53 protein-coding genes and 4 pseudogenes are annotated in these 52,425 nt (G+C 72.1%); 36 read left to right on the plus strand and 21 right to left on the minus strand.

The window, feature by feature from the left end; all coding sequences use genetic code 11:
* From F8274_RS32570 to F8274_RS08135, 5 genes and pseudogenes are all read right to left on the minus strand, one after another.
* Positions 1 to 91, minus strand: a pseudogene (locus F8274_RS32570) (DNA-binding protein); the annotation flags it as partial.
* Positions 92 to 133: 42 nt separating this feature from the next.
* Positions 134 to 1,090, minus strand: a pseudogene (locus tag F8274_RS08120) (replication initiator); the annotation flags it as partial.
* Positions 1,080 to 1,373 carry a hypothetical protein gene (locus F8274_RS08125; RefSeq protein WP_151461668.1) on the minus strand — a complete coding sequence of 98 codons (294 nt, stop codon included), beginning with the start codon at positions 1,371 to 1,373 and terminating at the stop codon, positions 1,080 to 1,082. The gene F8274_RS08125 and the pseudogene F8274_RS08120, both read right to left, overlap by 11 nt.
* Positions 1,370 to 1,615 carry a helix-turn-helix domain-containing protein gene (locus F8274_RS08130; protein ID WP_151461669.1) on the minus strand — a complete coding sequence of 82 codons (246 nt, stop codon included), beginning with the start codon at positions 1,613 to 1,615 and terminating at the stop codon, positions 1,370 to 1,372. The genes F8274_RS08125 and F8274_RS08130 overlap by 4 nt, the downstream gene beginning before the upstream one ends.
* Positions 1,612 to 2,199 carry a hypothetical protein gene (locus F8274_RS08135; protein ID WP_225853664.1) on the minus strand — a complete coding sequence of 196 codons (588 nt, stop codon included), beginning with the start codon at positions 2,197 to 2,199 and terminating at the stop codon, positions 1,612 to 1,614. The genes F8274_RS08130 and F8274_RS08135 overlap by 4 nt, the downstream gene beginning before the upstream one ends.
* 204 nt (positions 2,200 to 2,403) lie before the next feature.
* Here F8274_RS08135 and F8274_RS08140 point away from each other — a divergent pair, with 204 nt between their 5' ends.
* From F8274_RS08140 to F8274_RS08160, 5 genes are all read left to right on the plus strand, one after another.
* Complete coding sequence (locus tag F8274_RS08140) at positions 2,404 to 3,246, plus strand: sigma-70 family RNA polymerase sigma factor (protein WP_225853665.1); 843 nt, start codon at positions 2,404 to 2,406, stop codon at positions 3,244 to 3,246.
* The gene (locus F8274_RS08145; RefSeq protein ID WP_151461670.1) at positions 3,246 to 4,052 is read left to right on the plus strand and encodes a protein phosphatase 2C domain-containing protein; all 807 of its coding nucleotides are present in this window, start codon (positions 3,246 to 3,248) and stop codon (positions 4,050 to 4,052) included. The genes F8274_RS08140 and F8274_RS08145 overlap by 1 nt, the downstream gene beginning before the upstream one ends.
* Positions 4,053 to 4,219: 167 nt before the next feature.
* Positions 4,220 to 4,825 carry a hypothetical protein gene (locus F8274_RS08150; protein WP_225853666.1) on the plus strand — a complete coding sequence of 202 codons (606 nt, stop codon included), beginning with the start codon at positions 4,220 to 4,222 and terminating at the stop codon, positions 4,823 to 4,825.
* Positions 4,826 to 5,512: 687 nt separating this feature from the next.
* Positions 5,513 to 6,163, plus strand: a complete 651-nt coding sequence (locus tag F8274_RS08155) for a hypothetical protein (RefSeq protein WP_151461671.1) — start codon at positions 5,513 to 5,515, stop codon at positions 6,161 to 6,163.
* Between the two features lie 645 nt (positions 6,164 to 6,808).
* On the plus strand, positions 6,809 to 7,195 hold the full coding sequence (locus F8274_RS08160) for a hypothetical protein (protein ID WP_151461672.1): 387 nt from the start codon (positions 6,809 to 6,811) through the stop codon (positions 7,193 to 7,195).
* A 242-nt stretch (positions 7,196 to 7,437) separates the two neighbouring features.
* Here F8274_RS08160 and F8274_RS08165 read toward each other — a convergent pair whose 3' ends face one another.
* Entirely contained in the window at positions 7,438 to 7,851 is a 414-nt protein-coding gene (locus F8274_RS08165) for a hypothetical protein (protein WP_151461673.1), read from the minus strand.
* Between the two features lie 1,183 nt (positions 7,852 to 9,034).
* Between F8274_RS08165 and mraY the strand changes: the two genes are divergently transcribed.
* The 4 genes from mraY to F8274_RS08185 all read left to right on the plus strand — a co-directional run bounded on the left by mraY (position 9,035) and on the right by F8274_RS08185 (position 13,260).
* The gene (mraY, locus tag F8274_RS08170) at positions 9,035 to 10,138 is read left to right on the plus strand and encodes a phospho-N-acetylmuramoyl-pentapeptide-transferase (RefSeq protein ID WP_151461674.1); all 1,104 of its coding nucleotides are present in this window, start codon (positions 9,035 to 9,037) and stop codon (positions 10,136 to 10,138) included.
* 561 nt (positions 10,139 to 10,699) lie between these two features.
* On the plus strand, positions 10,700 to 12,205 hold the full coding sequence (locus tag F8274_RS08175) for a M20/M25/M40 family metallo-hydrolase (protein ID WP_151461675.1): 1,506 nt from the start codon (positions 10,700 to 10,702) through the stop codon (positions 12,203 to 12,205).
* Complete coding sequence (locus tag F8274_RS08180; protein WP_151461676.1) at positions 12,117 to 12,977, plus strand: M20 family metallopeptidase; 861 nt, start codon at positions 12,117 to 12,119, stop codon at positions 12,975 to 12,977. The genes F8274_RS08175 and F8274_RS08180 overlap by 89 nt, the downstream gene beginning before the upstream one ends.
* Positions 12,967 to 13,260, plus strand: coding sequence for a hypothetical protein (locus tag F8274_RS08185; RefSeq protein WP_151461677.1), 294 nt, complete (start codon positions 12,967 to 12,969; stop codon positions 13,258 to 13,260). The genes F8274_RS08180 and F8274_RS08185 overlap by 11 nt, the downstream gene beginning before the upstream one ends.
* 102 nt (positions 13,261 to 13,362) lie before the next feature.
* Here F8274_RS08185 and F8274_RS08190 read toward each other — a convergent pair whose 3' ends face one another.
* The 4 genes from F8274_RS08190 to F8274_RS08205 form a co-directional block, all read right to left on the minus strand.
* Positions 13,363 to 14,403: a hypothetical protein gene (locus F8274_RS08190; protein WP_151461678.1), complete on the minus strand. Its 1,041-nt coding sequence runs from the start codon at positions 14,401 to 14,403 to the stop codon at positions 13,363 to 13,365.
* The gene (locus F8274_RS08195; RefSeq protein WP_151461679.1) at positions 14,400 to 15,341 is read right to left on the minus strand and encodes a transporter substrate-binding domain-containing protein; all 942 of its coding nucleotides are present in this window, start codon (positions 15,339 to 15,341) and stop codon (positions 14,400 to 14,402) included. The genes F8274_RS08190 and F8274_RS08195 overlap by 4 nt, the downstream gene beginning before the upstream one ends.
* A gap of 94 nt (positions 15,342 to 15,435) precedes the next feature.
* Positions 15,436 to 15,750 (minus strand): TraR/DksA C4-type zinc finger protein, encoded by a 315-nt coding sequence (locus F8274_RS08200; protein WP_151461680.1) that lies wholly within the window; start codon positions 15,748 to 15,750, stop codon positions 15,436 to 15,438.
* Between the two features lie 32 nt (positions 15,751 to 15,782).
* The gene (locus F8274_RS08205) at positions 15,783 to 16,520 is read right to left on the minus strand and encodes a rod shape-determining protein (protein ID WP_225853667.1); all 738 of its coding nucleotides are present in this window, start codon (positions 16,518 to 16,520) and stop codon (positions 15,783 to 15,785) included.
* Positions 16,521 to 16,883: 363 nt separating this feature from the next.
* Here F8274_RS08205 and F8274_RS08210 point away from each other — a divergent pair, with 363 nt between their 5' ends.
* Entirely contained in the window at positions 16,884 to 17,108 is a 225-nt protein-coding gene (locus tag F8274_RS08210; RefSeq protein WP_151461682.1) for a hypothetical protein, read from the plus strand.
* 54 nt (positions 17,109 to 17,162) lie between these two features.
* On the plus strand, positions 17,163 to 17,393 hold the full coding sequence (locus F8274_RS08215) for a potassium transporter TrkA (protein WP_151461683.1): 231 nt from the start codon (positions 17,163 to 17,165) through the stop codon (positions 17,391 to 17,393).
* A 4-nt stretch (positions 17,394 to 17,397) separates the two neighbouring features.
* On the opposite strand, the gene F8274_RS08220 is transcribed toward F8274_RS08215, so the two are convergent.
* The 4 genes from F8274_RS08220 to F8274_RS08235 all read right to left on the minus strand — a co-directional run bounded on the left by F8274_RS08220 (position 17,398) and on the right by F8274_RS08235 (position 22,209).
* Positions 17,398 to 18,627 carry a CdaR family transcriptional regulator gene (locus tag F8274_RS08220; RefSeq protein ID WP_151461684.1) on the minus strand — a complete coding sequence of 410 codons (1,230 nt, stop codon included), beginning with the start codon at positions 18,625 to 18,627 and terminating at the stop codon, positions 17,398 to 17,400.
* 106 nt (positions 18,628 to 18,733) lie between these two features.
* The gene (locus F8274_RS08225) at positions 18,734 to 20,305 is read right to left on the minus strand and encodes an amidohydrolase (RefSeq protein ID WP_151461685.1); all 1,572 of its coding nucleotides are present in this window, start codon (positions 20,303 to 20,305) and stop codon (positions 18,734 to 18,736) included.
* Positions 20,306 to 20,434: 129 nt separating this feature from the next.
* Positions 20,435 to 21,097, minus strand: a complete 663-nt coding sequence (locus F8274_RS08230) for a response regulator transcription factor (RefSeq protein WP_151461686.1) — start codon at positions 21,095 to 21,097, stop codon at positions 20,435 to 20,437.
* A complete protein-coding gene (locus tag F8274_RS08235) occupies positions 21,094 to 22,209 on the minus strand; it encodes a sensor histidine kinase (protein ID WP_151461687.1) in 1,116 nt (371 codons plus the stop codon). Before F8274_RS08235 ends, F8274_RS08230 begins: the two co-directional genes overlap by 4 nt.
* Positions 22,210 to 22,427: 218 nt before the next feature.
* On the opposite strand from F8274_RS08235, the gene F8274_RS08240 reads away from it, so the two are divergent.
* From F8274_RS08240 to F8274_RS08260, 6 genes are all read left to right on the plus strand, one after another.
* Complete coding sequence (locus F8274_RS08240; protein ID WP_192579751.1) at positions 22,428 to 22,844, plus strand: DUF6223 family protein; 417 nt, start codon at positions 22,428 to 22,430, stop codon at positions 22,842 to 22,844.
* A gap of 60 nt (positions 22,845 to 22,904) precedes the next feature.
* Positions 22,905 to 23,750, plus strand: a complete 846-nt coding sequence (locus F8274_RS32315; protein WP_255474563.1) for a sodium:proton antiporter — start codon at positions 22,905 to 22,907, stop codon at positions 23,748 to 23,750.
* The gene (locus F8274_RS32320) at positions 23,711 to 24,577 is read left to right on the plus strand and encodes a cation:proton antiporter (protein WP_255474564.1); all 867 of its coding nucleotides are present in this window, start codon (positions 23,711 to 23,713) and stop codon (positions 24,575 to 24,577) included. Before F8274_RS32315 ends, F8274_RS32320 begins: the two co-directional genes overlap by 40 nt.
* Before the next feature lie 145 nt (positions 24,578 to 24,722).
* Positions 24,723 to 26,282: an MDR family MFS transporter gene (locus tag F8274_RS08250; RefSeq protein ID WP_225853668.1), complete on the plus strand. Its 1,560-nt coding sequence runs from the start codon at positions 24,723 to 24,725 to the stop codon at positions 26,280 to 26,282.
* 371 nt (positions 26,283 to 26,653) lie between these two features.
* A complete protein-coding gene (locus F8274_RS08255) occupies positions 26,654 to 28,174 on the plus strand; it encodes a non-reducing end alpha-L-arabinofuranosidase family hydrolase (RefSeq protein ID WP_151461688.1) in 1,521 nt (506 codons plus the stop codon).
* A gap of 214 nt (positions 28,175 to 28,388) precedes the next feature.
* Entirely contained in the window at positions 28,389 to 29,012 is a 624-nt protein-coding gene (locus F8274_RS08260) for a dihydrofolate reductase family protein (protein WP_151461689.1), read from the plus strand.
* A 17-nt stretch (positions 29,013 to 29,029) separates the two neighbouring features.
* Here the strand turns inward: F8274_RS08260 and F8274_RS31175 are convergent, their stop codons facing one another.
* Complete coding sequence (locus tag F8274_RS31175) at positions 29,030 to 30,286, minus strand: YncE family protein (protein ID WP_192579752.1); 1,257 nt, start codon at positions 30,284 to 30,286, stop codon at positions 29,030 to 29,032.
* Positions 30,287 to 30,486: 200 nt separating this feature from the next.
* Here F8274_RS31175 and F8274_RS08275 point away from each other — a divergent pair, with 200 nt between their 5' ends.
* The 5 genes from F8274_RS08275 to F8274_RS08295 all read left to right on the plus strand — a co-directional run bounded on the left by F8274_RS08275 (position 30,487) and on the right by F8274_RS08295 (position 33,229).
* Positions 30,487 to 30,942, plus strand: coding sequence for an RNA polymerase sigma factor (locus tag F8274_RS08275; RefSeq protein WP_255474565.1), 456 nt, complete (start codon positions 30,487 to 30,489; stop codon positions 30,940 to 30,942).
* Positions 30,935 to 31,654 carry a hypothetical protein gene (locus tag F8274_RS08280; RefSeq protein ID WP_151461691.1) on the plus strand — a complete coding sequence of 240 codons (720 nt, stop codon included), beginning with the start codon at positions 30,935 to 30,937 and terminating at the stop codon, positions 31,652 to 31,654. The genes F8274_RS08275 and F8274_RS08280 overlap by 8 nt, the downstream gene beginning before the upstream one ends.
* 152 nt (positions 31,655 to 31,806) lie before the next feature.
* The gene (locus F8274_RS08285; RefSeq protein ID WP_225853669.1) at positions 31,807 to 32,274 is read left to right on the plus strand and encodes a hypothetical protein; all 468 of its coding nucleotides are present in this window, start codon (positions 31,807 to 31,809) and stop codon (positions 32,272 to 32,274) included.
* A 277-nt stretch (positions 32,275 to 32,551) separates the two neighbouring features.
* Positions 32,552 to 32,737 (plus strand): ribonuclease, encoded by a 186-nt coding sequence (locus tag F8274_RS08290; protein WP_151461693.1) that lies wholly within the window; start codon positions 32,552 to 32,554, stop codon positions 32,735 to 32,737.
* A gap of 81 nt (positions 32,738 to 32,818) precedes the next feature.
* Complete coding sequence (locus tag F8274_RS08295) at positions 32,819 to 33,229, plus strand: hypothetical protein (RefSeq protein ID WP_151461694.1); 411 nt, start codon at positions 32,819 to 32,821, stop codon at positions 33,227 to 33,229.
* Between the two features lie 37 nt (positions 33,230 to 33,266).
* Here F8274_RS08295 and F8274_RS08300 read toward each other — a convergent pair whose 3' ends face one another.
* Positions 33,267 to 34,490, minus strand: a complete 1,224-nt coding sequence (locus F8274_RS08300) for a CdaR family transcriptional regulator (protein WP_151461695.1) — start codon at positions 34,488 to 34,490, stop codon at positions 33,267 to 33,269.
* Positions 34,491 to 34,573: 83 nt separating this feature from the next.
* On the opposite strand from F8274_RS08300, the gene F8274_RS08305 reads away from it, so the two are divergent.
* From F8274_RS08305 to F8274_RS08325, 5 genes are all read left to right on the plus strand, one after another.
* Positions 34,574 to 35,665: a ferredoxin reductase gene (locus F8274_RS08305; protein WP_151461696.1), complete on the plus strand. Its 1,092-nt coding sequence runs from the start codon at positions 34,574 to 34,576 to the stop codon at positions 35,663 to 35,665.
* A 16-nt stretch (positions 35,666 to 35,681) separates the two neighbouring features.
* A complete protein-coding gene (locus F8274_RS08310; protein ID WP_151461697.1) occupies positions 35,682 to 36,824 on the plus strand; it encodes an acyl-CoA desaturase in 1,143 nt (380 codons plus the stop codon).
* A gap of 242 nt (positions 36,825 to 37,066) precedes the next feature.
* Positions 37,067 to 38,239 carry an alanine--tRNA ligase-related protein gene (locus F8274_RS08315; protein WP_151461698.1) on the plus strand — a complete coding sequence of 391 codons (1,173 nt, stop codon included), beginning with the start codon at positions 37,067 to 37,069 and terminating at the stop codon, positions 38,237 to 38,239.
* A 76-nt stretch (positions 38,240 to 38,315) separates the two neighbouring features.
* The gene (locus tag F8274_RS08320) at positions 38,316 to 39,776 is read left to right on the plus strand and encodes a 26S protease regulatory subunit (protein WP_151461699.1); all 1,461 of its coding nucleotides are present in this window, start codon (positions 38,316 to 38,318) and stop codon (positions 39,774 to 39,776) included.
* Between the two features lie 23 nt (positions 39,777 to 39,799).
* Entirely contained in the window at positions 39,800 to 41,617 is a 1,818-nt protein-coding gene (locus tag F8274_RS08325; RefSeq protein ID WP_151461700.1) for an acyl-CoA dehydrogenase, read from the plus strand.
* 42 nt (positions 41,618 to 41,659) lie between these two features.
* Here the strand turns inward: F8274_RS08325 and F8274_RS08330 are convergent, their stop codons facing one another.
* Positions 41,660 to 42,313 carry a bifunctional 2-polyprenyl-6-hydroxyphenol methylase/3-demethylubiquinol 3-O-methyltransferase UbiG gene (locus tag F8274_RS08330; RefSeq protein WP_151461701.1) on the minus strand — a complete coding sequence of 218 codons (654 nt, stop codon included), beginning with the start codon at positions 42,311 to 42,313 and terminating at the stop codon, positions 41,660 to 41,662.
* 125 nt (positions 42,314 to 42,438) lie between these two features.
* On the opposite strand from F8274_RS08330, the gene F8274_RS08335 reads away from it, so the two are divergent.
* From F8274_RS08335 to F8274_RS08360, 6 genes are all read left to right on the plus strand, one after another.
* Entirely contained in the window at positions 42,439 to 42,852 is a 414-nt protein-coding gene (locus F8274_RS08335) for a nuclear transport factor 2 family protein (protein WP_151461702.1), read from the plus strand.
* Positions 42,853 to 42,951: 99 nt separating this feature from the next.
* Complete coding sequence (locus F8274_RS08340) at positions 42,952 to 43,821, plus strand: AraC family transcriptional regulator (protein WP_151461715.1); 870 nt, start codon at positions 42,952 to 42,954, stop codon at positions 43,819 to 43,821.
* 41 nt (positions 43,822 to 43,862) lie between these two features.
* Positions 43,863 to 44,156 (plus strand): hypothetical protein, encoded by a 294-nt coding sequence (locus F8274_RS08345; RefSeq protein ID WP_151461703.1) that lies wholly within the window; start codon positions 43,863 to 43,865, stop codon positions 44,154 to 44,156.
* A 75-nt stretch (positions 44,157 to 44,231) separates the two neighbouring features.
* Complete coding sequence (locus tag F8274_RS08350) at positions 44,232 to 44,831, plus strand: alpha/beta fold hydrolase (RefSeq protein WP_151461704.1); 600 nt, start codon at positions 44,232 to 44,234, stop codon at positions 44,829 to 44,831.
* A 75-nt stretch (positions 44,832 to 44,906) separates the two neighbouring features.
* On the plus strand, positions 44,907 to 45,458 hold the full coding sequence (locus tag F8274_RS08355) for an RNA polymerase sigma factor (RefSeq protein ID WP_151461705.1): 552 nt from the start codon (positions 44,907 to 44,909) through the stop codon (positions 45,456 to 45,458).
* 18 nt (positions 45,459 to 45,476) lie between these two features.
* On the plus strand, positions 45,477 to 46,442 hold the full coding sequence (locus F8274_RS08360; protein ID WP_151461706.1) for a CU044_5270 family protein: 966 nt from the start codon (positions 45,477 to 45,479) through the stop codon (positions 46,440 to 46,442).
* An 18-nt stretch (positions 46,443 to 46,460) separates the two neighbouring features.
* On the opposite strand, the gene F8274_RS08365 is transcribed toward F8274_RS08360, so the two are convergent.
* The 3 genes from F8274_RS08365 to F8274_RS08370 all read right to left on the minus strand — a co-directional run bounded on the left by F8274_RS08365 (position 46,461) and on the right by F8274_RS08370 (position 49,226).
* Complete coding sequence (locus F8274_RS08365; RefSeq protein WP_151461707.1) at positions 46,461 to 48,140, minus strand: long-chain-fatty-acid--CoA ligase; 1,680 nt, start codon at positions 48,138 to 48,140, stop codon at positions 46,461 to 46,463.
* A 123-nt stretch (positions 48,141 to 48,263) separates the two neighbouring features.
* Positions 48,264 to 48,440: a hypothetical protein gene (locus tag F8274_RS31180; protein ID WP_192579753.1), complete on the minus strand. Its 177-nt coding sequence runs from the start codon at positions 48,438 to 48,440 to the stop codon at positions 48,264 to 48,266.
* A 72-nt stretch (positions 48,441 to 48,512) separates the two neighbouring features.
* The gene (locus F8274_RS08370; protein ID WP_151461708.1) at positions 48,513 to 49,226 is read right to left on the minus strand and encodes a spermidine synthase; all 714 of its coding nucleotides are present in this window, start codon (positions 49,224 to 49,226) and stop codon (positions 48,513 to 48,515) included.
* 187 nt (positions 49,227 to 49,413) lie between these two features.
* On the opposite strand from F8274_RS08370, the gene F8274_RS08375 reads away from it, so the two are divergent.
* Complete coding sequence (locus F8274_RS08375; RefSeq protein WP_305070070.1) at positions 49,414 to 50,418, plus strand: zinc-binding dehydrogenase; 1,005 nt, start codon at positions 49,414 to 49,416, stop codon at positions 50,416 to 50,418.
* 15 nt (positions 50,419 to 50,433) lie between these two features.
* Here the strand turns inward: F8274_RS08375 and F8274_RS08380 are convergent, their stop codons facing one another.
* Positions 50,434 to 51,039 (minus strand): class I SAM-dependent methyltransferase, encoded by a 606-nt coding sequence (locus F8274_RS08380; RefSeq protein WP_151461710.1) that lies wholly within the window; start codon positions 51,037 to 51,039, stop codon positions 50,434 to 50,436.
* Positions 51,040 to 51,211: 172 nt separating this feature from the next.
* On the opposite strand from F8274_RS08380, the pseudogene eccB reads away from it, so the two are divergent.
* Together eccB and F8274_RS31805 are read left to right on the plus strand one after the other, a co-directional pair.
* Positions 51,212 to 52,308: pseudogene (eccB, locus tag F8274_RS08390) on the plus strand (type VII secretion protein EccB); the annotation flags it as partial.
* Positions 52,309 to 52,425 (plus strand): annotated as a pseudogene (locus F8274_RS31805) (SAM-dependent methyltransferase); the annotation flags it as partial.

A 52,425-nucleotide genomic window follows, 5' to 3' on the forward strand; every position in this document is an offset into this window, starting at 1 on the left:
CGAGGCGCGTTCGACCTTGCCGGACGGTGCGCAGCCGGCCGGCGCGGATCTGTTCGTAGATCACAGACCGGGACAGGCTGAGCAGTCGCATCGCCTCCGGGATGCGGTAGAGCGCCTTTGCTGGCGCATCGCCTGCGGCGACCAGGTCGTCAACGCCGAGCCCGACCGGGGGCACGATGGCTTCGGGGTCGGGGTCGACGCCGTCGAGGCGGACGATGGCGTGGTAGTGCACGACGGCGCGGCGCTGCATCTCGGCGACCTTCCCGAAGGACGGCTTGACCGGGGGCAGCCGGCGCAGCCGGCCGGAGGCGGTGACCTGGACGACCGGGGGCAGGCCGAGAGCGCGAGCCCGGGCGTTGAGGTGACGGGTGACGGCGATTGTGGTGCGGCGCCACAACTCCGGGGCGGAGTGGTTCCACACGATCTGGGCGTCGTAGTCGTAGCAGTCCAGGCACAACGGCTGCCCGAGCCGGGGATCGTTCTCCTCGTGCCGCGCCCAACACACCGTCGGTTGGCCGTGCTCGCAGGGCCGGGCGGTGGGGTCGCTGGCCCGGCGGGGGTGGCAGGGCTCGGGCCGGCAGTCGCAGCGGCGGCGGCTACTGCAGGTGTGCCGCTTCACGACCCGGGTGTGCACGGTGCCGAACGACGGCGCGGTGAAGGTCGGGAACACCGCCGGATGGGCGGCGACGGTGGCGGGGATGCCTTTGCCGCCGGCGAGGCCGGCGCGCAGGAGTTGGTAGGCGTCGCGTTGGTAGGTGCGGGCGCAGGACGGGCAGACGGCGTGACGGCGGTTGCCGCACGGCTTGTAGATCTCCCCGTCCGGCAGATCCGCCGTCGCGGTGGTGGCGAGGAGTTGGCCGGTGGCCCGGTCGACGGTGGCGACCTCACCCGACAGGCGGATCGGGTGGGAGCAGCCCGCGGCTGCCTTCACATGGTCGAGCCAGTCGAACACCCGAGGGTCGCAGGCGCGAGCGAACGCGGACTCATCACGGCCGACGAACGCGCCAGGCGAGGCGGCGGGGTGGGGCCGGAGCCCCGGACCAGACGTGTGAGCCTGGCCCGGGACAACGGTCATGCGGTCAGCGGCCACGGGTGCGGACCGCCTTCATCGGAAGGTGAGTGATCGGGCCGGTCCCGAACGGGTTCGGGTGGTCGAAGATCCGGCCGAGCAGGGACGCCACGGGTGCGGGCAGGTCGGCCCGGTGGTGCTCCCACAGGTAGATGTCGCGGATGAGTTGGTAGGTCTTCGGCAGCTCGATCCCGTCGCGGGCGGCGAGGATCTTCATGCGGCCGATGAGCTGGACGGGTTCCCAGCCCCGGGCAAGGCGGGGTTCACGCCAGCGGTAGGAGATCGGTGCGGCGGTGGTGGTCATGGGGCCACCTCGATCAGCGCCGCCAGGTCGACGCCCAGGACGCGGGCGAGGTCCCGGAGGACCGACAGCCGATCCACGGGGATGCGGTCGTGTTCGACCTTGGCCAGCCAGGTCTCCGACCGGCCGACCAGGTTGGCGCAGACCACCTGCGACAAGCCGCGACGGCGGCGCAGCCGCGCGACGGTTGCCCCGAAGGTGGTGGGGCGGTTGCCGGTCAACGGACGGGCGAGGGTGGTGGTCATGCCGTCACCGCCGGGGTTTCCTCGATGAGGTCGGCGGCACAGGAGGCGCAGGCGCACCCCCGGTTGAGCGGGTCAGGGCAGCGGTTCGCTGCGCACCACTGGCAGCCTGGACGGCCGCACCAGTAGCAAAGCTCGATCGTGTCGTCAACAGTGAAGCCGGGCAGGCCGAACAGGCGGCCCAACAGCCCTTCGTAAAACGGGGACACGGTGACGGTGCCGCTCTCCCAGCGGCACAGGTTCCGCTTGAAGGTGGGCCATTCCGGCAGTCGCACGCCCTCGTTGGCGGCGACCTTGCTCAGCCGGCGGAACACCTCCAACTGCGACCAGCCACGAGACTGACGCAGCTCCTTCCAGGGCCAGATGAAGTGTCGGGTAGTAGGTGCGGGGGTGATGGCGTTCGTGGTGAGCACGGACAGGACATCCAGCAGCGCGGTGCGGTCGAGCGCCGCAGGCAGGTTCAGCGCCTTCCCAGGGGCCAGCGCGTCCCGAAGCGTCGCCACAGCAGACAGCAGGCGAGCATCAGACAGCGCCGGAGAGTGGCCCGAGGCGCACAGAGCAGGGTGAACGGTAGGCTGGACAGGCATCGTGATTCCTTTCGCAGAGGGCCGATGCACCTGGCCTCGACGGGCCGCAATCCCGTCGAGGCCTCTTTGCGCTCCCCGTATCCCCTGTAAAGGGGGGTTGCGCATCGATGTGTGCTGAGGCTACGCAACCCCCCTTGCTGGGGTCAAGCCCCGTTCTGAGGTAAAGTGCGTTGAACGTCTAGCGCACCGATCGGGGAGGGGACCGTGGAGATCGCTCCACTGGGCTTGGCCGAGATCCAGGACCCGGTCGAACGGGCACGCAAGGCCAGCGACCTGATCGACGAGCATCAGGCGGCGGTCAACGAGCTGTCGCGGCTGCGGCGTGATGCGCTGGACGAGATGGTGTCGCAGGGCATGACTCACGCACAGATCGCTCAGGTCGTCGGAATGACCCGCGCCCGCGTCGGCCAGCTCCTGTCGTCTGGACCCCGTCCCGAGCGGGCAATGCTCGGCACCGGACCGCTCACCGTGGCTGTCGGTGGCAAGTTCGAGGCGGGCAAGAAGGACCCGTACGCGGTCGTCTCTGCTGAGATGCTGGCCGCGTACGAGAAGCTGTCCAACCTCGCACGGGGCCTCGGCTTGAAGACCGAATACGAAGTGGTGCCGCCGCCGGGAATGGTCGACCTGAACCGCACGAACCTGGTTGTGGTCGGCAGCCCTCGGATCCTGCCTTTCGTGGGGCAGGTGCTCGCCTCTGACCCGAAGCTGGGATTCGGCAAGGACGACGGTGGTCTGTACCTGGTGAATCACCAGACCGGCGAGGAGTTCCGCTCCCCGTCGGACAAGGGCGAGCCGGTCGACTACGGGTACATCGGCCGGCTGCCCCGACCGGATGGACGAGGCACCTTCCTGTACCTCGCCGGCATCCACGCCATGGGCACCCTGGGCGTCGCGCGGTACCTCGAAGACCACGTGGACGAGCTGTACCGCGAGGTGAAGAACCGGCGGTTCTCGCTCCTGGTGGCCTGCACCTACGACCCGGACACGCGCGCTGTGAAGAAGGTCGACGCGCTGACGCCGATCTACCGCAGTGAGGGCGTGGCCTGATGTACGTCGCGACCGCCTCCGAGGCCGGCAACCCGAAGTCGTCCAACGAGGACTGGGCGATGGCTAGCGAGAACCTGATCGTGGTCCTCGACGGTGCCACCGCCCGTACCGGCACCGGTTGCACCCACGGAATCGCGTGGTACGCCGCCAAGCTAGGTTCAGCCCTCGCCGGCCTGGCCGCCGACCGCGACTCCGAGCTGGCCAACGCGCTCATGTACGGCATCCGGTTCACCGCAGACCAGCACCGCGACACCTGCGACCTCAGCCACCCCGGCACGCCCTCAGCGGCCACGGCCATGCTGAGGCTCAAGGACACCGCACTGGAGTACCTGGTGCTAGGTGACGTCACCGTGCTCATCGACACCGCAGACGGCATCCAGGTCATCACCGACGATCGGGTGGACAAAACGGCCCGCGCCGAACGCGAGGAAGCCGACCGCCACCCGTTCGGGTCGGCCGAGAAGCAGGCTGCCCTGCTGCGCATGAAGCACGCCGAGCTGGCCGCGCGCAACCAGCCGGGCGGGTACTGGGTCGCAGCCGCAGACCCGTTCGCGGCCCAACACGCCATCACCGGAGAAGTTCCGCTCGACAGTGTCCGGCGAGTTGCCGTGCTTACCGACGGAGCCGCCCGGCTGGTGGCCCTGTTCGGACTGCTCGACTGGCCCGACGTGCTCGACGTCCTGGAGCAGAACGGCCCGACCGAGCTGATCCGGCGGGTGCGCGCCATCGAGGCCGCAGACCCGTCCTGCATGAGGTGGGCACGCAACAAGCGCAGCGACGACGCCACCGCCGTTTACGCCGCCTGAGCAGCCATTTCCCCAGTGTTAGCGGCCGGCGGCCGGCGGTGTCGGGCTCCAGTTGATGCGTTTCGGATCAGCGTCGGATGATTCGTGACACCGATGGCGGGGTGCAGCGCGGGACCGTTACTCAGCGCGATCGGGCCTGTAGCAGGCCGGGAGGTGTCCGGCCGTCGGTGTGGGAGGAAAAGGGGATGCTTTCGGACTACCAACAGCAGCTGCGGGCGAAGTTCCTGTCCGCCCCGGTGGTCGCGCCGCCCGAGCCATGGCGGTACCTCGACCAGACGCGGTGCTGCATACCGGTGGGCGGGCTGCAGGGGGTCGGCTTCGGTGTTCACCCGGAGACCGACGCCGACCTGTTGATGGTCGTCTCGATGGACGGCTTTGGCCTGATCGACGCGACAACGGGTGCGAAGGTCGCGCGGGACCGTCACCCTGACCCCGACGACGCGTCACCGTCCGGGCCGGACCTGGCCTGTCCGGGCATCGGCGTGCTGGCGGGCATGCGGGTACGCATCGCCGGGTTGTTCGGCGGCGGCCTGCACGCCACGACCGACGATGGCTGGACCATCGACGTGGTGGCGCCCGAGTGGCCGAACCATCGCGTCCTGCTGTCCGGCGACGGCGCTGCCTATAACGGCCCACCGGGCACGACCTGGTGGCACGTCTTCCATTCCGACTACTCCGAACTGCGCGCCGCCGGCTTCTCCCCGTCCGGCCGCACCCTGGTGATCGCGACCAGCAGCGACGTGACACTCATCGTCCGCCCCGAGTTCGCCTGACCGCATGCGTCACGGCACGTAGCGGCACACCCCGCCGGAGTGTCACGCATCATCTGAACCCGCCCCGTCACGCATCAAGCGGAGTACGACAGCCGGCTGCCGGCGATGTGGTGAGAACTTTCTGTACGTCTTCAAGGCGGCCCTTGACGGGCCGCACGCGCCGCCGCCTGGGCGCGCGCCGGCCGCTGCCGCTGTCGCTCTGCGGCCGTCACGCCTGATGCCCGGCGGCTGGCGCGGAGGGCGGGGAGCCCGGTGGGCCGCCGCAGGTCGACAGCAGCGTTCACCGGTGGCGTGGTGGGCCGGCAGCCGGCCGGGCCGCGCGGCCGCGAGCCCGCGCGGCGTAGGGGAGCGCACGCCCGGCCGCGTCGGCGAGCTGGCGGCGGTCGCGGGGTTGCGGTTAGTGCGCCTCCGGCGGGGGCGCTCCGGCTCCAGGATGGCCGGGGCTCCGACGGCGCGTCGCCGTCCGTGGGTGGTTGCGGTAGGCCATCCCGCCGGCCATCGACCCGGGCAAGCCGAGCAGACCCCCGCCCGACCCGCCAGCGTCCGAACCTGCGTCAAGGTCCGTCTGACGTGGCGGGCCGGGCGGCGGCCCGCTCCCCAGGAGGGCGGGTCGACGGCAGACGGGATGGCTTGACCATCGGATGTAGCATCCCAAATGCCCTTCGTCTGCATCGAATAGGATGCCTCGTGAATCAGTCGGAAGAGATTAAGCGACGCGTAGGAATCTTCCTGGCGGAAGAGGCCATGGAGCGGGAGGACTTCCGCCTATATGTTTCCACCGTCAGGGACATTATCGCAAACGTAACGCATCGGGCTTCGCGTAGCTCGCTGATGGTCATTCTCGGTGCGGCCTTGTTCTTGCTTCTTAGCAGCGGCGATCTGACCGAAGCTGAAGTATTTGGCGTGAAGGCCCAGAATTTCAGCCTCTTCCGTCTAGCTATTCCCGCCATAATGGCCTATTCGGCTGCGCATGTTGTAATGCTTATGAACGCTCGGGCGCAACTCATGCGCCTGTATATCCAGCTCATGAAGCAATCGTTCCCCAAGTGGAGCGAGGCTGGGCTCGCTGCGGTACCGGCGCGAGGCTCCAGCTTCTTCTTGACTGCGCCGCCGCTGGTGTTGTCCGACAGACAGAACACTCTGGCGAAGTCGACCTTCTATGTCGAAGGCCTGATTGCCATTTTCCTGCCGGTCGCCTTTTCTCTCTACGCCTACATCTCTATATTTCGAGACGACACCATTGGGCGTGGTTGGGCAATCGCGTCTCTTGGTGTAACCCTGATATTTATGGTGCTTGCCTACGCAAACATGACTGTTGGGGCAGAGGAAACCAAGTAGGTCGATAGTCCCCATGCAACACGAGGCAGGGGTAGGCAGCCCTCGACGAGGGTCTAGGGCGCGAGCGGGGCACAGGACACCACGAAATGCCGTCAACTAGCATGGGGTCTGGCGGCAGGAGGGGCATTGGGTTTCTCATGGGAAGCAATGGGACAACTAGCCGACTCGCTGGCGATACCCGGCTTCGCCCTCGGCGCATGGGGCCTTATAGCAACCTACCGACAAGCAAGAGACGCACGCACTGCGGCCGAAGCCGCCCGGGACGCTGCTTCTGAAGCCCAGGCCGCCATCAGCCGTAGCAACCTGCTCGTAGCGGTCAAGGACCTTCAGTCCGCAGAGAAGGACATCCTCGACGCCTTCTCGCGCCGATCCGCTGCAGACGTCTCACGTACCTGCAGAACCTGGCGCGCCAATGCCGGTCCAGTCCGAGGACTTCTCGACGCGGCCGGACTCGACACCCGCACCCTCTCCAGCATGATCCAAGACTCCGTGGCGCTCGCGGCCCAGGTCGAAAGGGAAGCCAGAGTGGCCGGCTCAGGAGACGTGCTCGACGTAGAGGACCTGCTTACTGTCACCGCGAAGGTCACCCATGAGCTGAGCGTCCTCACGTCAAGAGAAAGTCACCGTCCAGGAGGGAAACAGTAGATGCCACCGCCCACCCCGGAAGCCGTGGAGCGACTCAAGGCCCTCGCTCGGGCGCTCGCAGCACAGACCCGCGCCGGCCGCCTCAACTGGAAAGACCGCTCACCCTCGGACATGGTCAGCCGCGTGATCAACAGAGAGTCATTCTCTGTATCGCTGCCCAAATCCACCATCACCGTGTACGCGGTTCCTGGCATCACCGTCACCGACAGCGGGGGCGAAATCCTGCAAGAATACCTGCCGGTATTGGGCGGCATCGCCACGGGCAGAGACACCAGCCTGGACGCGGCACTCAAAGACCTCCTGCACGAGATCCGCGAAGAACAACGGCGAGCCCTCTCCGTCCTCGACGACATCATCTCCGACGTGGAAGGGCTCGGAAGCCCTTAACTGGCGGCGCGTGCCGATCTTGTCAGCCCACGACTGCGCACGTTCGGAGTCGGCCACATCGCTCAAGCCCTGGCTCATTGGGGTTGGCCGTCAGCAAGAAGTCAGCGAGACGTGCGACAACAACCGACAACCGCTGGCACAGGACAGCGAGGTCCTTGACGCCAGCGCTACTCGCCGTCACTGATCGGCGATCGCCCGCTACGGTGAGCCGCCTTTGCAAGGCAGGGGTGGGCGACCCTGCTCTACGCCAGGCAGTGCACCCACACCACGACCTTGGACGGCCCGTGGTTGTTGCTGAACTCAAGTATCCCGAGTTCCACCCGTTGCCCGAACGAGCCCGGGGCCAGACAGGAGGGACGGACGCCGCCGTGATCCTCGCCTGCGGCGTCGGTCCAAGGAATGTCCGCCACCAGCGCCAGGCCCTCGCCGTCGCGATCCCCACCGTCGGCAGTGAAGCCAATCGCCGTGCCGTCGGAGTTCACCCCGGTCACCGTTCCCGGGATGACGGCTGGCGCGCCTTTGTCGCGAGCCACCCCCCAGGCCACCGCACTGCCAACCGATGCGCTCGCAACAATCATGATGAGCAACACCCAGATAGGGACCCGCAGCGACCGTGACAGTCCCGGCGGCAGGCGAAGCGGTGCAGGTGTCGTCATCGCCGCAGTCTAGTGACCAATCAAGGTTCCCAATGGCCGTCATAAGAGCGCTCACGAAGATCATCCGGCACAGATCCGGCACTACCGCCTAGTGGAAGGCAATGTGAAACGTCGAGAGGCGCCGAGGGTCGCCGACCCAGTTCACAGCGCGGATCTATCCGGTTCCTCCGCACCGGCCGCAGGTTAGGGGTTCAAGCCCCAGCTGACTGGGAGCCGTGCCCGATCCGTGCCCGATACAGCGGTCAATATAGGTCAGGGGAGGATCGCCGCAGCACTTGGCCGTCGCGTCCGTGCTCTTGTAACCAGGCGGGACCACGCAAGTGGGTCGCGACTCAACCCGATTCCCAAGCTGAGGGTAAGCGCTGCCTACGATGATGTCCGTGCCTCATTGGTCTGAGACTGCGCGCGTCGCCGAGGAACGGGGCGACTGGGACCGAGCCATCGCGGTGCTCGGTGTTGTTGCGGAGTGCTACAGCACCGACCACGAGCGGCATAACGCACACCTGTGGCACCTGGATCTGCTTGCTCGCGCCGGCCGTCACGTTGAGCTTGCGGCTCTCGCTCAATGTGATGCGCATGCCCGCAGGCGGTTGAACCGGCTGCTCTACGAGGGAGGCCGGTTGGAGGATCTGAGACAGCGAGCGCGATCCGGAGATAGCGGAGCGCAGTACCTCCTCGGACGTCTAGCCGGAGATCGGGATAGTTCGGGTGCCGAGTAGGTGGGTGACTAGCTGGGTGACGACGGGCACGAGCAGCGGCGGACGTCCACGGACTTTGGCGGATGGTTATTGCAGCCAGATGCCCTCGGGGATGCAGGTCAGCGAGCCTTGTTGGTTGCCTGGGGGTCAAGGGGTCGTCGGTTCGAATCCGGCCGTCCCGACGCAGGTCAGAGGCCATTCGGGATTCTCCGGATGGCCTTTTCTGATCTTGCACGGGGTTCATTGATCAAGGCGCTCGGCACGGCGCGGGCCGGGGGCGCGGCAAACGGCTCCCTGCGGAGCCGGCGCGGTCACTGCGAGGTCCGGGGCTGCTCCGCTCGCCGTCGGATGGCAAGCTCGTGTCCCGTGATCGATGATTTCGCCGAGGACTATCCGCACGGCCGGCTCAGGTCCATACGTCAGGCGCTGATCTGGAAGCTCGGTGGGGCCGCCGTGAGAAATCCGGGTCTCGTGGAGGTTCGCCCGTGAGGGCGGTCATCGTCGCGGCCGCCGTCGCGTTCATCATCTCCCTGTTCGGTACGCCGCTGGCGGTTCGCGTCTTCACCGCGCTCAAGGCCGGCCAGCCGATCCGATCCATCGGGCTCGCCAGCAACCAGGGCAAGAAGGGCACGCCCACGATGGGCGGTGTCGTCTTCATCGTGGCGACCGTCTTCGCCTACGTCGCCGGGCATCTCGCCCTGACCACCCTGCCCGAGCGGCAGATCGCGCAGGAGGGGCCGACCATGACGGCCCTGGTGCTGCTCGGGCTGTTCGTCTTCTGCGGCGCGGTCGGCTTCTTCGACGACTTCCTCAAGGTGCGCCGGCGCAACTCCGACGGACTGTCCGCCAAAGGCAAGCTGCTCGGCCAGGCGATCGTCGGCGGCGGGTTCGCCGTCGCCGCGCTCTACGTGCCGAGCACCAACGGCCAGACCGTGGCCAGCGAGCACATCTCGCTCATCCGCGACATCAGCTGGCTGGACGTCGGCAAGGTCGGCGCGGTCATGGTCTTCGTCTTCGTGATCATGGCGATGTCGAACGGCGTGAACCTCACCGACGGCCTCGACGGCCTGGCCACCGGCGCGTCGATCCTGGTGCTCGGCGCGTACGCGCTGATCGGCTTCTGGCAGTACCGGCACTGGTGCGCCGACGACGCGTACGCCCGCGCGAACGACTACTGCTACCAGGTTCGGGATCCCCTGGAGATCGCCATGATCGCGGCGGCGGCGGCCGCCGCCTGCGTGGGCTTCCTGTGGTGGAACACGTCCCCGGCGCGGATCTTCATGGGTGACGTGGGTTCGCTCGGGCTCGGCGGCCTGATCGGCGGGCTCGCGGTGACAACCCGCACCACGCTGCTTTCGATCATGATCGGCGGGCTCTTCGTCATCATCACGACGACCTGGGTGATCCAGATCGTCTCGTACCGGACCACCGGCAGACGTGTCTTCCGGATGGTGCCGTTGCACCACCACTTCGAGTTGGCCGGCTGGAGCGAGGTCAATATCGTGGTCCGGTTCTGGATCGTGGCCGGTGTCTGCATGGCGGTCGGCCTGGGCCTGTTCTACTCGGACTTCTTGGCGGTCGTTGGATAGAGCCACGCGACAAGCCTGTGTCGTGCCACCGACGGTGATCCGCGCGCGCCGGCGCTGCGGACGTATGGCAGACCGGGGCTGATTCTCAGATCATCCTCAAGAAATCCCGCTCCGTGGGCCGTTGGCGGCACTGCTGGGGTGTGCTGTCGCCACCGCGTCATCCCCCTGTTCTGGAGCTTCCATGAGAGACAGACGGACGACCATCTTCTCCGTCCTGCTCGCCGCGACCCTCGCGGCGACATTTGCGCCCACGCCCCACGCGTCCGCGGCCGGCCTCGGCGAGAAGCGCTTCGAGCCGAGTGTCACCTACGACCTGTCGGTGACCGACGCCGAGCGCGACGCGATCCACGCGGAAGTCGAGGCGTTGGCTGGACGCGTCGGCAGCGCGCGGGCGGGGGACGGCACCTACGACCCGCTCACACTGGTCGGGGCGATGCTGGACGGGTCGAGCTACGACTCCATCTCCCGAGGCGGCACGGCCGCGACGGCGTACCCCTTCCCGGTCAGCAACACTAAGCCAACCAGAACGAGTACGACCGCAAGGTCGCCAAGCTCGCCTGGGTGGTCAAGCTGGCCACCGACCTGGGTTTCCCGGTGGTCGTCCAACGCCAGCCCGACAAGTACGTCTACGCGGAGATCGGTGACCCGGACGCCCCGGAGATGGTCATGGCGTTGAGCCACCTCGACTCGCCGACGGCTTCCGTTTCGCCGGCCCAGCTGGCGCGCTGGCGGGACGCGGACGGCAACCTCGGCACTCCTGGTGCGTACCACTCGCCCTATGTCCAGCACGGCTGGGTCTACGGCGCGGGCATTCAGGACGACAGCGGCCCGACGCTGGCGACGCTGCTCGCGGCCAAGGCGCTGCTCAAGGCGGGGCTGCCCCTCGATCGACGCATCCGCATCGTCATGGGCAGCTACGAAGACGGCGGTCCCGGCACGCCCTCGACGACGAACACCGCCACCTTCCAGTCCATCCCGTACAACTCGAACCCGAGCTTCTACGACAACTGGGCCTACAAGAACCTCAACCGGGAAGAGATCCCGATCGCGGCCTACACCTCGGACTCGCGGTTCCCGGTCATCGTCGGCAACTCCGGATCGGTGACCCCGTCGGTGTCGATGAGCTTGTCCGCAGACAGCACCAAGGCCTTCCGGCTGACGGCTGCCACCGCTGGCGTCACCCTGCGCGAAGGCGACCCGACGCTCAAGGACATCGCCTACGGCAGCACCCACGCAGATCGCCTCAGGGCCACTTTCACCCTCGACGTGGCGGGGGCCGGCTCCGCCGAGCGCGACCGGTTCGTGTCGGCGATCACCGCCGCCGCGACCACGAAAGGTTGGCTCCCGGCTGCTCCCCGCACCACGCCCAAGGTGCGGACCACGATCACCGGCGACTCGCTCATGCTGGAGATCAACACCGATCTGGCGATGGAGATGCCCACTCCGCAGTACGGCAAGAACGCCGTCGTGTGGGGAATGTTCCTGCTCTCCCAGGGGCTCGGCGCAGTGGGAAGCACGACTGCCGACATGCAATTGAAGAAGGCCGCCGACGGCATCGCCGACCTGTTCTTCCGCGACGGTGTCGAAGGCGAGGCCTATCTCGGCAAGTACATGGGCATCCCGGCGAGCCTGTTGCGCAACCCGAGCAACGGCACGCCGAACCTGACCTTCGCCCTCATGGGCGGCATCAATTCGGAGACCCCGACGAGCTTCTACACGGACGCCTCCGGCAGCCTCAGCATGCCGATGTTCGTGCGCAGCATGCACGTCACCGCGGCTGACTCCGGCCAGGCCACGGCGGCGGGTCACGGCCGCTTTCCAGGCGAAGGGGTTCACCATCGGCAACCTCGGCTCGCCCGTCGGCGCCGGGTTGTACGTCACCCACGACAACCCACTGACGGCTCTTCAGTTCGGGAGCTACCGAGCCTCGATCGACCGCAACCCGGGGGAGTTCGCGGATCCGTATTCCCTCCGGGACGTGGTCTATCCGCAGGGCACGACCGGTGGCACCCTGGCCAGCAGCTTCCGCAACAAGATGACCGCCTTCGGCGCCGTCATCCCGGGTAACGAGCGCTGGTGGCACACGGCCAACGAGCGGATGAAGGTCGACTCGGCCGTGCAGATGACCAAGATCATGGCCGACGGCATGCTGGAGATGGCCCGGTACTCCGGGCCCGCCGGCGCCAAGCTCATGTGGGCAGACATCCCGGGGCTGAACGCCGATCGGGCGGACCTCGACCTGCTCGACGTCACGATCGGCACCTACAAGGACGCGTCGGCAGCTGTCGGCACGAGCCAGCTGGGCAGCCAGGCCCTGCTCGGCGCCACCTCGTTCAACATCCCGATGTGGAACGGGCGCGGCAACTCGACCCCGACGGCATCGGCTTTCGCACTGGGGCACGCCCCGGGAGGGGTCTACCTTCCGCTGACCGACCCCGAGTACCAGAACTCCACGTACGTGGCGCCAATGCGTCTCGAGTTCAAGGTGGAGCGCCCCGACCACATGTCGGACGCGGCCTGGGCGAAGTTCGTCGCCGGCGGCTACGGCGACTTCCAGTTCAACATTCTCGTCGACGACAAGGTGGTGCCGCTGGCCGTTCCTGCGGGGCAGAGCACGGACAAGTACTTCTCCTCGCGCATCTCGGCCAACAACCCCGACGCCATCTACCTGTCGGTCAACCTCGCGGTCAGCGATGCACCGTACACCGGGGTGAAGGCCATGCTCGCGGACTCCAAGACGGACCTGTACACGGTCAATCCGACGTACCTGGCCTCGAACCCGGATCCGTTCCCCGGGCGCGGGGCCGTCGTACAGCGGGGGCTTCTTCGTGTTCGGTGACGGGCAGAAGAACGCGGAGTTCTCTTCACCCGACGCGGTCTACGTGACAGTCGCCAACGCGGTCGTCGATGCGAAGCTGTCGGCCGTGGTGAAGAAGCTGAAGGGCAACACGAACGGGTTGACCATCGCGGTGAAGCAGACGCATGTCGACGGCAGCGAGTCGCCGGTGACGGCCACGTTCACCATCAACAACAACGCTGCGGGCACCTACACCGTCGGCGATTACCAGGTGTACGTCGAAACCAAGGGCAACACCCAGGTGCGGTCGATCTCCATCGTGTGACCCGCAACGGAGTGGAGCCATGGCCATCGGTGGTGGTTCCACTCCGTTGTGCGCCATTCGGGAGCATCCGGACGACCTATTCCGATCGTCGCCGCGTGGGCCTCAGTCGACCGTGCGACAGGCGGCGTCGATGCGGTGGACCGGGCGGACCCGCCGTCCCAGTCCCTCCAGCAGCGAGTCCTCGACGTGGAAGTCGCGCACGCGCAGCTGCCGGCGGGGCAGTTCCTCCTCGCTCGGGCAGAGCACCTGAGCCCGGACCTGGCCGATCGGCACGTACCGGACACCGCCGCGCTCCTGGAGCAGCACCATGTTCACGTCGTCCACGGTGACCACGTGGCCCCGAACATCCTCGGTGACGCCGGGCGACGACTCGACCGTGGTGACGGTCAGGGGCAGCACCGGCGTGCTGATCACCGGAAGGGCGGCCCAGACGAGCATGGCGAGCACCGCCGCCTCGGTGATCGAGGCGAGCGGCCGGATCACCGCCGCCGGCAGCGGGCCGGTGACGAACAGGGCCAGGACCAGGGGTACGACGAGCAGCACCACGGCGAGCAGCTCCCGCTGCTGCCAGGCGTCCAGCAGGGTGGGCCCGAGCAGCCAGAGGTACCCGGCGAAGCCGGCACCGAGGAGCAGGAGGCGGGGCGTCGGTTGCTCGTGCAGCCGTTCCGGGCTGAGCTGGAAGGCGGCCACGAAAGCCGGGACCAGCAGCGGCAGGTAGAGCAGTGGCCACGTGGCCAGGGCGAGCAGGAAGCTCGCCAGCACGAACCAGGCGGGGGTGATGTCCACCCACCTGGCGAAGACCGGACGGCGCACGCCGGGCGGCATCCGTTCCACGCTGACCCGCAGCACCGCTCCGAGCGCGAAGACCGCGACCAGCCCGGTGGAGAGCAGCCGCGCGGCCGTGGTGAGGAAGCCGGCGAGCAGGTTCACCGTGCCCACGTTGGCGACCAGCAGCAGGGTGGTCTGGAGTTCGCCGCCGGCCTCGACGCCGAGGCGCAGCACGGAGAAGACCGCCGGGACGCCGACCACGGCCGTCCAGAACGACTGGCTGGCCCGGGCCCGGCGTTCGGCCGGGTCGTGGACGGGTGCGGCCTGCGGGGTGTGCGCGGCGGCGTCCGGAGCGGTGGCCACCGGCGCCGTCATCGCCGGGGCGCCTTGTCGTCGAAGTCGACCAACTTCGGCACGTCCAGCGGCTGCGGCTGCGACTTGTCCGCCTTCAGCCACGGCCCGAGCGTCCGGTTGTAGGCCGTGAGCCAGGGGCTGCTGATTCCGTTGCGCCCCTCCAGGTAGCTCTTCTGCAGGAAGAAGGCCACCAGGTCGCGCAGCGCCGGATCGCCGATCGGTACGCCGACACCGAGCAGCTCGCTGGTGCCGAACGGCATGTCGACGAGCTCGAATTCGGTGGGGTACTGGGAGAGGAAGCCGGCGAGGATCGTCTCGTCGGAGCTGACCGCCTCGTAGCGGCCCTCCCGCATGCCTTTGACGCAGTCACCGACCTCCTTGACCACATAGGCTTTGACCTGGTGTCTCTCCAGTTCCGTCTCCGTGGTGGAGCCGCCGCTGGTGCAGATCCGGTAGCCCGGCTTGCGCAGGTCCTCGATGGTGCGGATGTGGTCCCGCAGCCGCTTCGGGACCAGCACCTCCTGCGTGGTGACGAAGTACGGCCCGGCGAAGCTGACCAGCTTCTTGCGCTCCTCGGTGATGGAGAAGCTGGAGACGATCAGGTCGACGGTGCCGCCCTGGAGGGCGGGGATCCGGTCTTCGGTGGCCAGCGGCACCCACTGGATGCGCTGGTCGCCCGCGAAGCCGAGCGACGCGGCGACGTAGCGGGCGATCTCGACGTCGAAGCCGGTGTGGATGCCGTTGCGCAGTTCGCCCATCAACGGCTCGGTCGTCGCCACCCCGATCTTGATCTTCGACTGGCCGTCGATGTGCGACTCGCGCAGCTTGTCGAGGACCGATGGCAGCGGGGGCTCCCGGCGGTTGTCGCAGCCGGCCGCGGCCGCGAGAGTCATGGTCAGCGCCACTGCCAGCGTGGTGGCGAGGGCGCGAAGCCGGTGCCGGGGCGGAACCTCGTGCATGGGCGACCTCGCTCCTGCAGACGACGGACGGACACCCAGGGTAGCGGCCGATGCACAATGCGCTACGCGCCGCTGCCGGTGCCGGCTCGCCCGGTCAGCTACGGTGCTGACACGGCACGCAGTAGCGGGCTGAGGGCAGGATCTCCAGCCGGGGCGTCGGGATGTCCTGGCCGCAGCCCTCGCAGACCCCGTAGTCGCCGTCGGACATCCGCTTCAGCGCCCGGGCGGTGTCGGCGATGCCCTGCTGGGCCGCCTCGATCAGCCGGCGCAGGGTGTCCGGGTCGTGGCCGCCGTGGTCACGCTGCCGGGACTGCAGCGTGAGTTCCGTGAGCTGGTCGGTGTGCTCCCCGAACTGGCGTTCCAGCAGCTCGCGCAGCGTCTCGGTGCGGTCGTGGAGAGTGTCTGTCATGGTCGGTGGTCCTTTCTGGAAGTGGGCCGGGCTCAGTCGCTCGCGGGGTGCCGGGTCGCCGCGACGGCGGCCATGCCGGCGCCGGTGAGCGCGGCGGTGCGGGGTGACGCGGCGCGGTGCACGGTCGCGCCCAGCGTGGCGACCAGCCGAGCGGTCAGGTCGGGTCGGGTCGCTCCGTCGCCGACCACGATCACGCCTCGGGCCAGGGCGGCGCGGGCCAGCGGACGCACCGCCGGCTCCTGCCGCAGCTCGCGGACCAGCCTGGTCGTCGTGTCGGCGAGCATGGCGGCGGTGATCGCGTGGTTCAGGTCGCGGGTGCCGACGTCGGCGCGCCGGGCGGCGACCACCCGACCGTGCTCCAGCACAGCCACCTCGGTGAGCTGGGCGCCGATGTCGGCGAGCAGCAGGGTGCCGGCGGCGGCGCCGGCGCCGATGGCGCCCGCGCGCACGCTGTCGACGAAGAGCAGCCGGGACGGCGCGAGCACCGCGTTGAGCACGAGGCGTGTCGCTTCCTCGTCGGCCGCGGTGGCGAGTACCGGACGGCAGGCCACGACGAGCGCCCCCACCGGCACCGGGATGCGGTGGTCCCGCAGGAGCCGCCGCAGTTCGGTGGCGCAGGCCGGGCCGTCGACGATCCGTCCGCGCCGGATGACCGGTGCCCGCAGGCCCTGGCCGACCGGGACGCTCAACACCCCGCCGGGTCCCCGCCAGATCCGCAGTTGGGCGCTGCCGAGGTCGACGGCGATCGGCTCGGGCCGGACGGACGCCACCGGGCGGGTGTGGGACCGTCCGACCAGCATCGCGGTGCGCGCCGAGAGGGGAACGGAAGTGGCGTTGCCGGACATACCGACTCTCCTAGGGTGAGATGCACAGCCGTCCCGTGGACGGGGCGATGGGCGGGTTGTTGCGCCGTGGGCCGGCCGCTGGACCTCCAGCGTCGCCGGAAAGCAGAGGGTTGCCATTGCACGGGACCGGCCAACAACAGCCCGCTTGGTTGCCGGCTGTCGGAGAACACCGTCGCCTGACGTACGGCTGCCGTCACCCCTGGTGGCCGGTCGCGATCCGGGCCGGCTCCCTCGGACGTCTCCGAGCGGGGCTCGGGATGGCGTGCAGCGAACGCTATGGTTGGCCGCATGCGCAACCACCAGCACCCCATCGGCGTCGGGCGGCCCCTCGCGCTGTCGATGCTGGCGGTGCTGGCGGTTGTCGTCGCGGCGGTTCGCGCCGGAGGCGCGCTCGGTATGTGCATCGTGGTCCGGCTGAGCCGCGCCGTTGCGGGCTGCGTTCCCGCCTGGTCGGCCGATCGGGCGCCGCCGGCCGTCGTGCGAGCCGCTCGACCGTCCACCGCGTTGCCGTAGCGCCGACCCGCTCCCGGCCGGCCCTGCGCAGCCGTCCCGCAAGGAGCATCCCTCGTGAACATCGAACGCACGACGCTGCCCGGCATCGGAGTACGACACACCTTCACGACCAGACAGGGCCGCCGGATCGGCATCGTGGAGTACCAGGTCGGCGACCGCCGGGACGTCGTCCACGATGACCCCGACGATCCCGACGGCATGATCAGCCTCACGCTGACCCGCACCGAGGCCAGCGCGCTGGCCGCCCTGCTCGGTTTCCCGGAACTGGTCGCCGTCCCGGCTTGACCCGCTACGCCGGCAGCGGCCGGCGTGGCCAGTCCAGCGCCCGCGCGCCGAGCACGGCGGCGTGCAGGGTGAACCGGTCCCGAGGATCGGCGGGGTCGTAACCGCTCAGCGCCCGGATCCTGTCCAGCCGATAGGTGACCGTGCGCACGGACACGTGCAGGCGGCGGGCCGCCTCCGTGGCGACCTCGCTGCACGCGAAGTACTCGTTCAGCGTGTCCAGCAGCGGCTCGGCGCCGCCCCGAGCCTGGCTCAGCGGTGTCAGCACCGCCCGCACGAGGTCCACCATCGCCGCCTGATCCCGCAGCAGGACCCGGTAGATGAGTAGGTCGTGGGCGTCGATCACCGAGGTGTCGGCGTGCAGTCGCCGCGCCGTGGTCAGCGCCTCGCGGGCCTCCTCGTAGGAGCGGGCGATACCGTACAGGCCCGGGTGCGGGCGGCCCACCGCCACCTGCCACGGCCGGCCCCGCACGAGACGGTCCAACTCGCCGTGCATCAACCGCCCCAGGTCCGCCACCGATCCGCCGTCGCCCCCGCCTCGGTCGGGCGTCACCGTGTCCGCCGGGGCGATCACGACGAGCAGTCCCTCCTTCGTGGCCACCAGCACGTCGCGGTCACCCAACCGGTCGAAGATGACCCGCTCCAGCGCGCTGATCGCCGCCTCGGTGTCCGGCAGCCGATGGCCCGGTGCGGCGAGCGCCACCTGGTGCACCCGGGCCAGATCCAGCCCGAACGGCTCGGCCCGCTCGACCAACCCGCCGAGGTCGGAGTCGCCGCGCAGCAGGTCGTCGACGAGTTCCCGACGCAGCGCCTCCTCCCGGCGCACCAGTTCCCGGCGGGCCGTCGCATAGCCCTCGGCGAGAGTGGCCACGGCGGTGTCGACCACGTGGAGCACGGCGTCCGCCGCCGCGCGTACCGTCTCGCTGTCGGTGGAGCGGGCCAGGTGCGGCAGCCGCCCCCAGAGCCGCCGGGCCGCGGACAGGTAGAGGCGGACGGCCCGGCCCGCCGACACACCCTGCTCGGCGGCCCGTCGGCCGAGGGCCCCCACCGCGTCGAGTTCGCCGCGGCGCGGCCGGCGGCCGGTCACCGCCGCGTCCGTCAACAGCCGTAGGTAGTCGCCGAGCAACTCCACCGGCACGCCGCCCGCATCGGCGCTGGCCTCGCGGGCCACCTCGGCCAGCCACCCGTCCTCGCTGCGGGCCCCGGCCGGGACCGGCCGGCGGACGCTCTCGGTCATCGTGGTCTCCCAGGCGGGGCCGGCATCGACCGCCGACCCGATTCATTCAGCCCATGGTGGCAGGCGGGACGGCTGGCGGGCTCGAAAGTCGGCGAGCCCGCGAGCCTCAACGGCACCGTCGCCAGCGGATCTCACCGCCCACGACGGTCGTCATGACCCTGGTACGCAGCACCGCGGCCGGTGAGTCTCGGTAGGGGTCGGTGTCGACCGCGATGAAGTCGGCGAGTCTGCCCGGCGCGAGGACGCCCTTGCGGTCACCCTCGCCGGCAGCGCGGGCCGCCCCCAGGGTGTGGGCGCTGACGGCCTCGGGCATGCTCAGCCGCTGCTGAGGCTGCCAGCCGCCGGCGGGGGTCCCGTCGGGACGGGTACGGGTGACGGCGGCGTACAGCGCGGCGAACGGGTGGGGACTCTCGACGGGGGCGTCCGAACCGAACGCCAGCACGACGCCGGCGTCGAGCATCCCGCGCCAGGCGTAGGAGGCCAGGTCGTGGCCGGCCAGCAGGGAGTCGACCAGATCGATGTCGCTGGTGCAGTGCACCGGCTGCATCGAGGCGACGATGCCCAGGCTGGCCATCCTGGCCAGGTCGGCGGGTCGAAGGTGCTGCGCGTGCTCGATGCGGTGCCGCAGTCCCGGCGTGCGGCCGACCGCCTCGTAGGCGTCGATGACCAGGTTGTTGGCGCGGTCGCCGATGGCGTGCGTGGCCACCGCGATGCCGGCACCCGCGGCCCTGCCGAACAGCTCGACCAGATCCTCGTACGGGGTGACCGCGATGCCCACGTTGCCCTGCTCGCCGGCGAAGGACGTGCTCATGTGGCAGGTGTGCGACCCGAGGGCCCCGTCACTGAAGATCTTCACGGGCCCGGTGCGGAACCAGTCGTCGCCCTGCCCGGTCCGGCGGCCCTCGGCGATGGCCGCCTCCAGGTGCGTCATCGGGATCGCCTTGTGGACGCGCAGCTTGAGCTCGCCGGCGTCGCGCAGCGCGAGATAGGCGGCCCGGCAGTCCTCGCCGTCGATGTCGTGCACGCTGGTCAGGCCGAGCGCGAGCAACTCCTCCTGCCCTGCCCGCAGCAGGTCGCGCAGATCGGGGGAGACCATGAGGTCGCGCAGCGGGTGTGCGGCCGTCTCGCGGAGGATGCCGGTCGGCTCCCCGCGTGCGTCCCTGACGATCTCGCCGCCCACCGGGTCGGGTGTGCTCGCGTCGATACCGGCCAGCCGCAGGGCTGCCGAGTTGGCCCACACGGTGTGGCCGTCCACGCTGGGCAACGCGACCGGCAGCTCGGGGCAGACCGAGTCCAGCGCGTACCGGTCCGGCTGCGCGGGCGGATCCCAGGCGTTGCTGTTCCACCGCCCGCCGAACAGCCAGGCACCCGGCCCCAGCCGCGCCGCGTGGGACGCCACCAAGGCGAGAGCCTCGTCCAGGCCGCGCGCCCCGCGCAGGTCGACGGCGCCGAGGCTCTGCGCGTACTGGGCGGTGTGGATGTGGGCGTCGTAGAACCCGGGAAGCACCGCGGCGCCGTCCAGATCGATCAGCTCGGCGCCATGGCCCGCCGCCTCGCGCACCTGCGCCTCCGGGCCGACGGCCAGCAGGCGATCGCCGTCCACGGCCAGGGCCTCGGCGAGGGGGTTGTCGGCGTCTCCCGTGTGGATGGCGGCGTTGCGGTACACGCGGATGCTCATGTGACTCCCACGAGTGTCGAGGGGCGCTGGACCAGCACAGTAGGTAGCGAGGGAAAGGGAAGAAAGAGCTGCGGACGGCTCGCCCAGGGGCCTGTCGAGGTGACGGTGTGGGCGGCCTCCGGCCGGACGTCAGGAGTCGCCCGGGGCCACCAGGCCCGATTCGTAGGCGAGGACCACGAGTTGGGCGCGGTCGCGGGCGTGGAGCTTCGTCATGGCTCGGTTGATGTGGGTCTTCGCGGTCATCGGGCTGATCACCATGCGGTCGGCGATCTGGTCGTTGGACAGGCCCCGCGCGAGCAGGGCGACGGCCTCGCGTTCGCGGTTGGTCAGCTCTTCCAGCCCCGCCTCGGTGCCGGTGCGGAGCGGTTGGGTGACGTACCGGTTGATCAGTTTCCGGGTGATCGACGGCGCCAGCAGGGCGTCGCCCCGGGCGGCGACGCGCACGGCGTGCAGGAAGTCCTCCGGCTGGATGTCCTTGACGAGGAATCCGGCCGCGCCGGCGCGCAGCGCGTGGAAGACGTACTCGTCCAGCCCGTAGTTGGTCAGGATGACGACGTGCACCCCGGCCAGGGCCGGGTCCGCGGCGATGCGCCGGGTCGCCTCGATGCCGTCGACGACCGGCATCTGGATGTCGACGAGCGCGATGTCAGGCAGGTGCTCCCTGGCCAGCTCCACGGCCGCCCTGCCGTCGGCGGCCTCGGCCACCACCTCGATGTCGTCCTCGATGTCGAGGAGCGCGCGGAATCCGCTGCGAATGAGCGGCTGGTCGTCGACCAGCAGGACACGGATCACGAGAGCTGACCCACGGGAAGCTCGGCCTGGACGGTGAAGCCGCCCTCGCGGCGCGGCGCCGCCGTCAGGTGACCGCCGAGGGCGGCGACCCGTTCGCGCATCCCGAGCAGCCCGACGCCGGGCGCCGGCGCGGTGTCCGGCGTGGTCCTTCCGTCGTCCTCGACCCGGATGAGCAGGGCGTCGGGCCGGTAGTCGATCCGGACCCAGGCGTTGGCGGCGGCGGCGTGCCGGGCGACGTTGGTCAGCGACTCCTGGACGATCCGGTACGCGGTCCGGTCCACGGCGGCCGGCACGTCGCTCCGGCGTCCCTCGATCGTCAGCTTCGCGTCCAGGCCGGCCGTCCGGGCCCGTTGCACCAGTTCCGGAACCTGGTCGAGTCCACGCGGCGGGTTCCTGTCGTCGTCGCGCAGCGCCTCCAGGGTCGCGCGCAGTTCCCGGGCCGCCTCGCGACCGGCCTCCCGGATCGCCAGCAGGGCCTCCGGCGCCTGTTCGCCCCGCTTCTCGGCCAGGTGGACGGCGACCTCGGCCTGCACCTTGATGACGGAGATCTGGTGGGTGAGCGAATCATGCAGCTCCCGCGCGATGTGCAGCCGCTCCTCGTCGGCGCGGCGCCGCGCGGTCTCCTCGCGCGTGCGCTCGGCCTCGTCCGCCCGCCGCTCGGCCTGTCGCAGCGCTTCACCCGCCGCTCCGGCGGCGATCAGCCAGGCCAGCTCGAGGGCGCCCCGGGCGCGCGCGAACGCCTCGCCCGTGTCGTGCAGGCCCGAGGCCATCGCCGCGAGGGGGAGGGCGGCCAGCATGAGCACGCTCGCCGCCACCGTGACGGTACGGTGTCCCGCCCGCACGGCGCCGTACACCGCGAACAGGTACGCGACGGCCGGCACGTCGAAACCGGCCGCCTGGTGACCCACCGCGCATATCCCGGTGACGGCCAGAACGGCAACCGGGGCGCGGCGGCGCGCGGCCAGCGCCAGGCCGCCGGCCGCCAGCAGCGCGTACCCGGGCAGGTCGAGGCTCGTGGCGGAGTGCTGCCCGGAGAGCCCGGTGACCAGCAGGATCGCCGCCACGCCGACGGCGACGGCCCCGTCGCCGACACTGATCCGTCCGCTGCCCATGCGCGCACCCTAACCGGCGGTCCGCCCCGGGCGACTCCTGCGCGCGGATGATCGGCCGGGTACCGCGGGCGCGGTAGCGTGCCGCGTTCTGCGACATCCGCGGCAGCCGGATACGCCGCTCGCGGCAGCGTGAAGTGTCCGCGCCGGCAGGACGACAGGTGGTGGGGTCGGCGGACAGGATCGGACCTGTCCGGTCGTCGAAGGAGAAGGAGCACCTCATGTCCACCCGTCACCTGGTCGCCGCCGCTGTCGCCCTGCCCCGGGGGTTCGGGCTCGCCACTCCGGCGGCCGCGTACGTCTCGGCCCGGTCGGCCGTCGATCCCTCCACCCTGACCACCGGGCGGCTCGTGGGCACCGCGGCCGTGCTGGTGGCGCTGGCCGGCGTGGTCGTCGGTGGCGTGGCTCTGGCCCGCTCGGCCGGTCGGACCGGTAGCGGCAACGGCAGGCGCGGGGGTCTGGTGGCCCTGGTGGCCGGGCTGACCGGCATGGCCATCGGCGGGCTGGTGGTGGCCGTCGCCGAGGGCGGTCCCGGCACCGGCTACGGCATCGTCGGTGGCTTCGCGGCTTTGGCGATCGGCCTGGTCGCCGCAGTCCTCGGCTGGCTGGCTCTGGCCCGCTCCCGCCGCGCCGTCTGACCCCAGGCGCTGCGGGCCCACCTCTGCGGCGTCTCGTGGTGGTATGGGGAGAATGGGTATGTGAGTCCCGAGAGCCTGTTGTTGTTCGTCCTTGCTGCCGTCGCGGTCATCATCGTCGCGCGGTGGCTGGCCGCACGCTCCGGTCTGCCCTCGGCGGCGCTCCTGACGCTGATCGGCATCCTCTACGCGCTCCTACCGGGACCGAACATCACCCTGGACCCGCACATCGTGCTGACAGTCGTCCTGCCACCGCTGCTGTACAGCGCCGCGCTCGATTCGTCACTGCTGGCGATCCGCAGGAACATGCGCATCGTGGTCAGCCTCTCCGTGGTCCTGGTGCTCGTGACCGCGTTGGCCATCGGATGGGGGTTCCACCTGTTCGTCGCCGGAGCGACGTTGGCCGCCGGTGTCGCGGTCGGCGCGGCCGTGGCGCCTCCCGACCCGGTGGCGGCGCTCGCGGTGGGCCGGCGGGTGAATCTGCCACCGAAGCTGGTCACCATCATCCAGGGTGAGGGGCTGCTCAACGACGCCACCGCGTTGACGATCCTCAGCGTCGCGGTGACCGCGGCCGTCAGCGGCACCTTCTCCTTTGCCGCGGCGGCCGGACAGTTCTTCCTCGCGGCGGCCGGCGGGATCGTGGTCGGCGCCGCGGTCGCGTGGGGTGTTCGCCTGGCGCGGCCGCTGACCAGGGACCCGTTGCTGTCCAACGCGATCTCGCTCGCCACCCCGTTCGTGGCCTTCCTGCTCGGCGAGGAACTGCACGTCTCGGGAGTCCTCGCGGTGGTGGTCGCCGGGTTGATCGTCGGTCACCACACCCCCGGCTCGCCTCCGGCGCCAGCCGACTCCAGACGAGCGCGGTGTGGCGGTTGGTCGACTTCCTTCTCGAGGGGTTCGTCTTCCTCCTGATCGGCCAGCAGTTGCCCAAGGTCGTGCAGGGGCTGCAGCAGTACGCCACCGCCACGATCGTCATCGCGGTGGCGGTCTCGGTCGGCGTGGTGCTGCTCCTGCGCCCGTTGTGGCTGGTCCTGAACCAGTTGCTGCCACGCTGGATGCACACCCGCCTCGGCGGTGCCTCCGAGTACGACGACGACACTGCCGGCTCCGCCCGCCGCGCCGCCTGGGACGCACGCAACGCCCGGCGGCTGAGGGGGCGGGAGGTGGTCGCGCTCAGCTGGTCCGGGACCCGCGGCGTCATCAGCCTCGCCGCGATCTTCACCCTGCCGGTGGTGACCGACAGCGGAGCACCCTTCCCGGACCGGGATCTGCTGTTGTTCTGCGCGTTCGTCGTCGTGCTCGTGACGCTGGTCGGTCAGGGGCTCACGTTCGCGCCGCTGGTGCGGGCACTGGGCCTGCGTGCCGACGAGGCGGATCAGGTCCGGGTCCGCAACGAAGCACGGTCGGCGTCCGTCGAGGCCGCGTTGGCCCGGCTCGAGGAGGTCGCCGCCGAGGAGCCGGAGCACGCCGGCGCCGTCGAGTCGATGCGGGCGCAACTGCACAGCCGGCTGATCCGCTATCGCGGCCGCCTCGACCTGCTCCAGGCGGCCGACGTGTCCGAGGTGCCGGTGTCACCGGAGTACGAAGCGGCGTTGCGCATCCGCCGGGCCGCGATCGACGCGCAGCGCGAAGAGCTGTTGCGCTGGCGGGACGCCGGCCAACTGCCGGACGAGGGGCTGCGCGTCCTCGAGCGCGAACTGGACCTCGAGGAGCTGCGCCTTCCCACCCGGTCGCCCTAGGAGTTCCGGGCGCCCGACTGCGCCCTGTGGGGACGGCGGCGGCCGAGTGGCGTAGGTCTCACCGGCGGCGGGCAGGATCGGGGAATCGTTGGGCCTACGAGAAGTTGACCTCAGCGGTCCACCTGCCCAGCAAAGGAGTGCGCGCGTGGTGGCGACACCTGCGGCCGGCAGCGGTCCGGGGCCGGCGGACAGTGACCCGACCGTGAAGGGCGTCGGCTTTCGTTCCGATCGTGGCCCGGTGCTCGCCGCGGTCATGCTCAGCACGGGCCTGGTCGCGCTGGACTCCACGATCATCGCCACCGCGGTGCCGTCGATCGTGCGTGATCTCGGTGGCTTCTCGCAGTTTCCGTGGCTGTTCTCGATCTACCTGCTCACCCAGGCGGTCACGGTGCCGATCTACGGCAAGTTCGCCGACTCGCTGGGACGCCGGCCCGTCATGTTCTTCGGCATCGCGCTCTTCCTGCTCGGCTCGATCCTGTGCGGCGTCGCGTGGAGCATGCCCGCGCTGATCGTCGCGCGCGCCGTCCAGGGCATCGGGGCGGGCGCGGTGCAACCCATGAGCATGACGATCGTCGGCGATCTCTACACGGTGGCGGAGCGGGCGCGGGTGCAGGGCTACCTCGCCAGCGTCTGGGGCGTCTCCGCGGTGCTCGGCCCCACACTCGGTGGTGTCTTCTCCGAGTACCTGTCGTGGCGGTGGATCTTCTACCTCAACCTGCCGCTCGGCGCGGTGGCGGCGTGGACGCTCGCCCGCCACTTCACCGAACGGATCACCCGCAACCGGCACCGGGTGGACTACGCGGGCGCGGCCCTGCTCACCGTCGGATTCGGGCTCGTCATCCTCGGGCTGCTCCAAGGCGGCGTGGCCTGGCCATGGGCGTCCATCCCGAGCGTGGCGATCCTCGTGACCGGCGTCGTCGCGCTCGCCGCGTTCGTCGGCGTGGAGCGTCGCGCCACCGAGCCGGTGCTGCCGCTGTGGGTGTTCGGCCGCCGTGTGCTCGCCGGAGGCAGCCTCACCGCGCTGTGCGTCGGGGCGCTCACCATCGGCCTGAGTTCGTACCTGCCCACGTACGCCCAGGGTGTGCTCGGCACCAGCGCGTTGGTGGCGGGGTTCGCTCTCGCGGCGTTGTCGCTCGGCTGGCCGCTGGCGGCCAGCCTCGCCGGGCGGATCTACCTGCGGATCGGCTTCCGCGACACGGCCCTCATCGGCGGTGTTTTCGTGATCGGCGGCGCCGCGCTGACCACGCTGCTCGGGCCGGATTCGACGGTGTCGGCGGCCGCCGCGGCGGCCTTCGTGCTCGGTGTCGGGCTCGGGCTGACCGCCAGCCCGACCCTGGTGGCCGTGCAGTCCGTGGTCGGCTGGGAGCGCCGCGGCGTGGTCACCGGCGCCAACATGTTCAGCCGGTCACTGGGCAGCGCCGTCGGCGCCGCCGTCTTCGGGGCGATCGCCAACGCCACTCTTGCCGACCGTTTCGCGCATCCGCCGGCGGAGATCGGCGCTCGGCTTCCCGAGCACGTGGACGCCACAAGCCTCGTGCTGGGCGGGCACAGCCAGTCCGCCGACCCGGCCGTGGCCGACTACGTCCGCGCGTCGCTGTACCACGCGACACACCATGTCTTCGTGGCGCTGGCCGTGCTGGCGGTCCTCGGGTTGGGCGCGTTGTCGCTGGTGCCGCGCCGCAGCGACCACCTCACCTTCGAGTAGGTGCCGACCGCCGCGACGGGCGTGCGGGCCCTCGCGCACGGCCGGAACCGGCCCGACGGGGTGCCGTGGACGTGGCCGGATGACGACCGGCCGAGGTGCGAGGAAGGCCGGCGTCGCGGGTTTCCCCGTCCGGCCGTTCGTAGCACCACTTGACGAACGGCATGTTATCGCTCGCAGTCGATGGACGAGGACGGCGGACCCCCGTGGCTTACCGGGCGAGCCCAGTTCGTCGAGACCTTCGATCAGGCATTGGCCAGGGCACGCGTCCGTGCTGTTAGCGCTAACAACGCTGGCGCAGAGGTCCCGCCACGCGTCACGGTGCGCCCCAATCCCAGGTGGACCGTTCGGCTCTTGGTCTTTGAAGGAGGATCATGTCTGCCATCAATGGATATACATCGATTGCGTCGCCCTCGCCGCGGCGGAGGTGGGTGCCGCGGGTCGTCGCCGCCGCCGTGACCGCGGTGGTGGTCGCTGGCGCCGCCGCGGTGGCGGTGTCGACGCCGGCCGCCGCGGCGACGGTCGACACGAGCGCGTGGTACGTGTTGATCAACCGCAACAGCGGCAAGGCCCTGGACGTGTACAACCTGGCCACGAACGACGGCGCGCGGATCGTGCAGTGGTCGCGGAACAACGGCAACCAGCAGCAGTGGCAGTTCGTGGACTCGGGCGGCGGCTACTACCGGTTGCGGTCGCGGCTGTCCGGCAAGGTGCTGGACGTCTACAACTGGTCGACCGCCAACGGCGCCAACATCGTGCAGTGGACCGACGCCAATCAGGCCAACCAGCAGTTCCGGCTGGCCGACTCGGACAGCGGTCACGTCCGGTTGATCAACCGGAACAGCAACAAGGCGGTGGAGGTGCAGGGCGCCTCCACCGCCGACGGCGGAAGCATCGTGCAGTACGACGACTGGAACGGCTCCAACCAGCAGTGGCAACTCGTCCGGGTCGACGGCGGGGGCAACCCCACCACGCCGCCGAACGGCTCGTGCACCCTTCCGTCGACGTACCGCTGGTCGTCGACGGGTGCGCTGGCGAACCCGAGGTCCGGGTGGGTCTCGCTCAAGGACTTCACCACCGTCGTGCACAACGGCCGGCACCTCGTCTACGCCACCACGCACGACACCGGGACGGCGTGGGGTTCGATGAACTTCAGCCCCTTCGCGAACTGGTCCGACATGGCCTCGGTCGGCCAGAACGCCATGCCCTTCGCCGCGGTCGCGCCGACCCTGTTCTACTTCGCCCCGAAGAACCTCTGGGTGCTCGCCTACCAGTGGGGCGGGCCCGCGTTCTCCTACCGGACGTCCAGTGACCCCACCAACGTGAACGGATGGTCGTCGCCGCAGACGCTCTTCTCCGGAAGCATCTCGGGCTCCGGTACGGGACCCATCGACCAGACGCTCATCGGTGACAGCACGAACATGTACCTGTTCTTCGCCGGGGACAACGGCAAGATCTACCGCGCCAGCATGCCCATCGGCAACTTCCCGGGCAGCTTCGGCACGTCCTCGACGGTGATCATGAGCGACTCGACCAACAACCTCTTCGAAGGGGTCCAGGTCTACAAGGTCCAGGGCCAGAACCAGTACCTCATGCTGGTCGAGGCGATCGGCTCGCAGGGCCGCTACTTCCGTTCGTTCACGGCCAGCAGCCTGGGCGGTTCCTGGACGCCGCAGGCCGCCAGCGAGAGCAACCCCTTCGCCGGGAAGGCCAACAGCGGCGCCACCTGGACGAACGACATCAGCCACGGCGACCTGGTGCGCAACAACCCCGACCAGACCATGACCGTCGATCCCTGCAACCTCCAGCTGCTCTACCAGGGACGTGCCCCGAACTCCGGCGGCGACTACGGCCTCCTGCCGTACCGGCCGGGTGTGCTGACGCTGCAGCGCTAGTGGCGTACAGGCGGGCTCGGCGTACGGCCGAGCCCGCCCGGGACGTGGCGCGCCTGTCAGCCGCCGGGCGAGGCCGGTGAGCCGGGCGCCGTCCTCCCGCCCGCGCCCCTGGAGAGGCCACCGGTCCTCGTGGTGCAGCGGCTACCGTGACGACGGCGGGGAACCCGCCGCAACCGCCGGGTCCGATGTCCCGCCGCCCGTCACGGGAGGAAGCATGAGCAGCACCCCAGAGCGAGGCCCGGTGAAGGCCGCCATCACCGTGTCCCTCGACGGCTACGTCACCGGTCCCGACGATCACGCGGGCCAGGGGCTCGGCGTCGGCGGCGAGCGGCTCCACTACTGGGTGATGGGCGGCCCGTGGACCTACGAGACCGAGCGTGAACCCGGCGCCGGCATGACCGACGCCGACCGCGCGTACTTCGACGCGCTGATGGAGGGAACGAGCGCCGGCCTGTGCGGCCGGGGCATGTACGACAGCGCGGGCGGCTGGGGCGGCCGGAACCCGTTCCAGGGAACCCTGGTCGTGCTAACCCACCGCACCGCCGACCAGCCGGACCCGAGCACCGGTTTCCTGATGGTCGACGGCTTCGACGAGGCGCTGGCGGCGGCCCGCCGTTCGGCCGGCGACGGGGGCGTCGCCATCGGCGGCGGGGCGGACGTCATCCGGCAGGCGCTCGCGGCGGGGGTCGTCGACGAACTCGGCATCACCACCGCTCCGGTCGTCCTGGGCCGAGGGAAGCGGCTCTTCGAGGGCTTCGACCGGGATGTCGATCTCACGATCCTCTCGGTCCACCAGTCGCCGTACGCCGTTCACGTGCGGTACGCCGTCGTGCGGTGACGCGGGCGGCGGCGCGTTCAGGCGCTGCCGGCCAGCCCGCGCACGCCGACGAGACCGGGGACCGGGACGCGGCCGAGTTCCCGGCCCGTGGCGGCGTCGTGCCAGCTCACCGCGTCCCGCTGGCCCACGTAGAGGCGGCTGCCGTCACGGCTGAGCGCGAGGCCGGCGACCGGCTCGGGTACCGGCCAGTCCGCCGTGCCGGTCAGGCTGGTGAGATCCAGGGCCCGGACCGTCGTGCCGGCGGCGAGGAAGACACGGTCGGTGCCGGCGGCGGCGTGCGCGGCGCCCGTGCCGCGGGCCTGGGGGACCGTGCGGCGTACGGTCAGTTCCTCGGTGGAGATGTCCGCGACGGCGCCCGACGCGACGTCGGCGACGAGGAGCCGGCCTCCGTCGGGGCTGATCGCCATGGCGTGGCCGGCGGCGGACGCCTCGCCGAACGGGTGCGGCAGGTCGACGCAGTACGCCCACCGTTCCGCCAGGTTCAACGTGTGGACGAACGCGTGCGCGTTGCCGGGCCGGCCGCTGACCAGGTCCCGGGTGTGCTGGTGGCCGGGCTGGTGGGTGTAGAGGGTGTAGAGGACGGTGCGGTCCGGGGCGAGCACCGCCTGGCGCCCGTCGCCGCGCATCTCCTCCTCGGCACCGGGGGGAACCGGCGACTTGTCGCGGGTGGACAGCGGGCCGGGCACACCGGTGGCGAGGTCGACGACCCGCACCCGGTAGCGGTCCGGCGCGGTCGCCGGGAGCCATTCGAGGACGAACAGCCCGGTGCGGTCGGCGGTGAACGCCTCCGGGACGTGGTTGCCCCGCAGGTCCAGCCGGTGGCGTATCCCGTTGACGTCGGCGACCAGCACCTCGGTCACCTCCCGACCTGGCGGCCGGCCGCCGTCCACCGTCGCTCCGGTCCTGGTGAGCGCCACCCCCGTACCGTCGGCCGAGACCGCCTGCGGTACCCAGCGCCCGGGTAGCAGGGTCCTCGCCGAGGCGCGGCTGGTCGTGGCATCGATCCGCCAGCAGGTGGTGTCGGGGCCGTCGAGGGCGGTCGCGAAGATCCACGCGCCGTCGGCGCTGGCGACGGCGCGGGGGATCGTCCGGCGGTCGGTCCCGCGCAGGAGAGCCTGCCCGTCGTCGACGTGGACGACCAGCGGGTCGGGAATGGCGTCGGCCCGGGCGGAGGCCGGGGCCCGGGTCGGCTCGCAGCCGGCCAGTGCGGCGGCACCGGCACCGGCACCGGCGAGCAGGGTCAGGATGCCGCGGCGCGAGATGGTGACGGTCATGCCCGGGTGACACCCTCAGAGGCGTCGAAGTTCCGTGCCGCGAAGGTGGAACCGGCGGCGCGCGGCCGGTGTCATGAGGGTGGTCGAAGGGGAGGTCTCCACTGGACGACGACGAGCTTGTCCGCCGCGCCCGCGCCGGTGACCTGGAGGGTTACGAGCTCCTGGTCGCCCGGCACACCGCGTCCGCGTACCGGACGGCGGTGCTGCTCGGCGCCGGATCGGACGCGGAGGACGTCATCCAGGAGGCGTTCGTGAAGGGGTTCCGCAACCTGTCCCGCTACCGCGGCGAGTCGTCCTTCCGGTCCTGGCTGCTCGCGATCGTCGCCAACGAGACCCGCAACCTGCACCGGTCCCGCAGCCGGCGGGACGGGCTGGTCCTCCGCGCCACGGCCGCGAACCCCGGGGCGGAGGTCGGCGAGGACGCCGCGGTCGGCGGGGTCCTCGCCGCGGAGCGTCGGGCCGCGCTGGTGGCGGCGCTGCGCCGGCTGCCGGTCAAGGACCGCGAGGTGATCGTGTGCCGGTTCCTTCTCGACCTGACCGAGGAGGAGACCGTGACGACGCTCGGCTGGCCCAGGGGCACGGTGAAGTCACGGACGTACCGGGCCCTGGCGAAGCTGCGCAACCTGCTCGACCGCGAGGAGGTGGCCCGTGGATGACCTCGAGCGCGAACTGCGGGACCTCGCCACCTGGCTGGAGACACCCGAGGTCCCCGACGTGACCGCCCGGGTGCGGGCCCGGCTGGCCACGCCCGCACGCCGTCCGCGCCGCTGGCGCTACTGGCTCGCCGCGGCGCTGGCCGCGTTGCTCGTCGCCCTGCTGCCACCGGGGCGGGCCGCCATCGCCGACGCCGTGGCGGGACTGCTGCGCTTCTCGGGGATCGTCATCGACACCACCTCGGCGCCGGTGCCGCCCACCGGGGTGCCGTCTCCGCTGCCGGCGCAGCGGCCCGCCTCCCTCGTCGAGGCGCAGCGGCAGGTGCGCTTCCCGATCCGCGTACCCGCCGAGCTGGGCGAGCCGGAACAGGTGCTGGTCGCCGACCCGGACGGCACCGGGGCGTACCGGGTGGTGACGCTGCTCTACCGGGGTGGCGCGCTGTGCCTCGACGCCTTCGACGGTGGCCTCGACCCGGTCTTCCACAAGCAGCTCGGCGGGCCGGGCGTGGAATGGGTCCAGGTCCGCGGCGACTTCGCCGTCTGGATCGGCGGGCCGCACGAGCTGGCCTACGTCGACCGCACCGGCACGGTGCGGGTGGAGACCGCGCGGCTCGCCGCGGCCACGTTGATCTGGGAGGACGCCGGAGTCAGCTACCGGCTGGAAGGCGACCTCACCAGGGACGACGCGATCGGGGTCGCCTCGTCCCTGGACTAGACGCCGGCCGCGCCGCGCGACCACCGTCATCCGCTACGGGAGGAACCTGCGCGGCGCGATCGGTGTCATCAGAACGACGGGTGCCGTCGGCCGGCACCGAACCGGTCCGGAGGTGCGAGATGCGTTCATGGGGCAGGGTCCTGCTGGGGTCGGTGGTCCTGCTGGCAGGCTGCACCACCGCCGGCCGGTCGGCCACGCCGGCCACGCCGGCGGCGGTTGCGACGACCGGCTGCGCGGCCCGGGTCGATACGGGCAGCCTGCCCGACTGGGCGGACGCCGGCTTCAGCGGGGACGCGCGGATCGCGCATGTGCTCGGCGCGAAGGGCGACATCGTCGCCGTGCTGTTCGGCCATCCGCTGGCCGTCGGCCGGACGGAGGGGCCCACCAACAAGATCCTCTGGGTTGCCCGGCCGGCGGCCACGCCGTCGGCCGACGCCGGCGCGCCGGCCAGCCTCGTCATCACCGCGACCCTGGACGGCACCGCGACCCGGGCGACCCGCGAGGTCGCCGGCGGGCCCGGCCCGTCGATCATCGACCTGCCGCAGGCCGGCTGCTGGCACCTCGACCTCCGCTGGTCCGGGCGCACCGACACCATGGACCTCGTCTACGGCCCTGCCTGACGTCGGGCGTGCTTCCGGACGCAGACCCGGGAGCCCACCTCGGCGGGTGCCCGACGGCACCCGCCAGGGCGAGGACCGCCGCCAGGATCCGCACCTGCTCCTCGTGCCGGCCGACCGCCGTCGCATCCGGCCGGCCCGACGCTGGCACGAGCGGGGGGCTCACCGACGCCGGCTTCGCCGCCGGACCGGGGAGGACCCACGGCGCCGACCGGTCGAGCCGTCTGCCTCGACCGGGGACTCGCGCATATCCGGGACGTTCGCAGGGTAGTCGGTGGTGATGACCACACCTGAGCAGAGTCGGCAGCAGGAGGACGCGCTCGAGACCGGCGCGGTGTTCCAGGACGCCGAGGGGCGCCGCACCACGGACGCGGGCGCCGGCGCCGCGAACGCGGACAGCGAAGCCGACCGCAACGCCGAGCACCTGAGGCGTGGCGAGGTCGGTCCGGGCGTCCCGGAGGAGTAGGCCTGGTCGGCTGCTGGAGCGCGGCCCCGGGGAGTGCGACGATGGCTGTCCACGATGCCGGCATCCGGGTGGAGGACGGTCATGAGGCGGGACGGCGAGCCAGCGGTGCGGCGCCACCGCGCCCGCGACGTCCCTCTGCACGTCCTCGCCGTGGTGATCTTCGGGTTGCTCGCCTGGTCGGGACTCGACGGGCTGGACCGGGAGGTGGCCGGGCTGGCCCTGCCCTCGCTGCTCGTCGGGCTCGCCGGCGCCGCCCGGGCGGTCCTGGCGGTCGCCGGGATCCCACCGCCCGCGACGCGTCCGGCCGCGCGGTGGGCGGTCCGGGGGTCCCTCGTGCTGATCGCCGTGGTCGCCCTGGCGACCGGGTTCGCCCTCGCCCCGAGCGGGATGGACCGGGGCTTCGTCATCGCGGTGGACGCCGTCCTCGCCGGCGCGCTGGCCGCCTACGCGTTCCTGGGCGAACCGCGGCGCGCGGTCGCCGGGACCCGCTGACCCCTCCGAGCGGCGCCGCGGACCGCGCCCCGGCCGTTCATTCCGTCTCCGGCGGGGTGGGTGGGACGGCCAGGGCGATGGTGAGGGCGAGCACCGTGGCCGGTTCGTGGAGCCGGTCGCCGTACAGCTCGCGGAGCTTGCCCATCCGGTAGCGGACGGTCTGCGGGTGCACGAACAGGTCGGCCGCCACGTCGTCGCGACGGCCCTGGTGCAGCAGCCAGGAGCGCAACGTCTCGGCGAGCCGGTGCGCGGTGGCCGGTGGCAGGTCGGCGAGGGGCGCGAGGGCCTGGGCGCGCAGGTCGGCCAGGGCCTCCGGGTCCATGCTCAGCAGCAGTTCGGCCAGGTGGTGCTCGGTGTCGACCGGCCCGGCGTCCGGTTCGCCGAGGCCGAGGGCGAGCGCCCGGGTGGCCCGCTGGTAGGAGGCGGCGACCCGGTGCCACGGCCGGGCCGGCCCGAGCACCGCCCGGTGCCCGTGCAGCAGGCGGGTGAGCTGGCGCCGGCGGGCGCCGTGGTTGTCCGGCACCAGCAGCACGGCCAGTTCCTCGGCCGGGTCCATGCCGGGCGGGTCCTCGCCGCTCTCCAGGGTGTGCGGGCCGAGCAGGGCGAGCACCGCGCGCAGGTTCCGGCGGGGCAGGAGGACGACGGTGAGGGTCTGCGGCAGCGGCCAGTCGGCCCGTTCGGCGCTGCGCCGCACGATCTCCTCGGGTTCCCCGGCGAGGAGTTGCTGCGTGAGCCGTTCCATGTTGCGGCGGCGGGCCCGGCCGGCGCTGGCCCGCTCGTCGGCGTGCCCGGCCACGCTGGCCGCCGACAGCTCGTCGATGTACGCGAACATCAGCTCGGCGAACTCGGCCACCGTCTCGGCGGACAGCCCGCTGCGCACGGTGGTGGCGGAGACCTCCCGCCAGGCCACCCGCGCCCCCACCCGGTACGCGGCCAGCAGCGCGTCCATGCTGCGCCCCGAGCGGGCCTCGCCACTGCCCAGCGCGTACGCGGCCTCCAGGGCCGGGGCCAGCGGGGTGCTCGGATCGGCCAGCTGTGCCCCGTCGATGAGTTGGAGGAAGGTGCCGAGCGCGATGCGTACCGCGTTCTCGATCTTCTCCCGCATCGTGCCGGTGAGGGCGCCGGAGTAGTCGGGGATCTCGGCGGTGATCGCCGTGACCGTGCGCTCGGCGACGACGGGGAGCCGGTCACGCAGCCGGGCCGACACGCGCTCGTCGAGTTCGAGATGGGCCGCGCGATAGCTCGCGTAGTCGTCGGACATGTTGTTCTCCCCGAACAAAAACCTGCGGCTCTTTCACCTTTGCCGGTCAAGATGTTATGCGATCACGCAGTCACCCTGGTGATATGACCACAACTGCCCCCCGCCGCCCCCAGAAGGTGACCTTCCGGGACAGACTGCTGCGGCTGGCCGGCGCGGTCACCACCCCGCTGCTGCCGGGTGACTACCTCGACCTCGTGGCGCCGCTGCGCGCCGGCGCCCCGCTGCGCGGCCGGATCGTCGCCGTCCGCCCGGAGACCCGGGACGCCGCGACCGTCGTCATCCAGCCGGGCCGCAGCTGGCAGGGACACCAGCCAGGACAGTACGTGCGTCTCGGCGTGGACGTCGACGGGGTGCGCCAGTGGCGCGCGTACTCGGTCACCTCGACGCCGGGCGCCGCGGACGGCCTGATCTCCGTCACCGTGAAGGCGATCCCGGACGGCAAGGTCAGCAACCACCTGGTCCGCCGGGTCCGGCCCGGCACGATCGTCCAGCTCGACCAGGCCCAGGGTGACTTCGTCGTGCCCGAGGAGACCCCCGGACGGGTCCTCTTCGTCACCGCCGGCAGCGGGATCACCCCGGTCACGGGGATGCTGCGCGCCGGCCTGCACGACCGGGCGGACGTGGTGCTGGTGCACTCGGCGCCGACCCGGGACGACGTGATCTTCGGCCCGGAGCTGCGGGCGCTCGCCGAGGCCGGCGCGCTGCGGCTCGTCGAGCGGCACACCGACACCGACGGCCTGCTCGGCGTCGACGAGCTGGCCGACCTGGTGCCCGACCATCTCGACCGGCAGACCTGGGCCTGCGGGCCGATCGGCATGCTCGACGCCGTCGAGGGGTACTGGGACTCCCACGGGCTCGCCGACCGGCTGCACACCGAGCGGTTCCGGCCCACCGTGATCTCGCCGGGGGAGGGCGGCACCGTGACGTTCACCGGGGCCGGGGTGACCGTCGAGGCCGACGGGGCCACCCCGATCCTCGACGCCGGCGAGCGGGCCGGGGTGCTGATGCCGTCCGGCTGCCGGATGGGCATCTGCTTCGGCTGCGTCGTCCCGCTGCGGGAGGGCGCGGTGCGCGACCTGCGCAACGGCGACGTCACCACCGCCGTCCCCGGCGACGGCGTGCTCGTGCAGACCTGCGTGTCGGCGGCCGCCGGTACCTGCGACATCGAACTCTGACAGGAGGCCATCCGACGTGACCGTGATCCAGAAGAAGGCGGACAACCCGATCGCCCACCTCAGCGCCGAGGACATCGAGATCATCGGCAAGGAGCTGGACGCGATCCGGGACCGGGTGATCGCCGACCGGGGTGAGCGGGACGCCCGCTACATCCGCAAGGTGATCAAGACCCAGCGAACGCTGGAGCTGAGCAGCCGCGCGGTGCTGCTGTTCTCGCTGTTCCCGCCCGCCTGGATCGTCGGCACGGCCGGCCTCGCGGTGGCCAAGATCCTGGACAACATGGAGATCGGGCACAACGTCCTGCACGGGCAGTGGGACTGGATGCGCGACCCGAAGATCCACTCCACCACCTGGGACTGGGACCACGTCTCCCCGCCCGAGCAGTGGAAGCACTCCCACAACGAGCTGCACCACCGCTACACCAACGTGCTCGGCAAGGACAACGACCTGGGCTACGGCATCATGCGGGTCGACGAGGACCAGCCGTGGCACCCGGCGTACCTGGGCCAGCCGTTCTACAACTTCGTGAACGCCTGCTTCTTCGAGTACGGCATCGCCGCGTACGACCTGGAGCTGGGGGAGAACCTCAAGAACGGCCGGCACAAGGACCCGGCGTTCCGGGCCCGGGCCCGGGCGGTCGGCCGCAAGATCCGCCGCCAGGTGCTCAAGGACTACGTGCTGCACCCGCTGCTGTCCGGCCCGTCGTTCCTGTCCACGCTCGCCGCCACGTTCACCGCGAACCTGATCCGCAACCTGTGGAGCCACTCGGTGATCATGTGCGGGCACTTCCCGAACGGCGTGGAGACCTTCGAGAAGACCTCCATCGACGGCGAGACCCGCGGCGAGTGGTACCTGCGGCAGATGCTCGGCTCGGCCAACATCAGCGGCAGCCGGCTGCTGCACATCATGACCGGCAACCTGTCGTACCAGATCGAGCACCACCTCTTCCCCGACCTGCCGAGCAACCGCTACCAGGAGATCGCCCCGCAGGTGCGGGCGCTGTTCGACAGGTACGGGCTGAAGTACACCACCGGCCCGCTGCCCAAGCAGGTCGCCTCGGCCTGGTGGAAGGTGATCCGGCTGTCGCTGCCCAACCGGCGCGGCGACCGCCGCCAGCCGGTGGCCCCGGCCCCGCTGGTCTCCTCCGGCACGGCCTGACCGGCCGCCGCCCACCGGAACTATTCCGGTGGGCGGCGCCCCCGCCGATCGGCTACCGTCATGGGCATGGACCTCAGGCGCAGCAGCACCGCCGCAACCGCGCGAGCTTCCCGCTCGCCGGTTGCCGCCGCCTGACCTGCCCCATCCCCGCCGGCGACCGGAAACGGTCCGCCGGCGTCGTCGTGTCACGCCACCGCCCGCGCGGCGGACCGTCCGGTCGTCCCCACCGGAAGGCCCGTGCCATGACACCCGACCAGATCGTCCGCACCTTCGTCGACCACTACCACCGCCGGGGCCACCGGGACGCGCCGGAGAGCTCGCTCGTCCCGCCGCCCGGCGACCCGGTGCTCTTCACCACCTCCGGCATGCACCCGCTGACCCCGTACCTGCTGGGGCGTCCGCACCCCGGCGGCCGGCGGCTGGTCAACGTGCAGCGCTGCCTGCGCACCACCGATCTCGACGAGGTCGGTGACCGGACCCACCTGACCGTCTTCGAGATGCTCGGCTCCTGGTCGCTCGGCGACTACGACATCGCGACCAGCCTGCGCTGGGGCCACGAGCTGCTCACCGAGGGCTTCGGCATCGACCCGGCGCGGTTGCACGCCACCGTCTTCGGCGGCGACGGCCAGGTCGGCCCGGACGAGACCGCCCTCGCCACCTGGACCGGGCTGGGCGTGCCGGTCGAGACCAACGGCGCGGAGAACTGGTGGTCCAACGGCCCCACCGGCCCGTGCGGGCCCGATTCCGAGATCTTCGTGTGGACCGGCGACGGCCCGCCGGTCGGCACCCCGGGCACCGACGAGCGCTGGATGGAGGTGTGGAACCACGTCCAGATGCGCCACCACCGGCACCCGGACGGTCGGCTGACGCCGTTGCCGATGGCGAGCATCGACACCGGGATGGGCCTGGAACGCCTGGAGATGGTGCTGCGCGGCGGCCGGTCGGTCTTCGAGGGCGCGGGCCTGAGCCCGTGGGTGGGCGCGGTCCGCGACCGGTGGGACCTGCGCGGCCAGGACCTGCGGGTGGTCGCCGACCACCTGCGCTCCGCGGTGGTCGTGCTCGGCGACGGGGTACGCCCCGGCAACACCGGCCGCGGCTACGTGCTGCGCCGGCTGGTCCGGCGCGCGCTCACCGTGCTGTGGCGCGACGACCCGGCACGGAGCCTGACCGGGCTGCCGCTCGACGCGTACGGCGACACGCTGCGCCGGTTCCGGCAGGACGCGCAGGCCGGCCCGCTGCGCGAGCTGCTGCTGGGGGAGGAGCGGCGGTTCCGCGGCCTGCTGGACCGGGGCCGGCCACTGGTCGACCGGGTACGCGCGCGCGGCCCGCTGACCGAGCGCGACTACCACTGGCTGCACGACACCCACGGGCTGCCCCGGGACCTGGTCGACGGCCTGCTCGCCGAGGCGGGCTGACCCGCGCCGGTGGCCGGGGCGGTGCCACGGTGCCAGACTCGGCAGCGGAGACCGCCGCAGCGAGGGATGTGGTCGCATGACCGGGTACGAGGTCCGGCCGGACGCGGAGACCGTGACGCTGCTCGGCGCCCGGGTGACCGTCACCGGCGCGACGGCGCTGCTCGCCGCCGCCCAGGACGGGCCGGTGGAGCTGCTGGCCGGGGGCGACTTCCCCGCGCCGGTGCGGGAGGTGCGCTGCACCGTGCGCGCCGACAGCGGGGTGCACCGCTTCGAGGCGTACCTGCGGGCCGACGCCGCACTGCCCGGCGCCGGTCTGCTCGCCCTCGGCCTGGCCGGGCCGGTCGGGCTGCTGGTGGCCCAGCGGCTCGCCGCGCGGGGCGGCGACGGGCCCGCCGCCGCCGTCGGCCGGGTCGCCGCCGAGGCCGGCCGACGGCTCGGGCTGCGGCCCGCCGGGGCCGCCCTCGCCGAGCCGTCGCGCGACCCGGCCGGCCTTGCGGTGCTGCGCGCCGCCGAGGAGGCCGGCCTGCGCCCGCAGGTCAGCCACGACGGCCAGACGGTGCGGGTACGCGCGGAGGTGCCCAGCGCCGACGTGACGCCCGCGCACCTGACCGCCATGGTCGGCGTGGTGCTCCAGGCCGTCCGGGAGCTGGCCGGCGACACCCCGGAGCCGACGCTGCTGCGCGGCCGGTCGTACCCCGTGGGTCACCGCGCGGCCGCGGCGGTGCCGCGCAGCGCGGCGGTGACCCTCGACCAGGTCGGCGGCCTCGCCGAGGTGGTCGCCCGGTTCCGCGAGGTCGCCGTGTCGTTCCGGCACCCGCAGGCGATGGCCCGCTGGGGGGCGCGCCGGCCGCAGGGCATCCTGCTGTACGGCCCGCCGGGCACCGGCAAGACCATGCTGGCCCGGGCCCTGGCCAACGAGATCGGCGCGGACTTCGTGGAGATCCGCACCCCGGAGATCCTCGACAAGTTCCTCGGCGGCTCCGAACGCAACATCAAGCGGATCTTCCGGGAGGCGCGCCGCTACCGGCGGCCCACCGTCATGCTCTTCGACGAGTTCGACAGCATCATCAGCTACGCGGGCTCCGGCGGCGACGCGGCCAGCCAGGCGGTCAACGCGGTGGCCGGCATCTTCAAGCAGGAGATGAACACCCTGTTCGAGGAGAACCCGGACGTCATCGTGGTGGCCACCACCAACTTCCCGCAGCGGGTGGACGCCTCGCTGACCCGCTCCGGCCGCTTCGACCTCAAGATCGCCATCCCGGCGCCCGACGAGGCCGGCCGCGCGGAGATCCTCGCCACGATGATCCGGGAGCTCATCGACCGGCACGAGCGGCCCGGCTTCCGGATGTTCGCCGCCGACGTCGACCCGGTCGCGCTGGCCGCGGCCAGCCCCGGGCTCACCGGCGCCGACCTGCGGGAGGTGCTGCGCCGGGTGCAACTCGCCAAGGCGCTCCGGGAGGCGACGGAGGGTGCGCCGCCCGCCCCGATCAGTCAGGATGACCTCCGAGAGACCGTCGCCGGGCTGCGCCGCGGCTGACGACGGTCGACGGAAGGAGACCCGTGTCGTCGTCCACCCTGCTGTCCCGTCGCGATCTGGCGTTCCTGCTCCACGACTGGCTCGACGTCGGCCGGCTGACCGAGCGCGCCCGCTACGCCGAGCACTCGCGGGAGACCTTCGACGCGGTGCTGGACCTCGCCGCGCAGGTCGCCGCCGAGCAGTTCGCCCCGCACAACCGGGCCGCCGACGCCAGCGAACCGACCTTCGACGGGCAGCGGGTCCGCACCATCCCCCAGGTCAAGGCCGCCCTGGACGCGTACGCCCGCACCGGCCTGCTGGCCGCCACCATGGACGAGTCGGTCGGCGGCATGCAGTTGCCACACGCGGTGGCCGCCGCCTGCTCCGCCTGGTTCCAGGCCGCCAACGTGGCCACCGCCGCCTACCCGTTCCTCACCCTCGGCAACGCCAACCTGCTGCTCGCTCACGGCAGCGCCGAGCAGATCGACACCTGGGTCCGGCCGATGGTGCAGGGGCGGTTCTTCGGCACCATGTGCCTGTCCGAACCCCAGGCCGGCAGCTCGCTCGCCGACATCACCACCCGGGCCGAGCCGCAGGACGACGGGACGTACCGGCTGGTCGGCACCAAGATGTGGATCTCCGGCGGGGAGCACGACCTGGCCGAGAACATCGTCCACCTGGTGCTCGCCCGGATCCCCGGCGGGCCGCCCGGCGTGAAGGGCATCTCGCTGTTCATCGTGCCGAAGGTGCTCCTCGACGCCGACGGCGCGCTCGGCGCCCGCAACGACGTGGTGCTGGTCGGCCTCAACCACAAGCTCGGCTACCGGGGCACCACCAACACCCTGCTCAACTTCGGCGAGGGCGTGCACCGCCCGCACGGGCGGCCCGGCGCGGTCGGCTACCTGGTGGGGGAGCCGCACCAGGGGTTGGCGCAGATGTTCCACATGATGAACGAGGCGCGCATCGGGGTGGGCGCCGGCGCCACCGCGCTCGGCTACACCGCCCACCTGAAGTCCGTGGCGTACGCCCGGCAGCGCCCGCAGGGCCGGCCGGCCGGTGACAAGGACCCCACCGCGCCCCAGGTGCCGATCATGGCGCACGCCGACGTCCGCCGGATGCTGCTGGCGCAGAAGAGCTACGTGGAGGGCGCCCTCGCCCTGATCCTCTACTGCGGGCGGCTGCTCGACGAGGAGAAGACCGCCCCGGCCGAGGCCGACCGCAGCCGTGCCCACCTGCTGCTGGACCTGCTCACCCCGGTCGCGAAGAGCTGGCCGTCCCAGTGGTGCCTGGCTGCCAACGACCTGGCCATCCAGGTGCACGGCGGCTACGGCTACACCCGCGACTACGACGTCGAGCAGCACTGGCGGGACAACCGGCTCAACCCCATCCACGAGGGCACCCACGGCATCCAGGCGCTGGACCTGCTGGGCCGCAAGGTCACCATGCGCGACGGCGCCGGCCTGGAGCTGCTGCTGGAGACCATCCGGGCCACCGTGACCCGGGCCTGGAAGACCGACGGCGAGGCAGCCGAACTGGCCGGCCGGCTCGGCGCGGCGGTCGACCGGATCGCCGTGGTCACCCGGCGGCTGCACGGCGCCGGCGATCCCGAGGTGACGTTGGCCAACGCGTCGCTCTACCTGGAGGCCGTCGGGCACGTGGTGATCGCCTGGATGTGGCTGGAGCAGCTGCTGACCGTGGAGGCGCTGGGCTCGCCGGACGGCCCGGAGGGGGACTTCCTCGCCGGCAAGCGGCAGGCGGCGCGGTACTTCTTCCGCTACGAGCTGCCCCGGACCGGGCCGCAGTTCGACCTGCTGGAGAGCCTGGACCGGACCACGCTGGACACCCGGGACAGCTGGTTCTGACCGGGGTCCGGTCCGGTCGCCGGGCAGCCGGCGCCGAGCTGCCTACGACCTCCGGCGAGCGAGCAGGGTGGAGTCGTCGATGTCGACCGTCACGCCGTCCCGGGTGACCGTCCGGGGCCGCTGCTCGACCACGAGGGCCTCGAAGTCGTCCGGCAGCCCGGGCAGCAGGTCCTCGGCGAGGAACATGGCCCTGCGGTGGCTCGCGGTCAGGTGGGTGAACGCCTCGTGCGGCGCGTGGCCGACGACCAGCAGGTGGCCGCCCGGCGCGACGGCCTCGGCCAGCCGGCGGGTCACCGCCACCATCCCGCCGTCCGGCGGGTGCAGGAAGTGGCTGGTGACGAGGTCGTAGGACCGGCCGTCCGCCGCGAAGGTCCGCGCGTCGACCTGCCACCAGTCGGTGCGGTCGGCGACCCCGGCCTGCTCGGCGTGCCGGGCGGCGCGGGCCAGGCCGTTGGCGGAGAAGTCGGCGCCGGTGACCCGCCAGCCCTGCCGGGCCAGCCAGATCACGTCGCCGCCCTCGCCGCAGCCGACGTCGAGCGCCGTGCCGGGGGTCAGCCCGGTCACCTCGGCGACGAGCTGCGCGTTGGGGTTGCCGCTCCAGATCTTCTCCGCGCCGGAGTACCGCTCCTCCCAGGCCGGTGGCTCGAAGATGTCGGCCCCGTCCGCCTCGGCGTGCCGGTGTCCGTGTCCACTCATGCCGCGGTGTCCTTCCGCGTCGGGCTCGTTGCTGTCCACGCCACCAGCATCCGGAACGCCGCCTGCGTTGACAAACTTTCTTGCTGTTTCGGCAAACTCCCGCTGTCTGGTGCGGCCGCCCGAGGATGTCGGTGCCGGGCAGTAGGGTCCGTGCCGTGAGCGACACCGCCCTGACCCGGCAGGCTGCCCAGGACTACGTCGATCGGCTCGAACGCCGCGACTGGCCGGGGTTGGCCGGCCTGCTCGCGGACGACGTGACCTACGAGATGCCGCAGACCCGGGAACGCATCCGGGGGAGGGAGGCGTTCCTGCGGTTCAACATCGAGTATCCCGGTGACTGGCACCTGCGGGTGCGCCGCCTGGTCGCGGACGGCGGGTCGGCCGCCCTGTGGCTCGACGTCCGGGTGGGCGACGAGCGGCAGGACGCGTGTGTCTGGCTGGAGGTGTCCGAGGGTGGCCTGATCAGCCGGGTCATCGACCACTGGCCCGAACCGTACGACCCGCCGCCGGGCCGTGAACACCTCGTGGAGCGGTGGTAGGGCCTTCTCCGCGTCAGCACCGGCATGATCGGATCGGGCCACAGCGGTCGGGCGCGGCCGAGGTTCCCCGGGCCAGTCTTGACGTCGAAGGGAGGCCTCGTGATCTCGGCACTCAACCGGCTCGTCGATTTCGTCGAAGAACACCTGACCGAGGACTTCGACGTCGTCGGACTGGCCAGGACGCTCGGCACGACCGAATACCACCTGCGTCGCATGTTCTCGTCACTGGCCGGCATGCCGCTGTCGGAGTACGTGCGCCGGCGCCGCATGACCGTCGCCGCCGCGGACGTCGTTCGCGGCCGGGACGACCTGCTGAGCATCGCCGTCCGGCACGGATACGGCTCGACCGAGGCGTTCGGGCGTGCGTTCCGGGCGGTCCACGGCGCCGGCCCCGGTGAGGTTCGCCGCGACGGAGGCCCCCTTCGCACGCAACCGCAGCTCAGGTTCCGCCTGAGCGTCGAAGGGAGCAGACCCATGCACACCCGCATCGTTGACCGCCCCGCGTTCCGACTCGTCGGACACGCGGTGCGGGTCCCGCTGATCCACCACGGCATCAACCCGCACATCCAGCGGCACATCGCCGCACTGCCGATGGAGGAGCACCTCCGGCTGAAGAGCCTCGGCGACACCGAGCCGCCGGGCCTCCTGCAGGTCTGCGACGACCTCGACCCCGACGGCGCCGAGGGCAGCGAACTGACCTACCTGCACGGGGTCGCTGTCGCACCGGACACGTCGACCCCGGACGACCTCGACGCCATCGAGGTCCCGGGCGGCAGGTGGGCGGTGTTCCGCACCACCGGGCCGCACCCGCAGGTCCTGCAGGAAACCTGGGCCGCCACCGCGACGGACTGGTTCCCCTCCAACCCGTGGCGTCTGCGGCCCGGACCCTCGATCGTCGCGGTTCTCGACCGCGCGGCCGACTTCAGCACGGCGACCTGCGAACTGTGGCTGCCCGTCGAACCGACGTGACGATCCCTGGGGCGCCCCGGCCCGCGTGGGACCATGCGTCCATGAACAGCGACGTCGCCATCGAGGTCAGCGCCCTGGCCATCAACGTCACGATCCCCGACGGGCTCCGCTGGACCGACACCCGACGCGGTGAGGAGTTCACGCTGACCACGCTCAACGTCCGGCTCCTGCCGGACGGGCGGCTCGCGGCGAAGGCGTACGGCCGGCCGACGGCCGGCGGCCGCGGCACCTACGTCTCGTTCCCCGTGCCCGACCGGCCCGAGCTGGTGGCCCTGGTCGACAGGGCCGCCGGCCGGGCCGGCGAGCTGTGGGCCGCGCACCGCGGCCTCACCTGAGTCGGTACCGCCGCGGCGCGGCGGGCGCGGGGCGCACAGGCCGGATGCACGATCGAGGCGCAAGGGTGGATGGTCATGGCAGAGACCCGGCAGGTCCTGTTCGTGCAGGGCGGCGGCGCGGGCACGCACGACGAATGGGACGACAAGCTGGTCGACAGCCTGCGGCGGGAGCTCGGGGACGGGTACGAGGTCCGCTACCCGCGCATGCCCGACGAGGACGACCCGAGCCACGCCCGGTGGAGCGCGGCCATCCGGCGTGAGCTGGCCGCCCTGGACGACGGCGCGGTCGTGGCCGGCCATTCGGTGGGCGCGACGATCCTCGTGAACGCGCTCGCCGAGCGGCCACCGGAGCGGGAACTCGGCGCGATCCTGCTGATCGCCGCCCCGTTCGTCGGTGCGGGCGGCTGGCCCGGCGAGGAGTTCGAGCTGCCGCACGACCTCGGGGCGAGGCTGCCGCGCGGAGTTCCGGTGCATGTGTTCCACGGGCTTCGGGACGAGACCGCCCCGCCGTCGCACGCCGACCTGTACGCCCGCGCCGTCCCGCAGGCGCGGCTGCACCGGCTGCCCGGGCGCGATCACCAACTGGACAACGACCTGAGCGAGGTGGCGAGGACGATCCGTTCCGGCGACCTCGGACCCGGCACCCCGGGACAGTCAGGAACCTCGTATCTGTAACACCGGCGCCCGGCCGTACGAAGAAGGGGTGTAACGGCTACGAGAGAGGACGGCCCGGTGCATGATCCTGGCGCAGTGGAGGGTGATCTCTCCGGCATCGGAGCCGATCCGGTGGCCTTCGAGATCTTCTACCGGCGGCACGTGGAGGCGGTGGGCCGGTTCGTGGCCCGGCGGGTCGACGACCCCCACCTCGCCGCCGACCTGACCGCCGACGTGTTCCTGGCGGTGATCGAGTCGGCGGCCGGCTACCGGCCGGACCGGGGCAGCCAGATCGCCTGGCTGTTCGGGGTCGCCCGCAACGTCATCGCCGACGAGCGTCGCCGGGCGGCACAACGGCTGCGGGTGACCGGCCGACTGGCCGGACGACGGGACCTGGACGCCGACGACATCGCCCGCATCGAGGAGCGGATCGACGCCGAGTCGGCGGCGCGCCGCACGTGCCGGGCGCTGAGCGGGCTGCCCGAGCACACCCGGGCGCTGGTCGAGAGCGTCGCCGTCGACGGCCTCACCGTCGCGGAGGCGGCGACCGCGCTCGGGATGTCCCCGGTCGCCGCGCGCGTCCGCCTGCACCGCGCCCGTCGCGTCGTCCGCGCCGTGCTCGCCCGCCCCGCCGCCACCCTCGCCTGATCGAACGGAGACGACGCCATGACGAGGACCGAGCAGTCAGCGCACGGCTTCGAGGAGCAGCTCCTCACGGATCTGAAGGCACACATCCTCCAGCGGTCGGAGCCCGCTCCGGCGGGCCGTCCGGTCGGACACCGGAGCCGGTTCCGGCGCGGTTGGCGCCTCGCCGGAGCATTCGGGCTGGCGGTGGCGCTGACCGCCGGTGTCCTGGCGGCCCAGGCCGTGGGACTGGGCAGCCAGCGACCGCCCACGGCCAGCGCGTCGGAGATCCTCCGCCTGGCCGCCGACGCCGCCCGGCAGCAGCCGGAGCTCAGCGCCAGGCCCGACCAGTACGTCTTCACGGAGGCGCTGGCGACGAGGCGGGAGCGGCCGGACAGCGGCCCGTACCTCACCACGCGGGTGCAGATGTGGCAGTCGGCCGGGGGAGTCGCGCACCCGCAGGCGCGGTACCGGCCGGAGGCGGAACCGAACGGGTGGGGCCAACTGCGCGTGCTCCGACCTCTCGATCCCGCGGATCCCACGAAGGAGCTCGACGAGCTTCCGTCGCCCGCCTACCACGGCGACCTGCCCACCGACCCGGACCGGCTGCTCCGATACCTCCGGGACCACCCCGTCGACCTGCACCTCCCCGAGGGAGCCGACGAGAAGGCCGTGTACGGGGGCGAGAGCATGCCGTACACCACGGCGCGGTCGGTGCTCGACGGCTACGTGCCGCCCCGGGCGCTGGCGGCGCTGTTCGAACTGCTGGCGCGGGAACCCGGAGCGGTCGTCGTCCCGGGCGACGTGGTCGACGCCGCGGGCCGGCACGGCGTGGCGATCCGCATGCCCGGTGTCATCGGGGGCAACATCGACTTCCTCTTCGACCGGGACACCCACGTCTACCTGGGCACCCGCGGGTCGGTGGTGCGCGACGGCAGGGAGTCGCCCGAATCGGCCGTCGCGCGGCTGCGCGTCGCGATCGTCGACCGGCCGGGTCAACTGCCCTGACCGGTGGCGGCCGCGCCCTCAGCCCTCGGCGAGCAGGCGGTCGCGGACCTCGCGGCGGAGGACCTTGCCGATCTGCGAGCGGGGCAGTTCGTCGACCACCACGACGCGGCGCGGCACCTTGTAGCCGGCGAGGTGCTGGCGGCAGGCCGAGCGGACCGAGTCCGGGCCGGCGCCCACCCCCGGGTCCAGCACGACGGCGGCCACCACCTCCTCGCCGTCCCCGGTGGGCAGGCCGACCGCGGCGGCCTCGCGGACGCCGGGGATCCGGAGCAGCGCCTCCTCCACCTCGGACGGGTAGACGTTGAACCCGCCCGTGATGATCAGTTCCTTGATCCGGTCGACGACGGTGACGAAGCCGTCGGCGTCCATGGTGACCACGTCGCCGGTGCGCAGCCAACCGCCGGGCAGCAGGACCCGAGCCGTCTCGTCGGGGCGGTTCCAGTAGCCGGTGAACACCTGCGGTCCGCGGACCAGCAGCTCGCCGGCCTCCCCGGGGGCGCGGTCCCGGGTCGGGTCCTCCGGGTCGACGAGGCGCACCTCGGTGGACGGGAACGGCACGCCGACGGTGCCCGGGCGGCGGGTCGGGGCGACCGGGTTGCCCAGCGTGATGGGCGAGGTCTCGGTCATCCCGTAGCCCTCGACCAGCAGCCCGCCGGTCACCGACTCCCAGAGGTCCACGGTGGCCGGCGGGAGGGCCATCGCGCCGGAGATCGCGTACCGGATGGAGGTGAGGTCGACGCCGCGTTCCCGGGCCGCGGTGGCGAGGCGCGCGTAGACCGGCGGGACGGCGGGCAGGAAGGTCGGCGGGCGGCGGCGCGCCGCGTCGAGCACCTGGTCGAGGTCGAAGCGGGGGAAGAGCACCAGGGTGGCGCCGATGCTCACCGCGAAGGTGAGGCAGAGGGTCAGGCCGTAGGCGTGGAACAGCGGCAGCACCGCGTACACCGTCTCGGCGCCGTCGCGCAGGCCGGGCACCCAGGCCCGGCCCTGCGCGGCGTTGGCCCGCAGGTTGCGGTGGGTCAGCACGGCGCCCTTGGGGACGCCGGTGGTGCCGCCGGTGTACTGGAGCAGCGCGGTGTCGGTGGGTCGGGGCGCGGGGTGGTCGGCGGCCAGCGGGGTGGCGTCGGCGACCAGCGCCGGCCAGGAGAGCGCGTCGGGGGCCGGGGCGGTCATCGCGGCCCGGGCGGCGCGGACCTTGGGCAGCGGCAGCCGCAGCGCCCAGCGCTTGAGGCGCGGCAGCGCCCCGGGCAGGTCCACGGCCACCACGGTCTCGACCGCGCCGCGGCCGGCGACCAGCGCCGCCACCTTGTCCCACACCACGGCGACCCGGGCGCCGTGGTCGGCGAGCTGGTGGGCCAGCTCGTCGGCCGTGTAGAGCGGGTTGTGCTCGACCACCACGGCGCCGAGGCGCAGCACCGCGTAGAAGGCGACCACGTGCTGCGGGCAGTTCGGCAGCACCAGCGCGACCCGGTCGCCGGGGCCGACGCCGAGCCGGCGCAGCGCCTCGGCGGCCCGGGCCACCTGGTCGGCCAGCTCGGCGTAGGTGGTGGTGGCGCCGTAGAAGTCGAGGGCGACCCGCGGGCCGAACCGGCGGGCGGCGTCGGTGATCAGGTCCACCAGCGAGCCGGCCGGCTCCGGGATCTCGGCCGGTACGCCCGGGGCGTAGCTGCGCGTCCAGGGCCGCTGCGCGGTCGCGTCCATCGCCGTCTCTCCTCGCTGCCGGATGACGGCCCTCAGCCTAACTTAACCACCCGGTAACTTACCCCGCGGTAACTTTGCTGGGTTCGTCACACGGCGCGCAGCGGCGAGGTGGGGTGCGCCCGATCAGCGGCGGCCGGCGGGCCGGTTCAGCACCCGTCGGGTCTTCACGGCGCCCAGCACGATGACCACGACCAACGCGACCAGACCGATGATGATCAGCCAGCGGACCGCCTCCAGCAGCAGCCCGAGCAGGATGAGCACGCCGGCCACGACGCCGACGATCCAGAGCAACGCCCGCATGTCACCCTCCCGGGAGTACGGTGGGCCGCCCGCTTTCCCGCTCCGGCTCCCGCCATGCCTGCCCGGGGCCGGTCAGTGCCGGGCCACGTACACGGTGTTCGCGGCCTCCCGGCCCTGCAACGGGTTCGGGAAGCGCACGACGTGCGCCACCGAGGTCGGGAACACCTCGGTCAGCGTCCGCTGGAAGGCCGCGTCGGGCGGGTCGTTCGACCAGAGCGCGAACACCCCGTCCGGGTGCAGCAGTGCGGCCAGCCGGCGCAGCCCGTCCACCGTGTAGAAGTCGGCGTGACTGGGGTGCAGCACCTGGCGTGGGGAGTGGTCCACGTCGAGCAGCACCGCGTGGAACCGGCGCCCCGGCGCCTCCGGATCGAACCCGGCGCCGCCCGCGACCGCCGCGAAGAAGTCCGCCCGGACGAACCGGGTCCGCGCGTCGGCGGCCAGCCCGGCGGCGAACGGGAGCAGGTCCCGGCGGTGCCAGTCGATCACGTCCTCGATCGCCTCCACCACCAGCAGCGAGCGCACCCGGGGATCCTCCAGCGCGGTGCGCGCCGTGTAGCCGAGGCCCAGCCCGCCCACCACCACGTCCAGGGCCCCGCCGGCCAGCGGGGCCAGCCCGAGCCGGGCGAGTTCGATCTCCGCGACCGGGAAGAGGCTGGACATCAGGAACTCGTCGTCGAGCTTCACCTCGTACACGTCGACGTCGAGCGACGGGTCGCGGCGCCGGCGCAGACTGATCTCGCCGATCGGCGTCTCCCGCCAAGCCAGTTCCTCGAAGCGTGCGCTCACGGGTGTCCTCTCCACCGGTCCGTGACCGGATGCTACCGACCGGTCGGCCGACGGCCCGAGGATACGGGCGGCGCGGCCGTTTTTCCGCGTCCGGCGGCATCGGCGGGCCGGCGACGGGTACGCCGCCGACGACTCCGGCTCGGCGCGGGGGTCGAGGACGCCGGAGAGGGGAGCGGACGTGGCGGAGATGCTGGCCGGACGGCTGCACGTGGCCGATCGGGCCCTGCGGATGGAATCGGTGCCGGTGCCCGAGCCGGGGCGCGGGCAGGTGCGGATCCGGGTCGCCGCCGCCGGCGTGTGCCTGTCGGACGTGCACCTGATCGACGGCACCCTCACCCCGCTGTACCTGGGCGGGGACGCGGTGACCCTCGGCCACGAGGTCGCGGGCACGGTGGACGCCCTCGGTTACGGGGTGACGGGCTGGCAGCCCGGCCAGCGGGTGCTGCTCCAGGCGGGGGAGCGGGACCGGTTCGGCCTGGTCCTCACCCGCGGTGTCGACTACGACGGCGGCTGGGCCGAATACGCCGTGGCCCGCGAGGACACCCTGGTCCCCGTCCCGGACCTGCTCCCGTTCGAGCAGGCCTGCATCATCCCCGACGCGGTCTCCACGCCCTGGGCGGCGGTGACCGAGACCGCCCGGGTCCGGCCGGCGGAGGCGGTCGCCGTGTGGGGCGTCGGTGGCCTCGGCGCGCACGCGGTGCAGTTGCTGCTGCTGGTCGGCGCGGCCCCGGTGATCGCCGTGGACCCGCTGCCCGCGGCCCGGGACCGGGCGGTCGCCCTCGGCGCCGACGTGGCCCTCGACCCGGCGGACGACGGCTTCAAGGACGCCGTGCTCGAACTCGTCGGTACCCGGGGGCTCGACGTGGCGTTCGACTTCGCCGGCGTCAACGCGGTCCGCGAGCAGGCCATGACCGTGCTCGGCCGCCACGGCCGGCTGGTGCTCGCCGGCATCGCCAACCAGCCGATCAGCATCCCGTCGGACAGCCGCTTCACCTACAACCGGCAGGCGGTGCTCGGCCACTACGGCTCCGAGGCCGAGCACGTCGGACAGCTGGTCACCCTCACCGGGCTGGGCCGGCTCGACCTGTCCGCGTCGGTCAGCGACGTGCTGCCGCTGGCGGACGCGCCGGAGGCCGTGCGCCGGGTGCACGAGAAGGAGGGCAACCCGATCCGGCTGATCCTGCGGCCCTGACGGTCGCGGCGCCGGTCAGTCGGGGCGGCTCGCCACGACCACCGTGTCGAGGGCGTCGACGGTGCCGCCGTCGGTGGTGGGCACCGGGCGGCGGGCCGTCTCGGCACGCCGGATGTGCAGCCCGGCCAACCCGTCGACCACCGCCTCCGGGGTGAGCAGCACGGCCGGGTCCTGCGGTCCGCCGGTGCCGCCGGTCAGGTTCGCCACGTCGTGGCCGACCACCACGAGGCTCCCGCCGGGGCGCAGCGCCTGCTTGGCCGCGGCCAGCACCCGGGCGAGGTCGCCGGCGGGCAGGTGCAGGTAGCTGATCAGCACGAGGTCGTAGCTGCCCGGCACCGGCCGGTACGCGGTCACGTCGGCGACCCGCCACTCCACCTGGACGCCCCGGCCGGCGGCCAGCTCACGCCCCCGGCCGACGGCCACGGGCGAGAAGTCCACAGCGGTGACCCGCCAGCCCTGCTCCGCCAGCCAGACCGCGTTGCGCCCCTCACCCGCGGCCAGGTCCAGCGCGACGCCGGGGGTGAGCCCGGTGACCGACTCGACCACGAAGCGGTTCGGCTCAGCGCTCCACACCAGACCCGGCGTGCTCGCGTACCGGGTGTCCCAGGCGCTGCTGTCCACTGTGTCTCCTCCTTCGGCGGCCCCACACCGCCATGGTGACCGTACCGGCTCCGGCAAGCGCTCCCCGACGAGTCCCGCCATCGCCGGCGGTCGCCGGCCGACACGGAGGGTCCCCGGGAGATCGACGGAGCGCTTATCCTGTGCGCCGACGATCCTTCTCGGAAGGGACCCGATGCCGTCCCGGCAGGACCAGCTCCACTCCTACCAGTTCACCGTCCAGCGGGCGGTCGCCGCGCTGGTGATGCGGGAGACCGACCCCGCGCAGTCGCCGTTCCGCCGGCTGGCCGGCGCCGGCCTGGCCAGCGTGCTGGTCGCGGTGATCGCGCTCGGCGGGGTCACCCTCTACGGCCTGTTCGCCGGCGGCGGCAGCGCCTGGCGCGACGCGGGCGCGGTGATCGTGGAGAAGGAGTCCGGCGCGCGGTTCGTCTATCGGGAGGAGAAGCTGCACCCGGTCCTCAACTACGCCTCGGCGCTGCTGGTCATCGGCGCGGAACGGCCGAAGACCGTGCTGGTGTCGCGCCGCTCCATCGAGGGGGTGCCGCGCGGGCTGCCGCTGGGCATCGCCGACGCCCCCGACTCGCTGCCCGCGCCGGGGCGGCTCACCGGCGGGCCGTGGACGGTCTGCTCGGTCACCGCCGCCGAGGCGGGCCGCACCGAGGTCCGTTCGGCGCTGCTGATCGGGCGGGACGCCACCGGCGGCCGGCCCCTCGGCGACCAGGGCCTGCTGCTGCGCCACCCGGACGGCAGCCTGCACCTGCTCTGGCACGAGCGGCGCTACCTGCTCCGCGACACCGACCGGGTGCTCGCCGCGCTGGCCGCCACCCGGGAACGCGCGGTGCCGGTGGCCCCGGCGCTGCTCAACACGGTGGCGGCCGGCGCCGACCTGGCACCGCCCCCGCTGCGCGACCTGGGCACCCCGTCCGAGCGGGTCACCGGCGCGACCGTCGGCGACGTCTACCTGGTCCGCAACTCCGGCGGCGGCCGGCAGTACGCGGTGGCCGGGCGCACCGGCCTCGCCGGCATCACCGAGTTGCAGGCGGCCCTGCTGCTCGCCCGCACCGGCCAGGGCGAGCCGGAACCGATCACCCTCGGCCGGTTCGCCGCCCTCCCGAAGCTCCCCGACCTGGTGCCCACCGGGCCGACCGCCCCGCCGGTGGCGCCGACGTGCCCGGCATGCTCGGCTACGCCGGCGTGCGGCCGGTGCGGCTGCCGGCGGGCCTGGTCAGCCTGGTGCCGGCCGGCAGCCCGCTCGACCCGGCCGCCGCCCGCACCGACCACCCCGGCCCGCGCTTCCTGGTCGGCGACCTCGCCGAGCTGGACCTGGCCGCGCAGGACGAGCCCGAGCCGTTCGACGCCGCCGTGGTGGCCGGCAACGTGATGGCGTTC

It is taken from the genome of Micromonospora sp. AMSO31t (assembly GCF_008868175.1).
GTDB lineage: Bacteria > Actinomycetota > Actinomycetes > Mycobacteriales > Micromonosporaceae > Micromonospora.

What these genes read in the sequence shown, in the direction of transcription:
- F8274_RS08125 (WP_151461668.1), bottom strand. Translation starts at nt 1,373, where the DNA reads ATGACCACCACCGCCGCACCGATCTCCTACCGCTGGCGTGAACCCCGC.
- F8274_RS08130 (WP_151461669.1), bottom strand. Translation starts at nt 1,615, where the DNA reads ATGACCACCACCCTCGCCCGTCCGTTGACCGGCAACCGCCCCACCACC.
- F8274_RS08135 (WP_225853664.1), bottom strand. Translation starts at nt 2,199, where the DNA reads ATGCCTGTCCAGCCTACCGTTCACCCTGCTCTGTGCGCCTCGGGCCAC.
- F8274_RS08145 (WP_151461670.1), top strand. Translation starts at nt 3,246, where the DNA reads ATGTACGTCGCGACCGCCTCCGAGGCCGGCAACCCGAAGTCGTCCAAC.
- F8274_RS08160 (WP_151461672.1), top strand. Translation starts at nt 6,809, where the DNA reads ATGCCACCGCCCACCCCGGAAGCCGTGGAGCGACTCAAGGCCCTCGCT.
- F8274_RS08165 (WP_151461673.1), bottom strand. Translation starts at nt 7,851, where the DNA reads ATGACGACACCTGCACCGCTTCGCCTGCCGCCGGGACTGTCACGGTCG.
- F8274_RS08190 (WP_151461678.1), bottom strand. Translation starts at nt 14,403, where the DNA reads ATGACGGCGCCGGTGGCCACCGCTCCGGACGCCGCCGCGCACACCCCG.
- F8274_RS08195 (WP_151461679.1), bottom strand. Translation starts at nt 15,341, where the DNA reads ATGCACGAGGTTCCGCCCCGGCACCGGCTTCGCGCCCTCGCCACCACG.
- F8274_RS08200 (WP_151461680.1), bottom strand. Translation starts at nt 15,750, where the DNA reads ATGACAGACACTCTCCACGACCGCACCGAGACGCTGCGCGAGCTGCTG.
- F8274_RS08210 (WP_151461682.1), top strand. Translation starts at nt 16,884, where the DNA reads ATGCGCAACCACCAGCACCCCATCGGCGTCGGGCGGCCCCTCGCGCTG.
- F8274_RS08220 (WP_151461684.1), bottom strand. Translation starts at nt 18,627, where the DNA reads ATGACCGAGAGCGTCCGCCGGCCGGTCCCGGCCGGGGCCCGCAGCGAG.
- F8274_RS08225 (WP_151461685.1), bottom strand. Translation starts at nt 20,305, where the DNA reads ATGAGCATCCGCGTGTACCGCAACGCCGCCATCCACACGGGAGACGCC.
- F8274_RS08235 (WP_151461687.1), bottom strand. Translation starts at nt 22,209, where the DNA reads ATGGGCAGCGGACGGATCAGTGTCGGCGACGGGGCCGTCGCCGTCGGC.
- F8274_RS08240 (WP_192579751.1), top strand. Translation starts at nt 22,428, where the DNA reads ATGTCCACCCGTCACCTGGTCGCCGCCGCTGTCGCCCTGCCCCGGGGG.
- F8274_RS08255 (WP_151461688.1), top strand. Translation starts at nt 26,654, where the DNA reads ATGTCTGCCATCAATGGATATACATCGATTGCGTCGCCCTCGCCGCGG.
- F8274_RS08260 (WP_151461689.1), top strand. Translation starts at nt 28,389, where the DNA reads ATGAGCAGCACCCCAGAGCGAGGCCCGGTGAAGGCCGCCATCACCGTG.
- F8274_RS31175 (WP_192579752.1), bottom strand. Translation starts at nt 30,286, where the DNA reads ATGACCGTCACCATCTCGCGCCGCGGCATCCTGACCCTGCTCGCCGGT.
- F8274_RS08290 (WP_151461693.1), top strand. Translation starts at nt 32,552, where the DNA reads ATGACCACACCTGAGCAGAGTCGGCAGCAGGAGGACGCGCTCGAGACC.
- F8274_RS08295 (WP_151461694.1), top strand. Translation starts at nt 32,819, where the DNA reads ATGAGGCGGGACGGCGAGCCAGCGGTGCGGCGCCACCGCGCCCGCGAC.
- F8274_RS08300 (WP_151461695.1), bottom strand. Translation starts at nt 34,490, where the DNA reads ATGTCCGACGACTACGCGAGCTATCGCGCGGCCCATCTCGAACTCGAC.
- F8274_RS08305 (WP_151461696.1), top strand. Translation starts at nt 34,574, where the DNA reads ATGACCACAACTGCCCCCCGCCGCCCCCAGAAGGTGACCTTCCGGGAC.
- F8274_RS08315 (WP_151461698.1), top strand. Translation starts at nt 37,067, where the DNA reads ATGACACCCGACCAGATCGTCCGCACCTTCGTCGACCACTACCACCGC.
- F8274_RS08320 (WP_151461699.1), top strand. Translation starts at nt 38,316, where the DNA reads ATGACCGGGTACGAGGTCCGGCCGGACGCGGAGACCGTGACGCTGCTC.
- F8274_RS08330 (WP_151461701.1), bottom strand. Translation starts at nt 42,313, where the DNA reads ATGAGTGGACACGGACACCGGCACGCCGAGGCGGACGGGGCCGACATC.
- F8274_RS08335 (WP_151461702.1), top strand. Translation starts at nt 42,439, where the DNA reads ATGTCGGTGCCGGGCAGTAGGGTCCGTGCCGTGAGCGACACCGCCCTG.
- F8274_RS08345 (WP_151461703.1), top strand. Translation starts at nt 43,863, where the DNA reads ATGAACAGCGACGTCGCCATCGAGGTCAGCGCCCTGGCCATCAACGTC.
- F8274_RS08350 (WP_151461704.1), top strand. Translation starts at nt 44,232, where the DNA reads ATGGCAGAGACCCGGCAGGTCCTGTTCGTGCAGGGCGGCGGCGCGGGC.
- F8274_RS08360 (WP_151461706.1), top strand. Translation starts at nt 45,477, where the DNA reads ATGACGAGGACCGAGCAGTCAGCGCACGGCTTCGAGGAGCAGCTCCTC.
- F8274_RS08365 (WP_151461707.1), bottom strand. Translation starts at nt 48,140, where the DNA reads ATGGACGCGACCGCGCAGCGGCCCTGGACGCGCAGCTACGCCCCGGGC.
- F8274_RS31180 (WP_192579753.1), bottom strand. Translation starts at nt 48,440, where the DNA reads ATGCGGGCGTTGCTCTGGATCGTCGGCGTCGTGGCCGGCGTGCTCATC.
- F8274_RS08375 (WP_305070070.1), top strand. Translation starts at nt 49,414, where the DNA reads ATGCTGGCCGGACGGCTGCACGTGGCCGATCGGGCCCTGCGGATGGAA.